The sequence below is a fragment of the Dasania marina DSM 21967 genome (assembly GCF_000373485.1).
Classification (GTDB): domain Bacteria; phylum Pseudomonadota; class Gammaproteobacteria; order Pseudomonadales; family Dasaniaceae; genus Dasania; species Dasania marina.
Window position 1 is genome coordinate 1 of the sequence record NZ_KB891577.1, and the last position, 57,082, is coordinate 57,082.

The 57,082-nt window shown below is 49.8% G+C and carries 56 protein-coding genes and 2 tRNA genes (1 of these 58 cut by a window edge); 25 read left to right on the top strand and 33 right to left on the bottom strand.

Annotated elements, in window-relative coordinates:
- Positions 1-212 precede the first annotated feature (212 nt).
- Both dnaB and B067_RS0108050 read left to right on the top strand, forming a co-directional pair.
- Positions 213-1,604, top strand: a complete 1,392-nt coding sequence (dnaB, locus tag B067_RS0108045; RefSeq protein ID WP_156820795.1) for a replicative DNA helicase — start codon at positions 213-215, stop codon at positions 1,602-1,604.
- Positions 1,605-1,668: 64 nt separating this feature from the next.
- Complete coding sequence (locus B067_RS0108050; protein WP_019529568.1) at positions 1,669-2,778, top strand: enoyl-CoA hydratase/isomerase family protein; 1,110 nt, start codon at positions 1,669-1,671, stop codon at positions 2,776-2,778.
- Positions 2,779-2,809: 31 nt separating this feature from the next.
- Here B067_RS0108050 and B067_RS0108055 read toward each other — a convergent pair whose 3' ends face one another.
- The 7 genes from B067_RS0108055 to argS form a co-directional block, all read right to left on the bottom strand.
- Positions 2,810-3,727, bottom strand: a complete 918-nt coding sequence (locus tag B067_RS0108055) for a bile acid:sodium symporter family protein (protein ID WP_019529569.1) — start codon at positions 3,725-3,727, stop codon at positions 2,810-2,812.
- Between the two features lie 24 nt (positions 3,728-3,751).
- A complete protein-coding gene (locus B067_RS0108060) occupies positions 3,752-4,135 on the bottom strand; it encodes a gamma-butyrobetaine hydroxylase family protein (RefSeq protein WP_019529570.1) in 384 nt (127 codons plus the stop codon).
- 36 nt (positions 4,136-4,171) lie between these two features.
- Positions 4,172-4,873, bottom strand: coding sequence for a GGDEF domain-containing protein (locus tag B067_RS19960; RefSeq protein ID WP_019529571.1), 702 nt, complete (start codon positions 4,871-4,873; stop codon positions 4,172-4,174).
- A gap of 127 nt (positions 4,874-5,000) precedes the next feature.
- A complete protein-coding gene (gene hslU, locus B067_RS0108070) occupies positions 5,001-6,323 on the bottom strand; it encodes an ATP-dependent protease ATPase subunit HslU (protein WP_019529572.1) in 1,323 nt (440 codons plus the stop codon).
- Positions 6,324-6,362: 39 nt separating this feature from the next.
- Positions 6,363-6,908, bottom strand: a complete 546-nt coding sequence (gene hslV / locus B067_RS0108075) for an ATP-dependent protease subunit HslV (RefSeq protein WP_026244518.1) — start codon at positions 6,906-6,908, stop codon at positions 6,363-6,365.
- 158 nt (positions 6,909-7,066) lie between these two features.
- A complete protein-coding gene (locus B067_RS0108080; protein ID WP_019529574.1) occupies positions 7,067-7,642 on the bottom strand; it encodes an SPOR domain-containing protein in 576 nt (191 codons plus the stop codon).
- Positions 7,643-7,671: 29 nt separating this feature from the next.
- Positions 7,672-9,354 (bottom strand): arginine--tRNA ligase, encoded by a 1,683-nt coding sequence (gene argS / locus B067_RS0108085; RefSeq protein WP_019529575.1) that lies wholly within the window; start codon positions 9,352-9,354, stop codon positions 7,672-7,674.
- Positions 9,355-9,590: 236 nt separating this feature from the next.
- On the opposite strand from argS, the gene B067_RS19965 reads away from it, so the two are divergent.
- Positions 9,591-10,214, top strand: a complete 624-nt coding sequence (locus tag B067_RS19965; protein WP_019529576.1) for a DUF5610 domain-containing protein — start codon at positions 9,591-9,593, stop codon at positions 10,212-10,214.
- A 78-nt stretch (positions 10,215-10,292) separates the two neighbouring features.
- Here B067_RS19965 and B067_RS0108095 read toward each other — a convergent pair whose 3' ends face one another.
- A complete protein-coding gene (locus tag B067_RS0108095) occupies positions 10,293-12,500 on the bottom strand; it encodes a primosomal protein N' (RefSeq protein ID WP_019529577.1) in 2,208 nt (735 codons plus the stop codon).
- Between the two features lie 256 nt (positions 12,501-12,756).
- Between B067_RS0108095 and rpmE the strand changes: the two genes are divergently transcribed.
- Both rpmE and B067_RS0108110 read left to right on the top strand, forming a co-directional pair.
- On the top strand, positions 12,757-12,978 hold the full coding sequence (gene rpmE, locus B067_RS0108100) for a 50S ribosomal protein L31 (protein WP_019529578.1): 222 nt from the start codon (positions 12,757-12,759) through the stop codon (positions 12,976-12,978).
- A 375-nt stretch (positions 12,979-13,353) separates the two neighbouring features.
- A complete protein-coding gene (locus B067_RS0108110) occupies positions 13,354-14,598 on the top strand; it encodes a malic enzyme-like NAD(P)-binding protein (RefSeq protein ID WP_026244519.1) in 1,245 nt (414 codons plus the stop codon).
- Between the two features lie 99 nt (positions 14,599-14,697).
- Here the strand turns inward: B067_RS0108110 and B067_RS0108115 are convergent, their stop codons facing one another.
- Together B067_RS0108115 and ettA are read right to left on the bottom strand one after the other, a co-directional pair.
- On the bottom strand, positions 14,698-15,057 hold the full coding sequence (locus tag B067_RS0108115) for a PilZ domain-containing protein (RefSeq protein ID WP_019529581.1): 360 nt from the start codon (positions 15,055-15,057) through the stop codon (positions 14,698-14,700).
- 78 nt (positions 15,058-15,135) lie between these two features.
- Entirely contained in the window at positions 15,136-16,797 is a 1,662-nt protein-coding gene (gene ettA / locus B067_RS0108120; protein WP_026244520.1) for an energy-dependent translational throttle protein EttA, read from the bottom strand.
- A gap of 216 nt (positions 16,798-17,013) precedes the next feature.
- On the opposite strand from ettA, the gene B067_RS0108125 reads away from it, so the two are divergent.
- The 13 genes from B067_RS0108125 (at position 17,014) to ribA (ending at position 29,181) form a co-directional block, all read left to right on the top strand.
- On the top strand, positions 17,014-18,771 hold the full coding sequence (locus B067_RS0108125; RefSeq protein ID WP_019529583.1) for a DUF342 domain-containing protein: 1,758 nt from the start codon (positions 17,014-17,016) through the stop codon (positions 18,769-18,771).
- A gap of 167 nt (positions 18,772-18,938) precedes the next feature.
- Positions 18,939-20,201 carry a serine hydroxymethyltransferase gene (gene glyA / locus B067_RS0108130; protein ID WP_019529584.1) on the top strand — a complete coding sequence of 421 codons (1,263 nt, stop codon included), beginning with the start codon at positions 18,939-18,941 and terminating at the stop codon, positions 20,199-20,201.
- 122 nt (positions 20,202-20,323) lie between these two features.
- Positions 20,324-20,794: a transcriptional regulator NrdR gene (nrdR, locus tag B067_RS0108135; protein ID WP_019529585.1), complete on the top strand. Its 471-nt coding sequence runs from the start codon at positions 20,324-20,326 to the stop codon at positions 20,792-20,794.
- Positions 20,795-20,802: 8 nt separating this feature from the next.
- Positions 20,803-21,948 carry a bifunctional diaminohydroxyphosphoribosylaminopyrimidine deaminase/5-amino-6-(5-phosphoribosylamino)uracil reductase RibD gene (gene ribD, locus B067_RS0108140; protein ID WP_019529586.1) on the top strand — a complete coding sequence of 382 codons (1,146 nt, stop codon included), beginning with the start codon at positions 20,803-20,805 and terminating at the stop codon, positions 21,946-21,948.
- A 6-nt stretch (positions 21,949-21,954) separates the two neighbouring features.
- Positions 21,955-22,623: a riboflavin synthase gene (locus tag B067_RS0108145; protein ID WP_019529587.1), complete on the top strand. Its 669-nt coding sequence runs from the start codon at positions 21,955-21,957 to the stop codon at positions 22,621-22,623.
- A gap of 18 nt (positions 22,624-22,641) precedes the next feature.
- Positions 22,642-23,760 carry a bifunctional 3,4-dihydroxy-2-butanone-4-phosphate synthase/GTP cyclohydrolase II gene (gene ribBA / locus B067_RS0108150; protein WP_019529588.1) on the top strand — a complete coding sequence of 373 codons (1,119 nt, stop codon included), beginning with the start codon at positions 22,642-22,644 and terminating at the stop codon, positions 23,758-23,760.
- 38 nt (positions 23,761-23,798) lie between these two features.
- On the top strand, positions 23,799-24,272 hold the full coding sequence (gene ribH / locus B067_RS0108155) for a 6,7-dimethyl-8-ribityllumazine synthase (RefSeq protein ID WP_019529589.1): 474 nt from the start codon (positions 23,799-23,801) through the stop codon (positions 24,270-24,272).
- Positions 24,273-24,354: 82 nt separating this feature from the next.
- Positions 24,355-24,822 carry a transcription antitermination factor NusB gene (gene nusB / locus B067_RS0108160; RefSeq protein WP_420806527.1) on the top strand — a complete coding sequence of 156 codons (468 nt, stop codon included), beginning with the start codon at positions 24,355-24,357 and terminating at the stop codon, positions 24,820-24,822.
- Positions 24,823-24,838: 16 nt separating this feature from the next.
- Positions 24,839-25,810 carry a thiamine-phosphate kinase gene (thiL, locus tag B067_RS0108165; RefSeq protein ID WP_019529591.1) on the top strand — a complete coding sequence of 324 codons (972 nt, stop codon included), beginning with the start codon at positions 24,839-24,841 and terminating at the stop codon, positions 25,808-25,810.
- Between the two features lie 28 nt (positions 25,811-25,838).
- Positions 25,839-26,327 (top strand): phosphatidylglycerophosphatase A family protein, encoded by a 489-nt coding sequence (locus B067_RS0108170; RefSeq protein ID WP_019529592.1) that lies wholly within the window; start codon positions 25,839-25,841, stop codon positions 26,325-26,327.
- 39 nt (positions 26,328-26,366) lie between these two features.
- On the top strand, positions 26,367-27,779 hold the full coding sequence (gene thiD / locus B067_RS0108175; protein WP_019529593.1) for a bifunctional hydroxymethylpyrimidine kinase/phosphomethylpyrimidine kinase: 1,413 nt from the start codon (positions 26,367-26,369) through the stop codon (positions 27,777-27,779).
- A 26-nt stretch (positions 27,780-27,805) separates the two neighbouring features.
- The gene (locus B067_RS0108180; RefSeq protein WP_019529594.1) at positions 27,806-28,447 is read left to right on the top strand and encodes a retropepsin-like aspartic protease family protein; all 642 of its coding nucleotides are present in this window, start codon (positions 27,806-27,808) and stop codon (positions 28,445-28,447) included.
- 128 nt (positions 28,448-28,575) lie between these two features.
- On the top strand, positions 28,576-29,181 hold the full coding sequence (ribA, locus tag B067_RS0108185; protein WP_026244524.1) for a GTP cyclohydrolase II: 606 nt from the start codon (positions 28,576-28,578) through the stop codon (positions 29,179-29,181).
- Here the strand turns inward: ribA and B067_RS0108190 are convergent, their stop codons facing one another.
- The 4 genes from B067_RS0108190 to B067_RS0108205 form a co-directional block, all read right to left on the bottom strand.
- A complete protein-coding gene (locus B067_RS0108190) occupies positions 29,182-29,583 on the bottom strand; it encodes a SpoIIAA family protein (protein WP_019529596.1) in 402 nt (133 codons plus the stop codon). It lies immediately after the preceding gene.
- A gap of 72 nt (positions 29,584-29,655) precedes the next feature.
- Positions 29,656-31,557, bottom strand: a complete 1,902-nt coding sequence (gene dxs, locus B067_RS0108195) for a 1-deoxy-D-xylulose-5-phosphate synthase (protein WP_019529597.1) — start codon at positions 31,555-31,557, stop codon at positions 29,656-29,658.
- 107 nt (positions 31,558-31,664) lie between these two features.
- Entirely contained in the window at positions 31,665-32,573 is a 909-nt protein-coding gene (locus B067_RS0108200) for a polyprenyl synthetase family protein (protein ID WP_019529598.1), read from the bottom strand.
- Positions 32,570-32,809: an exodeoxyribonuclease VII small subunit gene (locus B067_RS0108205; RefSeq protein ID WP_019529599.1), complete on the bottom strand. Its 240-nt coding sequence runs from the start codon at positions 32,807-32,809 to the stop codon at positions 32,570-32,572. Before B067_RS0108205 ends, B067_RS0108200 begins: the two co-directional genes overlap by 4 nt.
- Positions 32,810-33,148: 339 nt before the next feature.
- Between B067_RS0108205 and pomA the strand changes: the two genes are divergently transcribed.
- Genes pomA through B067_RS0108220 form a run of 3 tightly spaced genes read left to right on the top strand, consistent with a single transcriptional unit; the run spans position 33,149 to position 35,541 of the window.
- Positions 33,149-33,910: a flagellar motor protein PomA gene (gene pomA / locus B067_RS0108210; RefSeq protein ID WP_026244525.1), complete on the top strand. Its 762-nt coding sequence runs from the start codon at positions 33,149-33,151 to the stop codon at positions 33,908-33,910.
- 18 nt (positions 33,911-33,928) lie between these two features.
- Positions 33,929-34,915, top strand: a complete 987-nt coding sequence (locus B067_RS0108215; protein ID WP_019529601.1) for a flagellar motor protein MotB — start codon at positions 33,929-33,931, stop codon at positions 34,913-34,915.
- Between the two features lie 32 nt (positions 34,916-34,947).
- Positions 34,948-35,541: a PilZ domain-containing protein gene (locus B067_RS0108220; RefSeq protein WP_019529602.1), complete on the top strand. Its 594-nt coding sequence runs from the start codon at positions 34,948-34,950 to the stop codon at positions 35,539-35,541.
- An 81-nt stretch (positions 35,542-35,622) separates the two neighbouring features.
- Here B067_RS0108220 and B067_RS0108225 read toward each other — a convergent pair whose 3' ends face one another.
- The 7 genes from B067_RS0108225 to B067_RS0108255 form a co-directional block, all read right to left on the bottom strand.
- The gene (locus B067_RS0108225; RefSeq protein WP_019529603.1) at positions 35,623-35,955 is read right to left on the bottom strand and encodes a hypothetical protein; all 333 of its coding nucleotides are present in this window, start codon (positions 35,953-35,955) and stop codon (positions 35,623-35,625) included.
- Positions 35,956-36,052: 97 nt separating this feature from the next.
- Positions 36,053-36,745: a response regulator gene (locus tag B067_RS0108230; RefSeq protein WP_019529604.1), complete on the bottom strand. Its 693-nt coding sequence runs from the start codon at positions 36,743-36,745 to the stop codon at positions 36,053-36,055.
- The gene (locus tag B067_RS0108235; protein WP_169335558.1) at positions 36,742-38,118 is read right to left on the bottom strand and encodes an ATP-binding protein; all 1,377 of its coding nucleotides are present in this window, start codon (positions 38,116-38,118) and stop codon (positions 36,742-36,744) included. The genes B067_RS0108230 and B067_RS0108235 overlap by 4 nt, the downstream gene beginning before the upstream one ends.
- Before the next feature lie 217 nt (positions 38,119-38,335).
- Positions 38,336-39,508, bottom strand: coding sequence for a methyl-accepting chemotaxis protein (locus B067_RS0108240; protein WP_019529606.1), 1,173 nt, complete (start codon positions 39,506-39,508; stop codon positions 38,336-38,338).
- Positions 39,509-39,649: 141 nt separating this feature from the next.
- Positions 39,650-40,699, bottom strand: coding sequence for a tetratricopeptide repeat protein (locus tag B067_RS0108245; RefSeq protein ID WP_019529607.1), 1,050 nt, complete (start codon positions 40,697-40,699; stop codon positions 39,650-39,652).
- A complete protein-coding gene (locus tag B067_RS0108250) occupies positions 40,689-42,143 on the bottom strand; it encodes an adenylate/guanylate cyclase domain-containing protein (RefSeq protein ID WP_019529608.1) in 1,455 nt (484 codons plus the stop codon). Before B067_RS0108250 ends, B067_RS0108245 begins: the two co-directional genes overlap by 11 nt.
- A gap of 91 nt (positions 42,144-42,234) precedes the next feature.
- Positions 42,235-42,729 (bottom strand): hypothetical protein, encoded by a 495-nt coding sequence (locus B067_RS0108255; RefSeq protein WP_019529609.1) that lies wholly within the window; start codon positions 42,727-42,729, stop codon positions 42,235-42,237.
- Positions 42,730-42,885: 156 nt separating this feature from the next.
- Between B067_RS0108255 and B067_RS0108260 the strand changes: the two genes are divergently transcribed.
- Complete coding sequence (locus B067_RS0108260) at positions 42,886-43,455, top strand: UbiX family flavin prenyltransferase (RefSeq protein ID WP_019529610.1); 570 nt, start codon at positions 42,886-42,888, stop codon at positions 43,453-43,455.
- Positions 43,456-43,633: 178 nt separating this feature from the next.
- Here the strand turns inward: B067_RS0108260 and B067_RS0108265 are convergent, their stop codons facing one another.
- On the bottom strand, positions 43,634-44,143 hold the full coding sequence (locus tag B067_RS0108265) for a DUF501 domain-containing protein (RefSeq protein WP_019529611.1): 510 nt from the start codon (positions 44,141-44,143) through the stop codon (positions 43,634-43,636).
- Positions 44,144-44,404: 261 nt separating this feature from the next.
- Here B067_RS0108265 and mqo point away from each other — a divergent pair, with 261 nt between their 5' ends.
- Positions 44,405-45,889 carry a malate dehydrogenase (quinone) gene (gene mqo / locus B067_RS0108270; RefSeq protein ID WP_019529612.1) on the top strand — a complete coding sequence of 495 codons (1,485 nt, stop codon included), beginning with the start codon at positions 44,405-44,407 and terminating at the stop codon, positions 45,887-45,889.
- A 103-nt stretch (positions 45,890-45,992) separates the two neighbouring features.
- Here mqo and B067_RS0108275 read toward each other — a convergent pair whose 3' ends face one another.
- The 11 genes from B067_RS0108275 to B067_RS0108325 all read right to left on the bottom strand — a co-directional run bounded on the left by B067_RS0108275 (position 45,993) and on the right by B067_RS0108325 (position 55,001).
- Positions 45,993-46,478 carry a pilin gene (locus B067_RS0108275; protein ID WP_019529613.1) on the bottom strand — a complete coding sequence of 162 codons (486 nt, stop codon included), beginning with the start codon at positions 46,476-46,478 and terminating at the stop codon, positions 45,993-45,995.
- Positions 46,479-46,509: 31 nt separating this feature from the next.
- Positions 46,510-46,701, bottom strand: a complete 192-nt coding sequence (locus B067_RS0108280; RefSeq protein WP_019529614.1) for a DUF1289 domain-containing protein — start codon at positions 46,699-46,701, stop codon at positions 46,510-46,512.
- A gap of 708 nt (positions 46,702-47,409) precedes the next feature.
- Positions 47,410-47,486, bottom strand: a tRNA-Met gene (locus B067_RS0108285).
- 147 nt (positions 47,487-47,633) lie between these two features.
- Positions 47,634-48,725, bottom strand: a complete 1,092-nt coding sequence (gene ychF / locus B067_RS0108290) for a redox-regulated ATPase YchF (protein ID WP_019529615.1) — start codon at positions 48,723-48,725, stop codon at positions 47,634-47,636.
- Positions 48,726-48,766: 41 nt separating this feature from the next.
- The gene (pth, locus tag B067_RS0108295) at positions 48,767-49,366 is read right to left on the bottom strand and encodes an aminoacyl-tRNA hydrolase (protein WP_019529616.1); all 600 of its coding nucleotides are present in this window, start codon (positions 49,364-49,366) and stop codon (positions 48,767-48,769) included.
- Positions 49,367-49,413: 47 nt separating this feature from the next.
- Complete coding sequence (locus tag B067_RS0108300; RefSeq protein ID WP_019529617.1) at positions 49,414-50,070, bottom strand: 50S ribosomal protein L25/general stress protein Ctc; 657 nt, start codon at positions 50,068-50,070, stop codon at positions 49,414-49,416.
- Positions 50,071-50,307: 237 nt separating this feature from the next.
- Positions 50,308-51,240, bottom strand: a complete 933-nt coding sequence (locus B067_RS0108305; RefSeq protein WP_019529618.1) for a ribose-phosphate pyrophosphokinase — start codon at positions 51,238-51,240, stop codon at positions 50,308-50,310.
- 418 nt (positions 51,241-51,658) lie between these two features.
- Positions 51,659-51,733, bottom strand: a tRNA-Gln gene (locus tag B067_RS0108310).
- A gap of 21 nt (positions 51,734-51,754) precedes the next feature.
- Complete coding sequence (gene ispE / locus B067_RS0108315) at positions 51,755-52,594, bottom strand: 4-(cytidine 5'-diphospho)-2-C-methyl-D-erythritol kinase (protein WP_020700291.1); 840 nt, start codon at positions 52,592-52,594, stop codon at positions 51,755-51,757.
- Between the two features lie 20 nt (positions 52,595-52,614).
- Positions 52,615-53,229, bottom strand: coding sequence for a lipoprotein insertase outer membrane protein LolB (gene lolB / locus B067_RS19970; protein WP_019529620.1), 615 nt, complete (start codon positions 53,227-53,229; stop codon positions 52,615-52,617).
- 2 nt (positions 53,230-53,231) lie between these two features.
- Complete coding sequence (locus tag B067_RS0108325; protein WP_019529621.1) at positions 53,232-55,001, bottom strand: tetratricopeptide repeat protein; 1,770 nt, start codon at positions 54,999-55,001, stop codon at positions 53,232-53,234.
- 285 nt (positions 55,002-55,286) lie between these two features.
- On the opposite strand from B067_RS0108325, the gene hemA reads away from it, so the two are divergent.
- Both hemA and prfA read left to right on the top strand, forming a co-directional pair.
- On the top strand, positions 55,287-56,579 hold the full coding sequence (gene hemA / locus B067_RS0108330; protein ID WP_019529622.1) for a glutamyl-tRNA reductase: 1,293 nt from the start codon (positions 55,287-55,289) through the stop codon (positions 56,577-56,579).
- Positions 56,580-56,684: 105 nt separating this feature from the next.
- Positions 56,685-57,082, top strand: partial view of a peptide chain release factor 1 gene (gene prfA, locus B067_RS0108335; protein ID WP_019529623.1) — the beginning only. It continues 688 nt past the right edge of the window; only the first 398 of its 1,086 coding nucleotides appear in the window; the start codon lies at positions 56,685-56,687; its stop codon lies beyond the right edge, outside the window.

Below are 57,082 nucleotides of genomic sequence, written 5' to 3' on the forward strand. Positions count from 1 at the left end.
CGACTATCGACTATCGACTATCGACTATCGACTATCGACTATCGACTATCGACTATCGACTATCGACTATCGACTATCGACTATCGACTATCGACGACTTGAGCTAAAAGCGCAAATACCCCACAATGCTCTTCGTCATTTTTGATAACAATAAACGCTGTTAGGTTATAGATACTGTGGATTTTGATCCCGAGCACGAACCCGCTGACTATATGATGTCCTCCCCGCCGCCAGGCTTGGGGGGGGAGATGGATTTGGCTGCGCTGAAAGTGCCGCCGCACTCTATAGAGGCCGAGCAGTCGGTGCTGGGTGGCTTAATGATAGCCAATGATGCTTGGGATAATGTCGCCGATCAGCTTAAGCCCGATGACTTTTATCGTGGTGCCCATAAGCAAATCTTTAAGCAAATGATTGTGTTGGTGGAAGCTGAAAACCCCATCGATGTCATCACCCTGTCAGAAGCGCTTAACAACACTGGTGAGCTAGAGCAAGTGGGCGGTTTGTCCTACCTAGCCGAGTTGACTAGAAACACCCCCAGTGCCGCCAATATACGCGCCTATGCCACGGTAGTACGCGAGCGCGCCAGCTTGCGCTCACTGATAGGTGTGGCCAATGAGATTGTTGAAAATAGCTACAACCCCGAAGGGCGTAGCAGCGACGATCTGCTAGACGAAGCCGAACGTAATATTATGCGTATAGGCGAGGAGCGCCCCAAAGAGGGTGGCCCGCAAGGGGTTAACCCACTATTGCAGCTCACCTTAGAGCGCATAGACGAAATGAGCACCTCCGAAGGTGGCATTACCGGGGTGACCACCGGCTTTGCCAAGCTGGATGAGATGACCTCGGGCCTGCAGAACTCAGATTTAATTATTGTTGCCGCTAGGCCCTCTATGGGTAAAACCACCTTCGCCATGAACCTGGTAGAAAACGCCCTGTTTGGCAGCGAAAAACCGGTATTGGTATTCAGTATGGAAATGCCCGCCGACGCTATCGTGATGCGGATGATTTCCTCTATAGGCCGTATTAACCAAACCCATGTGCGTACTGGCCAGCTCAGCGAAGAAGAATGGCCGAAACTGGCATCGGCCATTACCAAGTTAAAAGACAAGCCCTTATTTATTGATGACACCGCAGCACTTACCCCTACTGAAGTCAGAGCTCGCGCCCGACGTTTGGTACGCGAGCACGGCGACCTAGGGATGATTATGATCGATTACCTGCAATTGATGCGGGTAGCGGGTGCCAGTGAGGGTCGTACCGCCGAGATCTCTGAAATTTCACGCTCGTTAAAAAGCATAGCCAAAGAGTTTCAGTGCCCGGTAGTGGCGCTGTCGCAGCTTAACCGCTCGCTGGAGCAGCGCCCCAATAAGCGCCCCATTAACTCTGACTTGCGTGAATCCGGTGCGATAGAGCAAGATGCTGACGTCATTATGTTTATCTACCGCGACGAGGTATATAACGAAGACAGTACCGATAAAGGGATAGGTGAAATCATTATTGGTAAGCAACGTAACGGCCCCATTGGTTATTGCAAGCTGGCCTTTATCGGCCAATACACGCGCTTTGAAAACCTCAGCCATTACGACGATGAAGACGCCTACTAATTTTGTCCTGAGTGCATAGCGGATAAAGCATGCATAAAGAGAGCGCATAGTGAGGTAAGCCCCAGTGAGTGCCCCCGTTTTATTTTCTAAATTAGCCTGCCCACAAGGTGGCGTCATTGCCATCGCGACCCTCAATAACGAAAAAACCTTAAACGCCTTAAGTTTTGAAATGGTTGAGTTGCTGCTCGCGCAATTGCAGCAATGGCAAAACGACGCGCGCGTTAAACTGGTGTTTTTACAGGGTCAGGGCGGCCGAGCTTTTTGTGCCGGCGGTGATGTGCATGCCATGCGGCTATTAGCACTGAAAAATCCTGGCGGCCCCTGTGTCGAAGCAGAAACTTTTTTTGCACAAGAGTACCGACTAGATTACCTGCTGCATAATTACGCTAAACCCATAGTGGTTTGGGGCCATGGCATAGTGATGGGTGGTGGCCTAGGTTTGTTGGCCGGTTGCAGCCATAGGGTAGTGACGGAAAAAACCCGCATCGCCATGCCTGAGGTCACCATAGCCTTATTCCCCGATGTGGGCGGCAGTTATTTTTTACATCGTATGCCCGGTGAGTGTGGCCGTTTCTTAGCCTTAACGGCGGCTTCTATTAATGCTAGCGATGCTCTCTATGCCGGTTTGGCTGATGTCTTTCTCAACCACAGCCAACAAGCGCAAGTGTTAGCAGCTTTGCAGGCACTGGCGTATAGCGGTGATAACCAGGCCGATAGCGCTTTGATTAGTGAGCAGTTACAGCGCTTTGCAGCCTTAGCTATAGACAAACCCGAAGCCAATTTACAGCCACATCAACGTATTATTGACGAACTCTGTGGCGGTGATGATGTGCAACTTATTGTTGAGCGCATCGCTAACATAGTCAGTGACGATCTCTGGTTGCAGCGTGCCCAGCAAGGTTTACGCGGCGGCTCGCCTTTGGCGATTAAATGGATTTTTAAACAGCTACAACGCAGTGCGCAGTTGGATTTAAAAGCGGTGTTTAATGCCGAGCTGGTACTGGTTAGCAATATACTGCGCCACCCTGAATTTGCCGAAGGGGTGAGGGCTTTATTGGTGGATAAAGATAAAACCCCGCAGTGGCAATATGCCACGTTGGCAGAGGTAGGCGATGCGGTAGTCGACCGTTTTTTTGTGCCGCCTTGGCCGGTTAATCCTTTGGCGGATTTATGATTTTTAGTCGCTAGTTCCTAGTCTGCAGTCGTTAGGAGGGGCGTGATTGTCGCTTGTCGTACTGTATGCATAGAGCGGCAAAAATAGCGCCTGTCATATTAATCCAAATACTAAATAGAGCACCCGGCAGCGCCGCGGCTTGGCTGAAAAATTTTAGCGCCAATGCCGTGGCCAATCCTGAGTTTTGCATACCTACTTCTATGGCTATGGTGCGGCATATTTTGCTGTTAAAGCCCAGGCTATAAGCGCCTATATAACCCAGCGTCAAGCCGACAACATTATGCAGTAAGGTGGCAAACACTATGCCTAGGCTTAGTGTGTATAAGTGCGGCTGGTTGAGGGCTACCACAATGCTGATAATCAATAATATGGTGAGCACGGCGATAGGTGCTAATGCGGGCTCTATCGTTTTAATCGCGCTGTGAAAAAAGTAATTTAGGGCTACACCTAGGGCGATTGGCATTAAGATGATTTTTACTAAGCTTAGTAGTATGTCTAGCGCGGGTATATCGATGTGGCTGCCGGTGAGTAAGGTTAATAGAAGCGGTGTTAGTACCACGCTAAGTAATGTAGAAAATGCGGTCATGGAAACCGACAGGGCGACATGGCCTTTAGCTAAATAGGTCATCACATTAGAAGCGGTACCACCGGCAACACTGCCTACTAATAGCAGGCCTAAGCTTAAGTCTTGATCTAATAGAAAGATTTTGGCGCAGGCCAGCGCTAGCAGCGGCATCACCGAAAACTGTAATAGCAGGCCGGCGATTAAGGCATAGCGATATTGTTTGATGGCAATAAAATCGGCAGGCCGTAAGGTCATGCCCATGCATAGCATCACTAAGGTTAATAAAGGGATAATGGTCGCTTTAAGGCCAGCTAAAGTCTCGGGGGCTAAAAACCCCGCCAGCGCCGCCAAGGGCGCCCACAGCGGAAAGTATTTCAGTAGCATTGCTGTGCCTTAGTGATTGCTGAGTTACAGACCTATGCGAACCACTTGCAAGTCAGGGTCGCGGTTGGCCTTGGCTTGCTCTAGGCGCTGTAAGTAATCCTGCCAATAGGCTTGTTGTTTGGTCGCCAATTCGTGTAAATAACTGAAGGTGTAAATACCGCTGTTGTGGCCATCACTAAAATACAGTTGCACGGCATAATTACCCACGGTTTTTATATCGTCTATGGCAACGTTAATCTTCCCCGTTTGCAATACCGCTTGGCTGGGGCTGTGGCCGCGTACCTCCGCAGAGGGCGAATACACTCGTAAATATTCAGCGCTTAAGCTATAGCGCTGTTCGCCAAACTGTAGCTCTAGGGTTTTGCTTTGCGTGTGTAGTTGAATATTAGTGAGGGTGGGTGTGTTCATGATTAATGTCTGCCAGTGTTAGTTAACAACCTCTGCCTAAGCGACGGCTTTGTTGCGGCCTTGTTGCTTGGCAAGATAGAGGTTTTGATCGGCGCGTTGGTAAAACGCGTTAACCGATTCTTGTTCTTGCAGGGTAGCAACACCTAAAGAAATGGTCACGCCAAAACTGCGGTGGGGTGGAATTTCTATGGAAAGCTGCTCTATGGTTAGGCGTATGCGTTCGGCATAGTCTTTGGCGTCGGTATAGCTACACTGGGGCAGCAATATGGCAAATTCTTCGCCACCCACTCGGGCAAACACATCTTGGGCTCGCGTTTTGAGGCTGATGGCTTGGGTAACTTTACGCAGTACTTCATCGCCACCGGGATGGCCGTATTGATCGTTTACTTTTTTAAAATGATCTAGGTCTAGGTAAATAACAGATAGCGGTGTCTGGTAGCGTTGGGCATTGGCTATTTCCTCATTCATACGCTCAACCATAAAGCGCAAGTTAAAAATGCCGGTGAGGCTGTCTCTTATCGCTAGGTTGGAAATGAGCTGTTCTTGTTTACCTACGTAAAGGCTAAAAGAAATAAACACGGCCTGGGTGCCAAACAGCATATAGGCGTATAAACCACTGTGTTGTTGTAGCTCGGTGAGTAAATCTGCGCCGGAGAGGCAGCGTATAATTAGCCAGCCTACAGGTGCGCCGGCTGCAAGAATCCCGCCTTGAATTGCTCTTAGTGTTATTTTATTCATGGGGGCGGATAATAAAGATAAACTATCGCCTTGTACAATTTCTATGCACTTAGCCAGCGAATAAGCCTAGAAAAACAAAACCGCAGTGATGATCACTGCGGTTTTTACTAAGTTGCTATGGGTTAACTTAGAGAATAAAGCGGCTTAAATCATCGTCGTTAACTAACTCACCTAATTTTTCATCGACATAGTTAGCGTCTATCAGCAGTTTATCGCCGCTGTGATCTGAGGCGGTAAACGAGGCTTCGTCTAGTAGGCGCTCCATAATGGTATGTAATCGGCGCGCACCTATGTTTTCGGTGCGCTCGTTAACTTCCCATGCGGTTTCCGCGATTTTTAAAATACCGTCCTCGGTGAAGCTAATGTTTAGGCCTTCGGTGGCAATTAAGGCTTGATATTGCTCGGTAAGTGAGGCGTCGGGCTCGGTTAAGATGCGTCTAAAGTCATCGGGGCTGAGTGCTTCTAACTCTACTCTGATCGGCAGGCGGCCTTGTAGCTCGGGGATTAAGTCCGAGGGCTTGGCCAGATGGAAGGCACCCGAGGCGATAAATAAAATATGGTCGGTTTTAATCATGCCGTACTTGGTGCTTACCGTGCTGCCTTCGATTAAGGGTAGCAAGTCGCGCTGTACACCTTCCCGCGAAACATCTGCACCGGCACCTTCACTGCGCTTGGCCACTTTATCCAGCTCGTCTATAAAGACTATGCCGTTCTGTTCGGCAGCGTGTATGGCTTTGGTTTTAATATCGTCTTCATTAACCAGTTTGGCGGCTTCTTCGTCTTGCAGTTTTTTCATGGCCTCTTTGACGTTGAGCTTGGCGCTTTTCTTTTTGTCCTTACCCATATTGGAGAACATACTTTGCAGTTGATTGGTCATATCCTCCATGCCTGGCGGGGCCATGATTTCTACACCCATTTGCGCGGCACTGATTTCTATTTCTATTTCTTTATCATCCAGCTCGCCTTCACGTAGTTTTTTACGGAATAGCTGGCGGGTGCTGGTTTCTTTGTCGGCGCTGGCTTCTTCGCCACGGGCTGGCGGTAATAGTGCGTCTAACACTCTTTCCTCAGCGGCGTCTTGGGCGCGATGTTTTACTTTTGCCATTTCCTGTTCGCGGAACATTTTGATGGCGACATCCATTAGGTCACGCACTATGGATTCTACATCGCGGCCTACATAGCCTACTTCGGTAAACTTGGTGGCTTCCACTTTAATAAAAGGCGCGTTAGCTAATTTAGCCAAGCGACGAGCAATTTCGGTTTTGCCTACGCCGGTGGGGCCTATCATGAGAATGTTTTTCGGGGTGATTTCGGCACGCAGCTCTTCGTTAAGCTGCATGCGACGCCAGCGGTTGCGCAAGGCGATGGCAACAGCGCGTTTGGCGTTATCTTGGCCGATGATGTGTTTGTCTAGCTCGTGAACAATTTCTCTGGGGGTCATTTGTGACATGGTATTACCTATTGATGGGCAGCAAGGCGCAGTGTTGGTTTAGCTGTCGCTCTCTAATTCTTCTATGGTGCGGTTGTGGTTGGTGTAGACGCAGATGTCGCCGGCTATGGCCAAGCCTTTCTCGACTATGTCTCTCGCACTTAGCTCGGTGTTATCCAGCAAAGCTTTGGCAGCGGACTGAGCAAAAGGGCCACCCGAGCCTATGGCGATAAGATTGTTTTCGGGCTCTATCACGTCACCATTACCGGTAATGATGAGTGAGGTGTTTTTGTCAGCTACCGCCAACAGGGCCTCTAGCTGGCGTAGTGAGCGCTCGGTGCGCCAGGCTTTGGCCAGCTCTACTGCGGCGCGTACTAGGTTGCCTTGTTGTTTTTCCAATTGCGCTTCAAATAGCTCAAACAGGGTAAAGGCATCGGCAGTGCCTCCGGCAAAACCGGCAATCACTTGGTCGTTATACAGCCGGCGCACCTTGCGGGCATTGCTCTTCATCACGGTGTTACCCATAGATACTTGGCCGTCGCCGCCTATAGCCACATGGCCATTGCGACGTACTGAAAGAATAGTGGTGCCTCTATATTGCTCCAAGGGGGGTTCTCCTTAGTGGGGGCGTGGTTTGGTGGATGTGAATTTATTCAGATATTGTTATATGGGGGTGTACTTGGGTTTATTCAAGGGTGTTATTGAAAGGGAGGGGGTGAGATGCCTTAATGTTAAGGCATCTCACTAGAGTTAATGCAGGCAACCTAGCTTTCCACTTTACGCTTTAGTAATAAGGTTTCCACATTATTGTTGATGAGCAGATTGCGTGCTTTAGACAGTTTAGAGCGCGAGATAAACGGCCCTACCTGCACTCGGTGCCAGGTATCGTTGCCCTTGCCTGTGACAGCTTCAACTTTGGTGTCTAGGCCTAACAATATCAGTTTAGCGCGTAGGCGGTCGGCATCGGCGGCGTTTTTGAAGGAGCCCGCCTGCAGTATGTAAATGATTTGCTGTTGGGGTCTGTCGCTGTTGCTTTCTTCTATGGGCACGATGACTTCGCGCTCAGGTAGCAAGGTGTAAAACTCAAAGCTGGTGGTGGTTTGTTTTTTGCTGTCGTCAGTTTTGGCTTTTTTGCTAACTTTTTTGGTATTGCTGTTGCTGCTCTCTGTAGTGGCCGGGGTGATATCGGCTAAGTGCGCCAAGAAGGCAATAAATAAACCGGTGACTATACCTGTGAATAGCCACACCCAGCCAGGCACCTGGCTTTTAGGGGCGCTGCTGCGGCTGGTGTTGCGTTTTTTGCTGTTGCCTTTAGCTTTTTTGGCAAAGTCGTGAGTCATATTTTCTTATTACTACTATTGATTGTGCGTTACATAGATTCAGGTGCGGAAACACCTAGCAAGTCTAAGCCATTTTTTAGCACCTGTCTTACTGCTGCACTTAAGCTGAGACGCGCGTTGCGTAAGTTTTCATCCTCTATCAACATTTTATGGCTGTTGTAATAGCTGTGGAATTCACCGGCTAGTTCTTGCAGGTAGTTGGCGACTATATGGGGTTCGGTATTGCTGCCAGCACGAGTAATGAGATCGGGATAGGCGGCTAGTTTGTTCATTAAGCCTTTTTCGGCATCTGCGCTGAGTAGCTCGAAATTAGCTTGCTGCTGTGCTGACCAAGTCCAGCCGTGATCGTCTAGTTTGCGCAGCATGCTGCAGACGCGGGCGTGGGCGTATTGTATGTAATACACCGGGTTGTCATTACTTTGTGAAATGGCCAGGTCTATATCAAAGGTGAGCTGCGAGGTGGTGGCCCGCGCTACTAAAAAGTAACGGGTGGCATCGCGGCCCACTTCTTCGACTAGGTCTTGTAGGGTGACGTAGCTACCGGCGCGCTTAGAAATTTTAACCTCTTCGCCGCCGCGCATCACCATCACCATTTGGTGTAGCACGTATTCTGGCCAGGCTTTAGGTATGCCTTGGTTTAGCGCTTGTAGGCCTGCGCGCACGCGGGTAATAGTGCTGTGATGGTCGGCACCTTGTTCGTTAACTACGCGCTCAAAGCCGCGCTGCCATTTATTCATATGGTAGGCGACGTCGGGTACGAAGTAGGTGTAGCCGCCTTCGGATTTGCGCATGACGCGATCTTTATCGTCACCAAAATCGGTAGTTTTTAACCACAGGGCGCCGTCTTTTTCGTAGGTGTGGCCGCTGGCGATCAGCTGTTGTACTGTCTTTTCGACATCGCCTTCGCTGTAGAGTGACGACTCTAAAAAGTACACATCAAAATCGACACCAAAGGCTTTCAGGTCGTGATCTTGCTCGCGACGTAAGTAGGCGACGGCGAAGTCGCGTATAGCGTCTAAGTCGTCTACATCGGCCTTGCCGGTTACATGCTTATCTTCGGCGTGTATGGTGTCGCCCTTCATATAGCTTTCGGCTAGCTCGGTAATATAGCTACCGCGATAGCCTTCGGCGGGCCAACTTGCATCGTCTGGGCCTAGGCCTTTACAGCGTGCTTGGGTAGATAGGCCTAAGTTGTTGATTTGTGCGCCGGCATCGTTGTAGTAAAACTCGCTGGTTACATCCCAGCCGTTGGCAGCTAATAAGCGGCAGATGCTGTCGCCTACGGCGGCACCACGGCCGTGGCCTACATGCAACGGGCCGGTGGGGTTGGCGGAGACATACTCCACCTGTACTTTTTTGCCGGCGCCGCTGCTGTTGCGACCAAAGCTATCACCAGCTGTTAACACGCTGTTGATAATGGCGGAGGTGGCGGCATCGTCCATAAAGAAGTTGATAAAGCCGGGGCCAGCAATCTCAGCTTTATTGAGTTGGGCTGAGGGTGGTAGGGCATCGATAATTAACTGGGCCACATCGCGGGGCGCTTTACCGGCGGCTTTGGCTAGGGTCATGGCGATATTACTGGCGAAGTCACCATGGCTTTTGTCGCGAGTGCGATCGACCGTCACGCGGGGCTGAATAGTTTCAGGTAGGTTGCCATTGGCAACTAGCGTGTTGAGGGCAGCGGTAATTAGCTCGGCTACATGGTCTTTCATAGGGTAATCGCTTCACAGTATCGGTGTTAATAAAATAGCCGCGTATTATCCCTGTTTATGAGGCCGGGTGCTACCCACTCAGGGGTAGGTGCTGCTATCTTTGGCCTTAATTGATGAGGGTTTATGCGTAATCGGTCTAGAAGATTTTGCCCTATCGGCCGCTATACTGCTTCGAGGGGCTAGCTTGTGCCTCAATTAGCTAATTGATTCAGTGTTATTTTAACAAGGAGTTTGTCATGGCCCCACCCAATGTTACCGATAGTTATTCCTCGCGGGGCTTGCAAAAGCCCGCTCTGCCCGAGCAGGCCAGCGAGCGTGCTAGCGAAGCCCGCAGCAAGCCGCACCCCCATGGCATGCCGCCGGGTTTGGCGAAAAAAATAGACTCGGGTGAGCTGGATGACCCCAAAGCCAGCCTCAACCAAGCCATTATTGAATCACAACTGAGCGTGAGTGTAGGCGCCAAAGATCAGCCCATGGCGCTGTTGTTTAAGACAGTGCTGGAAGCTTTAAAAGAATATGTAGACCCAATCCTAGGCACTAACGCCATAGAAGAGGCCTACGAGTCTGGCTTAGATGTATCGCCCGAAGCCACCGCCGAGCGCATAGTAAGCCAAAGCACCGCCTTCTTCTCTGCCTTTCAATCGCAAGAGCGCAATCAGGACCTAAGTCTGCAAGAACAGGTAGATAAGTTTTTAGAAGTGATAGGCGGCGGCATAGACCAAGGCTTTAAAGAAGCCAGAGATATACTGGGAGGCTTAGGCGTGCTAGAGGGCGACATCGCTAGCAATATTGATAAGACCTATGAGTTGGTGCAGCAGGGTTTGAAAGACTTTGCTGCTGGGCAGCAAAGTCAGTTGTAAGCTTCAAGCTATAAGCGGCAAGAAATGACTTGCCACTTGCCACTTGCGGCTTGCGGCTTGAAGCTGGCCGAAGGCCTTCTAATACATATCCGCCGGATCCACATCCACCGACCAACGTACTTTTTTAGCTAAGGGATGTTTCTCGGCTATGGCGACGATATGTTGTAGCCGTTGATGTAATAGGGAGCGGGTTTCCGCTTGTAGAATAAGCTGGGCGCGAAAGCGTCCGGCTTTTTTTGTCATGGGGGCGGGTAATGGCCCCAGGCATTGGGCTTGTGGTTGTTGAGGGTGTTGGTGTAGTTCGCTGTGTTGGCGCAGGGCCTGTAGCAGTTGTTCGGCTTCGGCTAGGCTGCTGTGGTCGGCGCGGATGATGGCTAGGTGGCCAAAGGGGGGGAGGCCTAGCACCGCGCGTTCGCGCAGTAATTGTTGGGCAAATAGTTGGTAGTTGTTGTTAACCAAACTGAGTAGAAAAGGGTGCTCGGGTTGTAGGGTTTGCACCATGACTTGCCCGGGTTTTGTTTCACGGCCTGCGCGCCCTGCCACTTGTATTAGCAGTTGACCCGTTTTTTCGGGGCCGCGAAAGTCGGCGCTAAATAAACCGCCGTCGGCATCCAGTATCACCACCAAGGTAACATCGGGGAAGTGGTGGCCTTTGGCCAGCATTTGGGTGCCGACTAAGATGCAGGGTTGGCCTTTGTGTACCTCATCGACCATGTCTTGCATGGCGTTTTTACGGCTGGTGGTGTCGCGGTCTATGCGCATCACATCGGTATGGGGGAATAATTGCTGTAATACTTGCTCACTGCGTTCGGTGCCTATGCCGCGAAAGTCTAACTCGTGGCTATGGCAGTCGGGGCAGTGACTGGGCAGCGGCCATTGGCTGTCACAGTGATGGCAGCGCAGGCTACGCTGGCGGTAGTGTACGGTGAGCCTAGCGTCACAGTGTGGGCATTGGGCGATATGGCCGCAGCTATTGCACATCAGCGTGGGGGCAAAGCCGCGGCGGTTGATAAACACTAGCACCTGGTTGCCGCTACTGATCTCGCCGTGTATGGCGCTTAACACTTGCGGGCTAAAGCCGTTTTGCAGCGGGCTGTTGCGAGTATCAATTAATTGTAGGGGCGGCAGTGCTGCGCCGGTGGCTCGCTGGTTGAGCTGTAAGTGTTGGTAGCGGCCGCTTTGGGCGTTGTACAGCGTCTCTAGGCTGGGGGTGGCGGAGCCTAGCACTATGGGTATGTTGAGTTCGAAGGCGCGCTTAATGCCTATGTCGCGGGCAGAGTAGCGAAAGCCTTCCTGTTGTTTAAACGAGCCGTCGTGCTCTTCATCAATAATAATAATGCCCAGTGCAGGCATGTCAGTAAAAATGGCCGAGCGGGTGCCTATTACAATGGCGGCTTGTTGTTGGCGGGCCTGCTGCCAGGCGACGGCGCGTTCGCGGTCGGTAAGCCCCGAGTGTAGGGTGGCGATGCGGCAGTGAAAGCGGCGCTGAAATCTGGCTAGGGTTTGTGGGGTGAGTCCTATCTCCGGTATCAATACTAGCGCTTGTTTACCGGCGTTTAGGCACTGGCCGATTAATTGTAAATACACCTCGGTTTTGCCACTGCCGGTAATGCCGTCTAGCAGGCTGCATTGGAAATGTTGGTGATCAATACTGGCTACCGCTTGTTGCTGTTGTGGGTTGAGGGTAAGCGCGGCTTCTTTTAAATCGGTAACGCTGCTCACTGGGCTGTGGCTTTGAAAGGTCTGTGCCAAGCCCTTATCGACCAAGGCTTTGATATGGCTGCGGCCCAGCTCGGCGCTGGTGAGCTCGGCCATGCTAATGTCGCTGTGTTGTTGTAATAGTTGCAGGGCCAGCGCTTGTTTGGGGGCGCGTTTCAGTGCGCCTGCTGGCAAGCCTTTACCTTCGGTGCTTAGCCGCCAGCGGGTTTCGCTGTAGCTGGGCAGCTCCGCCTGTTTACGCATAAGGGTAGGCAGCGCATTGCTCAGCACTTCGCCTATGGAGTATTGGTAGTAGCTGCTAGCCCAGTCGCATAGCTTTAAAATATGGGGGCTGATTAGGCTGTGTTGGTCTAGCACGGCGATGGCGGGCTTGAGTTTACCGTGGTCTACCGCGCTGGTATCGCTAAGTTCTAATAAGATGCCTATTAGCTGACGCGGGCCAAAGGGCACTTTAATGCGCAGTCCTGGCTGTAGGTTTTGTACTTGCTCGGGGCTTAAATCGGCGGGCGGCAGGTAATCAAAGCTGCGGCGCAGAGGGGTGGGTAGGGCAAGGCGTAAATAGGTCATTACATGGCTTAGGCTGGAGGTGGTCGGTTTTTTATCGGTTTTAACGCTGGCCTAGTCTAACAAAGAGTGTATAAAGGCGGTAACACTGCTTTTAGGCTAATGCTAGTCTTGCTAATTGGCTTTATTTTGGTATCATGCACCGCCTATTTTCAAGCAGCTCAAAGCGCTATTTATAGAATAGATAGTACTTTGGGATGAGTTAGTGCGGTGCTTGGCAAGAGATCAAGTGGCGGCACATATTTTAAGGAAACAAACCATGCAACCTGATATCCATCCTAAATACGAAGTAATGACAGCTACCTGTAGCTGTGGCAACGTTGTTAAAACGCGTTCTACCTTATGTGAAGATATGCACTTGGACGTATGTTCTGCCTGCCACCCGTTCTACACCGGTAAGCAAAAAATGCTGGATAGTGGCGGCCGTGTTGATCGTTTCCGTAAGCGTTTTGGTGGTCGTGGTACTAAAGCAGAAGCTTAACCCGCACATGCTAGATGATCAAAAAACGCTCAGCTCATCAGGTTGGGCGTTTTTTTTTGCTCTCACTTTATGTGAGTCTTTACTTTCATTTAGCTCGTCAGGCAAATGAATTACGGTTATTAAGGCATTCGTGTCTGCGCTGGCGTGCTGATTAAGGCTGGGGCTAGCTAATTGCTGGCCTTGGCGGAGGACGATTGAAAAGGCTGTTGCTTGGGTGTTACTGCCTATCCTTCTGGTGAGAGGGGATAGCCGCACTCATTGATTTCAAGCATTAGCCTATAGACCTATCTATAGGTCTATAGGCTAATGCTTATTATAAAGATTCTCTTTGCGGGTATTTTGCAAAGGGGTATAAAAACGATAAAGGGAACCGTTATGTCAGAAGAATTTAAACAGGCCGCCTTGGACTATCATCAATTTCCTAAGCCAGGCAAAATTAGTGTTGAGTTAACCACCGCTGCTGAAACGCTAACTGACCTCTCCTTGGCTTATAGCCCCGGCGTTGCCGAGCCTGTACGTGCTATTGCTGCTGACCCCGAAAATGCGTACAAATATACCGCTAAAGGTAATTTGGTTGCGGTTATTACTAATGGTACCGCTATTTTGGGTTTAGGTAACTTAGGGCCTTTGGCGAGTAAGCCGGTAATGGAAGGTAAAGCTTTACTGTTTAAACGTTTTGCTGGCATAGACTCGGTGGATATAGAAGTCGATACCGAAGACCCGCAGCAGTTTATCGATACTGTGGTACGCATAGCCGATACCTTTGGCGGTATTAACTTAGAAGATATAAAAGCGCCTGAGTGTTTTCAAATTGAAAACGTACTTATCGAGCAGTGCAAAATCCCTGTGTTTCACGACGATCAGCACGGCACCGCCATCGTGACCGCAGCAGGTATGTTAAACGCGTTGGAAATTTGCGGCAAAAATCTTGAGAATGCAAAAATCGTTTGCTTGGGTGCGGGATCAGCGGCGATAGCCTGTATGCGTTTATTAAAAAGCTTGGGCGCTCAGCAACAAAATCTCACTATGGTTGACCGCGGTGGCGTTATTTACGCGGGGCGGGATGGTTTGAATGAGTTTAAAGAAGAGTTCTCGCACTTAACCGATGCCCGTACCTTGGCCGAAGCTTTAGAGGGCGCCGATGTGTTTATGGGTTTATCGGGAGCCAATCTATTAGAGCCTGAATTGTTGATAAAAATGGCCCCTAACCCTATTGTTTTTGCCTGCTCTAACCCCGATCCAGAAATTAATCCGGTGTTGGCTAAAAAGGTTCGTCCTGATGTCATTATGGCTACTGGCCGCTCGGATTTCCCCAATCAGGTTAACAATGTTTTAGGCTTTCCTTTTATCTTCCGTGGTGCTTTAGATGTGCGCGCTCGCCGTATTAATGAAGCGATGAAAGTGGCGGCAGTAGAAGCGTTGCGTGCCATTGCTAAATTGCCGGTAACCCAAGAGGTGTTAGATGCCTGCGGTGAAACGTCTCTCACCTTTGGGCCGGATTATATTTTGCCTAAACCTGTAGATAGTCGTTTGTTAAGTTCTATTTCGGCGGCAGTGGCACAAGCGGCAATAGATACCGGGGTAGCGCAGTTGCCGTATCCTGCGCATTATCCTTTGTAAGCTATAAGCTATAAGCTGCAAGATGTAAGAGAGAAGAAAAAAGCCAGGCGTTAGCTTGGCTTTTTTGTGGCTGTTAATTAGGGGATAGGTGATGAGGGTTTAGTGCCCTAGTGCGGCGAGTTCGCGTTCTAGCAAGCTGCTGTCGCCTAGGTTGAGTTCTACTAGGCGGCGCAAGTGGCGTATGCTGTCTATGTCTATGTGCAGGCATTCAAACCCAAGGTGGCCGTCTTCGTCATGACGCTCTAGGGCGGTCATGGTAATGTCGGTGTTGTCGCCCAGATGTATGCTGATAGCAAAGTTTTGTGCGGGGTCTCCGCTCCAGTCATCGGGCTTAATAATTAATAAGCCTTTGAGGGAAACGTCTACCAGCTCTACTGCCCAAATATCCGCGCCCTGCTGGATGCTGGTTTCGGCCTGAAAGGTGATGCGGCTAAAGCTTCTGCGTTCGTTGCTGCTCATAAAAAAGCTCTCAATTAGTGGCGCTGGTAGTCACTATAGCATTAGCTGCTGGGCTGTTAAGCCGCAGCAGCGTGTTGCTTAGCGTAACTTTTTATAACGGCTGCGCTGCGGTAAGGTGTTTTCGCCTTTACGGGCCACCAAGTCGCCATGGTAGTCAGTATAGTTACCCTCAAAAAATACCACTTCACCATCATCCTCATAGGCCAAAATATGAGTGGCTATGCGGTCTAAAAACCAGCGGTCATGGGAGATGATCATAGCGCAACCGGGGAAGGTGAGCAGTGCTTCTTCTAGGGCGCGCAGGGTTTCTATATCCAAATCATTGGAAGGTTCATCCAATAATAAAACATTGCCGCCCTGTTTTAATGTGCAGGCCAATTGCAGGCGGCCGCGTTCACCGCCCGATAACTCGCCTACCCGTTTTTGCTGATCGGAGCCTTTAAAGTTAAAGCGGCCTATATAGGCGCGGGAAGATGTCTCATAGCCGCCAATTTTTAATTGTTCATTGCCGTCGGATACGGCTTCCCAAACGGTTTGGTTGTCGTTTAAGCCGTCGCGCAATTGCTCTACATAGACTAAATCCACAGTGTCGCCTAGCACCACTTCGCCGCTATCGGGCTGCTCCATGCCGGCAATAATTTTAAACAGGGTGGATTTACCAGCACCGTTGCCCCCTATCACGCCGACTATGGCGCCCTTAGGCACTGAGAAACTGACGTTGTCGTAGAGTGCATTATCGCCAAAGGCCTTGCTGATGCCTGTAACTTCTATCACCTTGTCGCCCAGACGTTGGCCGGGTGGGATATAAATTTCGTTGGTTTCTGAGCGCGATTGAAAGTCCTGCGATTGCAGCTCTTCAAAGCGCGCTAGGCGGGCCTTGCTCTTGGCTTGTCTGCCCTTAGGGTTTTGGCGCACCCATTCCAGTTCGGCTTTTACCGCTTTTGAGTGCGAGGCTTCATGTTTGGATTCCTGACCTAAGCGTGCTTCTTTCGCCTCCAGCCAGTTGGAGTAGTTACCTTCATAAGGAATACCGCGGCCGCGGTCTAATTCCAAAATCCAGTTGGCGGCATTATCTAAAAAGTATCTATCGTGGGTAATGGCGACTACGGTGCCAGGGTATTCGGTGAGGAAGTGTTCCAGCCAGTGTACCGATTCGGCATCCAAGTGGTTGGTGGGCTCGTCCAGTAACAGCATGTCGGGGTTGGACATAAGCAGGCGGCACAGCGCTACGCGGCGGCGCTCACCCCCTGATAAGGTAGTAACGTCGGCATCCCAAGGCGGCAGGCGCAAGGCATCGGCGGCCACTTCTAGCTTGTGCTCCATGTTGTGGGAGTCAGAGGCTTGGATAATATTTTCCAGCTCTTGTTGGCGCTTGGCCAAGGCGTCAAAGTCGGCATCGGGCTCGGCATAGGCGGCGTAGACGGCGTCTAATTCTTTTTGCGCATCCACTACATCGCTCATGCCATCTTCTACATTGCCGCGCACATCTTTACTGGGGTCTAGTTCGGGCTCTTGCGGCAGGTAGCCTACGTTAATGCCGGCTTGCGGACGGGCTTCGCCGTTATATTCGGTATCTACCCCCGCCATAATTCGCAGCAGGGTGGATTTGCCGGAGCCGTTTAAGCCCAGTACGCCAATCTTGGCGCCGGGGAAAAAGGATAGCGAGATGTCTTTAAGAATTTCACGTTTGGGTGGCACGACTTTGCCGACGCGGTTCATGGTGTAAACATATTGAGCCATGTTGTTTTGAATCCTAGCTAAGGTACTAAAAGGGTGCTTGCAATAGCCAAGAAAGTTACCGGATGTATCCTGCCTTGTCGACCCCATTGCCAAGCTGTGCCAATAAAACAATACATTCCTTATAGTTATTAAGGGCTTAGAAACTAACAGGGCTGCCATAGTGCAATAACTACGCTATATTGAGGCTATCTATTTTTTTAGCAGGGGGTTTACGCGGTGTCAGATCAACAAAATTCATCAGCTGCTGCCGCGCAATCACCCGTGGCGCAAGTTAGTGCGGTGAGCTTACGCTTAGCTGATGACGGCCAGTTGCTGGCCGAGCTAACACCTGATTGCAGTGAAATTCCTATGCCTGTAAGTCTTATGTCCCTGCGCGGTCAGCTGCAGGATCAGAACTTTGCCGAGCTGTGGATAGATGATGATGCCCTGCAGGATGTAGTGGTAAAAGCAGCGTCGGGTGAGTCGGGGTTGGTGGTGATAGGTGAGCGTCGTGATGCTAGGGCCGAGGTGCACATCGCCAATAATAAACGGGTGGTTCATGTTGATATAGAGCCGGCCTATGGTGGCCAACCACTCAGTGTAAAGATGCTGCGAGAGTTGCTGAAGAATAACCGTATTGCTGCTAACTGTATAGACAGCAGTCTGCTGGAACAGGCGGTGGCGGGTCAGGGTAGCAATCATATTGTTGCCAGGGCTATAGAGCCCATCGCCGGGCAGGATGGTTACCTCAATATATTGATAGAGGAGAGTGTGGCTACGCTTGATGAGGATGCGCAGGGCAATATCGATTTTCATAAGTTGCAAGAGTTTGTGGTGGTAGAGCAGGGTGTAGAGCTGGCGCGTGTTGCGCCGCATACGCTAGGTACGCCCGGCGAGGATGTACTGGGCATGCCTATAGCGCCACAGGCGGGTAAGCCCTTCAGTTTTTCTGCGGCCTTGACCGGTGCGGCCATTAGCGATGATGATGACAATTTACTAATAGCTACGGTGAAAGGTCACCCGGTTATTTTGCAAGATGGGGTGAGTGTGGATCCCACTCTGGTACTGCCCAATGTTAACCTGGCTAGCGGCAATATAGATTTTGATGGCTCGGTGCTGGTTAAAGGTAGTGTCGCCAGCGGCTATGAAATACGGGCCACCGGTGACGTAGTGGTAAAAGATACGGTGGATAAGGCTAAAATCATCGCCGGCGGCAATATCTCAGTAGCCAATGGTGTTATTGGTGAGGATAGAGCTGCCAAGCTTAAAAAACGCCCTATGGCTATTCCTGTATCTATGTCGGCAGAGGGTGAGCAAGTCCCTGAAGAGGAAGGTTTTGAAGCTCTGCAAATGGGCGCCTATCTTGAGGCGGCAGGGGATATAGCGGCCCGATTTGTCAATATGGCCGAGCTAAAAACAGGTCAAAATATAGAGGTTAGAGAGTATTTGATGCACAGTCGGGTGAGTGCTTTGGGCAGTGTCTTGCTGGGGCAAAAGGGTGGCCGCGGTGCTATCTTTGGTGGCTATAGCTACGCGTTAAAATCGATAGCAGTGAATAATCTGGGTAATGACGCCTATATAAAAACGGCGGTGGAAGTGGGTGAGCTCAACACGGATGGCGTTAAGTTAAAAGAACTGCGCGAATTGGCGCAAAAGCGTAGAGCCGATACTGATAAGTTGGCGGTCGTCTTGGGCAAAATTCGACGCTATGAGGCAGTTAAGCCCTTGACTAGCGAACTGGCCGAAAAATCGGTAAAAATCACTAAAACATTAGCTTCTCTAATCGCGCAATCAGAGAAATTGGCGGCGGCAATAGTGCAGCTGGAGCAAAAAATCACGAATCGCCAGCCGGCGTTGGTAACCGTGAAAAAAATGCTCTACCCCAATGTGTCACTGACCCTAGACGGCCTAGGCTACCAGCAAAAAATGGAAAGCAAGGCGCTGTGCTTGATGAATGTAGCGGGTGAGGTGCAGCTTTCGGCTTTGCAGGCTTAATAGCATCAGCCATCAAACTACCGCCGCCTTAAAGAAATGCTTTGTTTCCCCACTTACTACGCCAAAACACATGCCTAAAGCGCTTTGATAAGGTACAATCCTTCGCTTTCTGGCAGCTAGCCTGGCTGCACTCAATGCAATTTGGTTACGATAATTAGGGGATACCGATGTTCTCGAAAGATATGCAAATTAGTGGTTTTGATGATGAGCTTTTTACCGCGATTCAAGAAGAGAATCGTCGTCAAGAACAGCACATAGAACTTATTGCGTCTGAAAACTACACCAGCCCACGCGTCATGGAAGCTCAGGGCTCATCTATGACTAACAAATATGCTGAAGGTTACCCCGGTAAACGCTATTACGGTGGCTGTGAGTTTGTTGATAAGGCTGAGACCTTAGCCATAGATCGCGTTAAAGCTTTATTCGGCGCTGATTATGCCAACGTGCAGCCGCACTCAGGCTCACAAGCCAACTCTGCGGTATTTCTAGCGTTAGTTAATCCTGGTGATACCGTGTTAGGTATGAGCTTAGATGCTGGCGGTCACTTAACCCATGGTGCCAAGCCTAACTTCTCTGGCCGTGTGTATAACGCTATTCAATACGGCCTAGACCCTGAAACAGGTTTAATAGACTACGCACAGGTTGAAGCACTAGCTTTAGAGCACAAACCTAAAATGATTATCGCAGGTTTCTCTGCTTATTCAGGCATAGTCGACTGGGCTAAATTTCGTGAAATCGCTGATAAAGTCGGTGCCTACTTATTTGTTGATATGGCGCACGTTGCCGGTTTAGTGGCTGCGGGCTTATACCCCAACCCTGTACCTTTCGCAGACGTAGTAACCTCAACTACCCACAAAACCTTACGCGGCCCACGCGGCGGTGTGATTTTAGCTAAGGCTAACGCTGAGCTAGAGAAGAAGTTTAACTCTGCGGTATTCCCCGGCGGCCAAGGCGGCCCGTTAATGCACGTGATTGCAGCGAAAGCGGTTAGCTTTTTAGAAGCCCAGGGCGAAGATTTTAAAGTTTACCAACAGCAAGTCGTCAAAAATGCGAAAGTGATGGCGGCTACGTTTATGCAGCGCGGCATTAAAATCGTGTCTGGCGGTACTGAAAATCACCTAATGCTGGTTGATTTAATCGGTAAGGACTATACCGGTAAAGACGCCGATGCGGCTTTAGGCGAAGCCTTTATAACCGTTAACAAAAACGCTGTGCCTAACGACCCACGCTCACCGTTTATTACTTCTGGTTTACGCGTAGGTACCCCCGCAATTACTACCCGTGGTTTTGCCGAAGCAGAAACCGAGCAGCTGACTAACTGGATCTGTGATGTATTGGATTCATTAGAAAACGGTAACAGCGCAACGGTTATCCCTGAAGTGAAAGCGAAAGTGCTAGAAATTTGTGGCCGTTTCCCGGTTTACAAATAAGCATTAAACAACAGGATCGGGGTTAGCTCCCCGGCCTTGTTGTTTGTTTCAATAGGTTTTCAGCCTATAGTTGGCTGCTTATGCTAAGCTCTTGCCACCATTAACTTTTTTAAGGCAACTTCATGCGTTGTCCGTTCTGTTCCCACGATGACACCAAAGTTATCGACTCTCGTTTAGTCGCTGAAGGTGGCCAAGTGCGCCGCCGCCGTGAATGTATTGCCTGTTCTGAGCGCTACACCACCTACGAAACCGCCGAGCTGTTAATGCCGCGTATTATTAAAGGTAACGGTAATCGTGAGCCCTTTGATGAGGAGAAAATGCGCAGCGGTATTTTGCGCGCCTTAGAAAAGCGGCCAGTGAGTGTGGAAGATATAGAAGCCGCTATTAATCATATCAAAAAAGCCCTGCAAGCTACCGGCGAGCGCGAAGTGCGCTCTATGGTTGTAGGTGAATTGGTGATGGAGCATCTGCAAAGGTTGGATCAAGTGGCCTTTGTGCGTTTCGCTTCGGTATACCGCGACTTTAAAGACCTGGAAGAATTCCGTCAGGAAATTGATCGCTTAACCAATGAGCGTGTAGAAAGCGAGCCCTAGGTAATTCTGTGACCGACCATAGCTATTTTATGCAGCGTGCCCTGACCTTGGCCGAAGGTGGTTTATATACTGCCTCCCCCAATCCGCGGGTGGGCTGTGTGTTGGTGCAGCAAGATGACATTATTGGTGAGGGCTTCCACCTACGCAGTGGCGAAGCTCACGCCGAAGTGCATGCCCTGCGCGATGCCCAGCAGCGCGGTATTGACGTGGTGGGTGCTACCGCCTATGTCACCTTAGAACCCTGCAGTCATACCGGTAAAACCCCTCCTTGTTGTGATGCGTTAATACGCGCTCAAGTCGGCAAGGTGGTGGTCGCCATGCAAGACCCCAACCCACTGGTAGCGGGTGCCGGCATCCAACGCTTGCGTGCTGCAGGTATAGCGGTAGACGTGGGGGTGCTAGCCGAGCAGGCCGAGCAATTAAATAAAGGTTTTATTAAGCGCATGCGCCAAGGCTTGCCATGGTTACGGGCTAAGTTGGCGATGAGTGTCGATGGTCGCACCGCTATGGCCAGCGGTGAAAGCCAGTGGATTACCGGCCCTGCCGCGCGCTCAGATGTGCAGCGCCTGCGGGCACAAAGCTCGGCGATTATTTCGAGTGTCGATACCGTGCTAATGGATGAGGCTTCATTAAATGTACGCGCCGAGCAATTGGGCATGGCTGATCAATCACTAGTGGCCGCCATCGTCGCCCAACAACCCTTGCGAGTGATTTTGGACTCCACTTTGCGGCTATCGGCTAGCGCTAAGCTATTTAGCCAGCCCGGCCCTATAGTAGTTATTTGTGCTCAGGCTAAGCCACCGCAGCGGCAAGCGTTAGAGGCTGCGGGCGCCGAGGTGCTGCAATTAGCCGGCGAACAAGGTCAGGTAGACTTGGCGGCGGTCATGGCCGAGCTGGGTCGCAGAGCCTGTAATGAGGTATTACTAGAAGCCGGTGCCACCTTGGCTGGTGCGTTTTTACAGCAAGGCCTGTTGGATGAAATCACGGTGTATATGGCCCCCACGTTATTAGGTAGCGAGGCGCGGCCGTTGTTTAACTTACCGCTTAGCAGTATGTCGCAGCAGCAGCGTTTACAGATACAGCAGATTAGCCCGGTAGGTGACGACTGGCGTATAGATGCCCGGCCTATCGTTGAGACTAATAGAAAAGGTTAGCAAAGCATGTTTACAGGTATTATTGCCGCTGTCGGTAGCATAGCCGCCAAAGAAATGCGTGATGGCGACCTGCGTTTGCAGGTGAGCAGTGGCAAGTTAGATTTAGCAGATGTGCAATTGGGTGATAGTATTGCCACCAATGGCGTGTGCCTAACCGTGGTGGCTTTGCCCGGCGACGGTTTTTGGGCTGATGTGTCATTAGAAACACTGGCCTTGTCCAGCCTAGCGAATGCGCAAGTCGGCGATAGCGTGAATTTAGAAAAAGCGCTGACCTTGGCGACGCGTTTAGGTGGCCATTTAGTGAGTGGCCATGTCGACGGCCTAGCCGAAGTAGTGAGTCGTAAGCCCGATGCTCGCTCTGAGCGTTTTCGCTTAAAAGCACCCGCGCATTTGGCCAAATACATAGCCCACAAAGGTTCGGTGTGTATAGATGGCGCCAGCCTTACAGTGAATAAGGTAGACGGTGCCGAGTTTGAACTCAACATCGTGCCACACACCGTGCAAGAAACGATAATCAAACACTATAAGCCCGGCACCCAGGTCAATTTAGAAGTGGATCAAGTGGCCAGATATTTGGAACGTTTAATATTGGGCGAACAGGCCGCGGTCAGTGATACAATTACCGGCGGCGTCACCAAGGCCCTGCTGGCTGAGCATGGCTTTTATAAAGCGTAAAACGCAAAGGTTTAGAGAATGGCATTAAATACCGTAGAAGAACTGATACAAGACATACGCCTAGGCAAAATGGTTATCCTGATGGATGACGAAGATAGAGAAAACGAAGGCGATCTGGTTATGGCCTCTGAGTGTGTTAAACCTCAGGACATTAACTTTATGGCCAAGCATGCCCGCGGCTTAATTTGCTTAACGCTGTCGCAAGAGCGCTGCCAGCAATTGGATTTAGGTTTGATGGTGGCGGGCGCCAATGGCGCTCAATTTGGTACCAATTTCACCCTTTCTATAGAAGCTGCCGAAGGTGTGACCACCGGCATTTCCGCAGCCGACCGCGCCCACACTGTACGCACCGCCGTGACTCGTAATGCTAAGCCTGCCGACATCGTACAGCCTGGCCACATCTTCCCCATTATGGCCCAGCCCGGTGGTGTATTGACCCGCGCCGGCCATACCGAAGCGGGTTGTGATTTAGCACGCTTAGCGGGCTTTGAAGCGTCGGGCACTATAGTCGAAATCATGAATGAAGACGGCACCATGGCGCGTCGTCCCGAGTTAGAAATTTTTGCTAAAGAACACAACTTAAAGATAGGCACTATCGCTGATTTAATTCACTACCGCGTGATTAACGAGCGCACCGTAGAAAAAATCAGTGAAGGTGTGGTGCAAACCGATTACGGCGAGTTTGTACTGCACACCTATAAAGATTTACTGGCCGGTGACATCCATCACGCCATGGTGAAAGGTACTATCGACGCCAACACACCTACTTTGGCACGGGTGCATTTAGCGTCCGCTATGCGCGACTTGCTCACCACCCAACCTAACGACAACCTCAGCTGGAATATGCCTCGCTGCTTGGCAAAAGTGGCTGAAGAGGGCTGTGGTGTCGTGGTGCTGCTAGCCAATAACGAAACAACTGCTGAGCATTTAGACAGTGTGGCTATCGCCATGGGTGAAAAGAACCGCCCCATAGAAGATGCCAGCTCAAAAAATGCCAGCTATCATACGGTAGGCTTGGGTTCACAAATTTTACGTGATGTGGGTGCGGGTAAGCTGCGCTTAATGGGCGTGCCTATTAAATACAATGCGATATCCGGTTTTGAATTAGAAGTGATAGAACACGTAGCGCCGGAATAAAAATTAACAACGATTTAGAGAGAATGCGAGAGAGTGTGATGAAAGATATTAAAGTTATTGAAGGTGATTTTATTTCGGCTAAGGGTAAAAAGTTTGCCTTAGTGGTAACGCGCTGGAATAGTTTTGTAGTTGGCAGTTTATTAGAAGGTGCTGTCGATTACTTAACGCGTCACGGTGTTAACAAAGAAGACATGGCTATAATCTATTGTCCCGGTGCTTTTGAGATTCCCTTAACCGTTAAAAAAGTTGCAGCTAAAAAAGAATTTGATGCCATTATTGCGCTAGGTGCAGTTATACGCGGTGGCACGCCCCATTTTGAATTTGTGGCTGGCGAGTGTGTTAAAGGTTTATCTACTGTTAATCTGGACGCTGAAATACCGGTATCTTTTGGTGTGCTTACCGTTGATAGCATAGAGCAGGCGGTAGAGCGTGCCGGTACCAAGATGGGTAACAAGGGTGAAGAAGCCGCGGCTTCAGCACTGGAAATGGTTAGCCTACTAGATAATATTTAAATGTTTAGCGGGGCTTAGCCCAACTATTTTATTGATAAGACGCGCCTGTAACGGTGCGTTTGTTCTTTTTATGTAAGTGAGAATTATCGTGTCTGACAACAAAGCAACATCGTTTAACCCCGCCGCCCGCCGCAAGGCGCGCCACTATGGTATGCAAGCCTTATATCAATGGCATATGGCTCGTGCATCCTTAAGCGATATTGAATCGCAGTTTTTAACAGATTACGATTTTAACAATGTCGATAAAGCCTATTTTCACGAATTGGTTTTTGATGTTCCCAGCTGCGTCTCTGAACTGGAAGAGGCCTTTGGTCAGTACTTACAGGGCCGCACTATGGACGAGCTAGATCCCATAGAGTTAGCTTTATTGCGTGTGGGTAGCTACGAGTTAATTAAGCGTATCGATATACCCTATAAAGTGGTGATTAATGAGTCGGTATCATTAGCGAAAAAATTTGGTGCTGCTGAAAGCCATAAATACATCAACGCCGTGCTGGATAAGCTGGCGCAACAAGTGCGCGCCGTAGAAATTAACGCCGCACAACGTTAAGCCTATTAGAAATCAGATGATGCCGCTGACTGAATTTTCATTAATAGAGCGTTATTTTGCTTCGATTACGCAGCCAGCCAGCCCCTATGTAGACTTAGCCATAGGTGATGATTGCTGCTTATTATCGATACCCGATACGATGCAGCTGGCGCAATCCATCGATACCTTAAACGCCAATATACATTTCCCCGCCGAAGCCAATGCCGATTTGATTGCGCAGCGTGCGCTGGCGGTGTCGGTCAGTGATTTAGCGGCCATGGGTGCCAGCCCGGTGGCTTTTTCCTTGGCGATATCTATGCCTGAGCTTAGTGAGCCTTGGCTGGCGGCGTTTAGCCGAGGTTTACAGCAAGCTGCCCGGCACTATGGCATTGCGCTAATTGGCGGTGATACCACCAAAGGCCCATTGAGCCTTACCCTGCATGTACAGGGTGTGGTTGCCAAGGGCAGAGCCTTACAGCGTCACGGTGCCTCGGTAGGGGATTGTATATTTGTTACCGGCAGCCTAGGTGATGCCGCCGCGGCACTGGCCTTTATGCAGGGTCAGTTGCCAGTGGCTAAAAGCGCCCAGCAGTTTTTTAAGCAACGCTATTATCAACCCAGTGCCAGAGTGGCGGTGGGCCAAAGCCTGCACGATATAGCCACGGCGGCGATAGATGTCTCTGACGGGTTTATTGCCGACCTAGGCCATATTGCCAGACGCAGTGCGGTGGGCGCGGTGGTGGATGTTAGTCTGCTGCCGGTATCGGCCGAGTTGCAAGCAAATGCCAGCGCCGAGCAAGCCTTAAGTTATGCGCTAAGTGGCGGCGATGATTATGAACTGTGTTTTACCGCCCCCAGCGATAAGCGTGCACAGTTATTGGAGTTGTCCGAGTTAATCGATGTCGCTATTACCGAGGTGGGCACTATAGTGGCCGGTGAGGGTGTGCGCTGTATAGATGAGCAAGGCCGGGAAATAATATTGTCTGAAAGTGGTTACCAGCATTTTTAATACTCATCTGTAATGGCGATAAAAACTTATGCGCGTAAATTCCAAAGCCATACTTACTAACCCCATCCATTGTTTAGCCTTTGGCTTTGGCAGTGGTTTAGCGCCCAAGGCGCCGGGGACTTTTGGCACGCTAATGGCCGTGCCTTTGTATTTAGTCTTAATGCAGCTGCCTTTATTGGGGTATGTACTGCTGTTGTTAGTCAGCTTTATAGTGGGGGTGTATCTCTGCGGTAAAACTGCTGATGACCTAGGGGTGCACGATCACCCCGGCATAGTGTGGGATGAGTTTGTCGGTTTTTGGATTACCATGCTATTGGCCCCTGCCGGTTGGCTGTGGTTGCTGATAGGTTTTGTCTTGTTTCGACTATTTGATATTTGGAAACCCTGGCCAATTAACGTGCTGGATAAAAATATGGAGACCGGCTTAGGTATTATGTTGGATGATGTACTGGCTGGGGTTTATGCTTTTATCTGCTTGCAGGGGCTGGTGTATTTACAGGCTACGTTTAACGTTTAATCGGCATATATTTATTGATGGTTTATTGGGAGTTAGTACTTGAACAATTTTTTGCAACATAAAAAGCCCGTGGTGTGGACTATTTCAGGTTCTGATTCTGGCGGCGGTGCCGGGGTGCAGGCCGACTTGTATAGCTTTCAAGATTTCGCCGTACACGGTTGCTCGGTGATTAGCGCCCTGACCGCGCAAAACTCCTTTACCGTGGGTTATACCGTGGCTACCGAACGCAAAAATATTGTTGCGCAAATTAATGCCTTGGATAGCGACTTGCCCGCGAAGGCGATTAAGCTGGGCATGTTATTAAATGAGGAGGTGATAACCACAGTCGCCAAATATATCGCTGATTACAGTGGCTATGTGGTGTGCGACCCGCATCTAATGACCGCCAGTGGTGATTGCTTATTGGCCGATGGTGCCGGGGCATTACTGCGCCAGCACATTATCCCTAGAGCGGATGTGCTTAGCCTAAATATTACCGAAGCGCAGGCCCTCAGTGGCAGCACCATTACTCAAGCCGACGATATGGTGACGGTGGCGGCGCAGTTACTTAAACAAGGTGCGCGCTCGGTGATACTTACCGGTGGCCATTTTGAGGACTATAGCGAGTTGTGTTTGGATTACTGGAGCGATGGCGAGCAAAGTTATTGGTTGCAGGGCGAGTATATAGATACGGTTAATGACCACGGCAGTGGTTGTAGCTTTAGCGCTGCCATTACCGCAGCCTTGGCGCGCGGCTTTAGCCTGCAAGATGCGCTGGTGCTGGCCAAAGCCTATGTTAGCCAAGGCCTGCGCTATGCAGTGCAAATTGGCAGTGGCCCTGGCCCCGTCGGGCACTTTGGCTGGCCCGGCGACCTAGATGATTTACCGGTGCTGGCTACACAGTTGCCGACGCTGGGGCTTAGTTTTCCCGCCTGCGACGACACCCTACAGCTGTGTCCGGTAGTAACAAGGTTACAGCAGCTGCCCGAGCTGCTGGATTCCGAGTTGGTTAGCGTGCTGCGTTTACGCATAGAGGGCGACGATGCTTGGGTCAGTGAGGCTATAGATCAGTGTCGCCAACAACAGGTACAAGTGATTATTGAAGGTGACTGGCAGCGAGCCATAGACGAGCAGGCCTATGGCGTACATCTAGAGCTAGAGCAGCTCAGCGATGAGGTGTTAATTGCGCTACATGAGGCTAAGTTGATGTTGGGCGTAGCAGTGCATAGCTATGCCGATATCGCCACAGCCGATGGCGTGGAGCCCAGCTATATGGAATTACATGTAGCCGCCGGCGAAGAAGGTTGGGCCCAGCTGGAACAGTGGGTGGGTTTGTTGGCCGACTTCTATCCCTTAGTGGCGGTCAGCGTCGCCGATGCCAAACAGATTAACCAATGCATGATGGCCGGTGTTGATGGTGTGGTGGTTATGGCTCAGCAGTTGTTGGCCGAAGACAGCAGCATTACTCTCTAGGCCAAAATATAGTAAGGGGATAGCGTGTGAGCAGGTATTTACTAACTTTATTGCTAAGCATTCCCGTGCTGGCTATTGCCCAGTCCCAGCCCGAAGTCATAGTAGAAGGGCTGTTTAACGGCGGCGCTATTTTACGCATCGATGGCCAGCAAACCCTGTTGCGGCAAGGCCAAGCCAGCAACAGTGGGGTAACGGTGATAGAGGCCAGCACCCGCCATGTGGTGATAGAGCTAGACGGCCAACGCCAGACTTTAGGGTTAAACAAGCAGATTAGCGGCGCCAGTGACTCGCCTGAGGCACCTGAAGTTAAGGTCAGCCGCGATAATAACAACCGCTATTTAACATACGCTACCATTAATGGCCGCCGCATTACTGTGCTGGTGGATACCGGTGCCAATATCGTCGCGATGAGTGGCGTCCACGCCCAGCGCTTGGGTATTAAGTATAGGCAGGGGCTAAAGTCGCGGGTAACTACCGCCAGCGGTGTCGCCGCAGCTTATAGTCTGGTGTTGCCATCGGTTACCGTGGGTGCCATTACTATTAGCGGGGTAGAGGCTTCGGTGATAGAAGGCAACTATCCCAGCCATGTGTTACTAGGCATGAGTTATTTATCGCAGGTGGATATGCAGGAGCAAAACGGCGTGATGACGCTGAGCCGTAAATACTAAGCCTGTTTCTTTGTATCTCGCTTAACGAGCAGCGAATTTCACCTATACATCGACGCTCACCTTGTTAAAATGAGCGCCCTTTATTTTATCCTTTTATTGATCTTTTTTATTTGATAGTGGAGAGCCTAGTGTCAATACGCTTTGTGGAGTCGTCAAAATTACCTACCCAGTGGGCGGTGTTTGACATGCATGGCTTTGAAGATGTGGCCAACGATAAAGAGCATATCGTATTAACCCTAGGTGATGTGGCCGATGGCGAGCCTGTATTGGCTAGGGTGCACTCCGAATGTTTAACCGGCGATGCGCTATTTAGCTTGCGCTGTGATTGTGGTTCGCAATTACAGGCTGCTTTGCAAAAAATTGCCGAGGAAGGTCGTGGCGTATTGTTATACCTGCGCCAAGAAGGCCGTGGCATAGGCCTATTAAATAAAATAAAAGCTTATAAGTTGCAAGATGCCGGTGCCGATACGGTAGAGGCCAACGAGCAATTGGGTTTTGGTGCCGATATGCGTAACTACGGCATTTGTACTGAGATGCTAAGGCATCTGGGTATTAAAAGCCTGCGCTTAATGACCAATAATCCTCGTAAGGTTAATGCTCTAACCGAGCAAGGCCTGATTATCGCCGAGCGCATCCCCCTGCAAACCGGCCAAAATCCGCATAATGCCCATTACTTGGCTACCAAGGCCGGGAAGCTGGGGCATTTAATGCGTAGCGATGATGATAGCGAGTGACTAATGGCTGCCCTGCAGCCAGTTGAACGCTTGAGTTTCCTGATCAAAAAACTCTACATTGCCAGAGGTAAACCAGCTGGCAATTTTGCTGCTGTATTCTAGCCATTGGCGATTGTTTTCTTGATTGCTGTAGATGGCAATTTTATTAAACGCGCTGCCGTGTTTTAGGCCCAGCTTAAGATCATCCCAAGCAGCTTTAAGCTCCCATCCTTGAAAATCACTGCAATCAAAAAAAACATTCATTTTGGCTGGCTCAACGCTGTTGAGGGCGGATTCAATTAAAGGTGTGATGTATTGGTAGTCTTGGTGAGTGAGTTTGCCTATGGCTTTGAAGGACAGAAAAAAATCACTGCCAACGCGTTCGAAGCCTAAACTAACACCGTGTCTATAGGGAGTGGACATAATATTGCCTGCTAAAACGTTTACGGTAGGCTGTGTATAGCAGGTTTTATTCGTTTATAAAGCGCTTAGGACTTAGCCTGCTTTGACGTTTGGCTTGCTGTTTAGTAATACCAAGCGCTGGCGTATAGCCTGCTCTACGCCAGCGCTGTCTAAACCGCAGCTGGCTAATAAACTGCTATGTTTACCGTGGTCTATAAACGCATCGGGCAAGCCTAGATTAAGCACGGCTTGCGGTATGCCTGCTTGGTTGAGGTATTCGCTGACGCCGGCACCGGCACCACCTGCTATGCTGTTTTCTTCTAGGGTTACCAGTAACTCGTGGCTGGCGGCCATGCGGCAAATCATGTCTTGGTCTAGCGGTTTGGCAAAGCGCATATCAATCACCGTGGCGTTGAGCGCGTCGGCAGCGGCTAAGGCGGCGGGTAGTAGCGTGCCAAAGTTAAGTATGGCTACTTGTTTGCCTTCGCGGCGTGCAACGGCCTTGCCTATAGGTAGTGCGCTCATGCGCGACTCTATAGCGGCGCCGGGGCCGGTGCCGCGCGGATAGCGTATGGCGGCGGGGCCTTTATGTTGGTATCCGGTGTATAACAACTGCCGGGTTTCGTTTTCGTCAGAAGGCGTCATGACCAGCATATGCGGGATACAGCGTAAAAAGCTGATATCAAAACTGCCGGCGTGGGTGGGGCCGTCTTCACCCACTAGGCCTGCTCTATCGATGGCAAAGGTAACATCCAGCTCTTGCAGGGCAACATCGTGTATTAATTGATCGTAGGCTCTTTGCAAAAAGGTGGAGTAAATTGCCACTACTGGTTTTAATCCATCACAGGCCATGCCGGCGGCTAAGGTCACAGCGTGCTGTTCGGCAATGGCGACATCGTGAAAGCGCTGCGGATATTGCTGGGCAAAATCGATCATACCTGAGCCATCGCACATGGCGGGGGTGATACCGATTAATTGCTGGTCGCTGGCGGCCATGTCACATAGCCACTGGCCAAACACCTCTTGGTATTTAGGCTTTTTAACGGCGTCGCTGCTGCTGGCTTTGGCTTCTATTTTATTAATAGCGTGATAGCCCACTGGGTCTTTCTCGGCGGGGCCAAAGCCCTTACCTTTTTGGGTGATGATATGCAGCAGCTGTGGGCCTTTGAGGTCACGCATATTGCGCATGGTGCTAATCAGGTTGGGCAGATCGTGGCCGTCTATGGGCCCTATGTAGTTAAAGCCAAGCTCTTCAAATAAGGTGCCGGGGGCGACCATGCCCTTCATATGTTCTTCTATGCGCTGCGCTAAGTCCCAGGCGGGGGGAAGGCGCGACAGCACTTTTTTACTGCCTTCGCGCAGGCCTGTATAGGTTTTGCTGGCCCAAATTTTGGAGAAATAGGTGTTGAGGCCGCCGGTGTTATGGGAGATAGACATTTGATTGTCGTTGAGCACCACTAGCATATCGGCGTTGACATGGGCGGCATGAGCCAAGGCTTCAAAGGCCATGCCGGCGGTCATGGCACCATCGCCTATCACCGCGACGGTTTTGCGTTTGATGTCTTGATCGCGGGCGGCTATAGCCATGCCCAGCGCGGCGCTAATACTGGTGCTGGAATGGCCTACGCCAAAGGTGTCGTACTCGCTTTCGGCGCGTTTGGGAAAGCCAGCCAAACCGTGCTGCTGACGCATGCTGTGCATTTGCTCGCGGCGGCCGGTTAAAATTTTATGGGGATAGGTTTGGTGGCCTACATCCCAAACGATGCGATCGTCGGGAGTGTTGTAGAGGTAATGCAGGGCCACAGTTAGTTCCACCACACCCAGACCTGCGCCAAAGTGACCGCCGGTTTGGCCTACGGTGTAAAGCAGATAGGCGCGCAGCTCTTCTACCAGTTGTGGCAGTTGCTCTTCCTGCAGCTCACGCAGTTGTGCAGTTTGGTCGATGCCGTCCAGCAAGGGCGTAGCGGGGCGCGTCTGTGGTATTTCGTTAAACATGGTTTATCCCGTCGTAACCGACCTGTTTCGCTGCAGATCGGAGCGGCATTGTAGCGTAAAGAGGCCGCGATTACCTGTCCTATATGAGCGCTAACTCATTCTAAGGCTTAGTGTTTTCTCGTTATTATATAGGCCGATAAGGCGCGTAAAGGCTGGGCAGTGTCGCCAAATGCGGCCAGTGCCTGCAGTGCTTGCTGGTGCAGTTGTTGGGCCTTGTCTTTGGCGCCCACTAGTCCCAGTAATGCAGGGTAAGTGGGTTTGTTAAGCGCGAGGTCGGCCCCTTGCGGTTTGCCTAGCGTGATGGTGTCACTCTCTATATCCAGGATGTCGTCGGTGACTTGAAAGGCTAACCCTATGGCACTGGCGTAGGCGTCTAAGGCGCACCGTTGTTCGTCACTGGCACCGGCGATAATAGCGCCCATAGCCACCGCAGCGCGTATTAATGCGCCGGTTTTCAGTTGGTGCAAGGTTTGTAAATGCGGCAGGTCTATCCGTTGGTTGACCGAAGCTAGGTCTATGGCCTGGCCGCCTACCATGCCCAGCGGCCCAGCGGCCTGGCTTAGCGTTTGGATAAGGGCGACACGGATGTCGCTGCTGCTATTGAGGCTGGCCAATTGCTCAAAGGCCAGTGCTTGTAAGGCATCACCGGCGAGTATGGCGGTGGCCTCATCAAAGGCTATATGGCAGGTGGGTTGGCCGCGCCTGAGGTCGTCGTCATCCATGGCGGGCAGGTCGTCGTGCACTAACGAGTAGCTGTGTATCATTTCCACAGCGCTGGCGGCTTTGTCTAAATCCTGTGGCGAGCAGCCGGCGTTAATGGCTTGGGCCGTGGCGTATACCAGCATAGGGCGCACCCGTTTACCGCCATTAAACAGGCTGTAATGCATGGCATCATGTAGCCGCTGTAACAGCGGCGCTTGCGCGCTAGTGGCTAGCTGGGCATTGAGTTGGGTGGCTAGGGCCGCTTCTACTCGCTGCTGGCTGCTTTCTAAAAACCCCTGGAAGCTGTCACTCATTCGAGATCATCGTCGAAGTCGTGGGCGCTGAGTTCGTTGTTTTCTTCGATCAGTATTTGTACTTTTTGCTCGGCGTCGTTGAGTGCTGATTGGCAGTCGCGGGTGAGCTTAATGCCTTTCTCAAAGGACTTAAGAGACTCTTCCAGGCTGAGGTCACCGTGCTCCATGTCTTCAACCAGCTCTTCCAATTGGTCTAGAGTTTTTTCGAAATTGATGGTTTTTTTGGCTTTCGCCATGGTGAACTCCCCGTGGGTGTAGCTGTTTTATGATAGTTGTAGCTTGTGATTATAAAGCTTGCTTAGTCATAGAGGTATCCCTAAGCGTCGAAACCATAAAAATTAAAGATTGGCTTGATTGAGCCGCTATTCTGTAGAGGTTTTATAGATATTAATTGATCAATATCGTTTGATAATGACATCTTTTAGGGCGTAGTGGTTTATCTCTCGCTATACTCGGGGGATAATCAGGGCCGGCTGATAGCTGTTAGAAAATACAGGGTTTTATACAGCTATATGCCGTCTAACTATAGGCGGCAATAGTGTCCGTAATAATCGAACAATAATGGAGAGTAGAGAGTGGATTTAGCAACTCTTATAGGGATGGCAGGTGCCATGGTGATTATAATCACTGCGATGGCATTGAGTGGCGGCGTCTTGATGTTTGTCGATATCCCATCGGTGCTGATTGTTATTGTCGGCAGTATTTTTGTAGTGATGTCTAAATTTGGCCTGTCGACGTTTTTAGGTGCAGGTAAAGTCGCGGCTAAAGCCTTTATGTTTAAATCCTCTGACCCTGCCGAATTGATCGATGAGATAGTCGAGTTGGCCGATGTGGCGCGTAAGGGTGGTTTACTCTCTCTGGAAGGTAAAGAGGTGAGCAATGACTTTTTACAGGACGGTATACAGTTATTAGTGGACGGCCACGACCCCGAAGTGGTTAAAGACTTACTGGGCAAAGATATGAATAAAACGGTAGAGCGTCATGAAATAGGCTCCACCATATTCTCTGCCTTGGGTGATGTTGCCCCCGCCATGGGTATGATAGGTACGCTAGTGGGCCTAGTAGCGATGCTGTCTAATATGGATGACCCCAAGTCCATAGGTCCGGCGATGGCGGTAGCGTTATTAACCACACTCTATGGTGCAATGTTGGCGAATATGGTGGCAATTCCCATTTCCGATAAATTAAACCTGCGCCGTGGCGAAGAGAGCATGATTAAGAGTTTGGTTATCGATGCTTTATTAGCTATACAGGGCGGCCAAAACCCTAGAGTAATCGATTCCATGTTGCGCAATTATTTACCTTCGTCTAAGCGCGGTAGCGCTGACGATGAATAAATAAGGCGCCGGTCAAATATGAGTGATGAGCAGGATTGCCCCAAGTGCCCGCCCCCCGGTGCCCCCGGGTGGATGGGTACTTTTGCGGATTTAATGTCGCTATTAATGTGTTTCTTCGTATTACTGCTGTCTTTTGCCGAAATGGATGCGATGAAGTTCAAACGCTTGGCGGGATCTATGGCGCAAGCGTTTGGTGTGCAAACTAAATTAGATGTAAAAGACCCGCCCAAGGGTACCAGTGTTATTGCCCAGGAGTTTAGCCCCGGCCGACCCGAGCCCACCCCTATCAATGAAATATTTCAACATACCGATGATTTGACCGAGTTGTCGCTAGAGGTTGAGTGCGCGGAAGAGTACGAGGTAGAGGCGGGTAGTGATAGCAAGCAGGCCGGTGTGCAAATGCCAGTAGCGGTGGCTGAAAAAATTAAACAATTGATACAAGAAACCGAAAACGATGCGGTAGATTTAGCCAAGGCATTGAGCAAGCAAATTGCCGAGGGCGAAGTGGAGGTGGAAACCACTGGGCGTAAAATTGTGCTGCGCATACGTGAACACGGTTCCTTTATTTCCGGATCGGCGCGCTTGGCGGATGACTATATTCCACTATTACAAGAAGTGCGTAATGTCTTAGCCACTAAAAAAGGCACGATTACCGTGGAAGGTCATACCGACAACATTCCTATCCAGTCCTCACGTTTTCGCTCTAACTGGGAGTTATCGACTAGCCGGGCCGTGTCGGTAGCCCATGAATTATTTTCTGGTGGTATCTTAAAGCCTCAGCGTTTTCGCATATCCGGTTTTGGTGACGTGCACCCTGTTGATAGCAATGAGACCGCAGACGGTAGGGCTAAAAATCGCCGCGTAGAAATTGTGGTACAGCAAGGTATGGATCAAGATCTAAAAGAAGAGATACAAGTGCTAAAACACCAAGATAAAGAACTGTACGACTCCCTGCAGCTTGATGATGAGGTGTTATTTGATCTCAGGCCCGACGAAATTTTTTAGCTTAGTGATAGCAGTAATAATAGAGAATAATTATGAATGATGAACGTCGCCGCTATTTCCGCATAGATGAAAACCTACGAGTTTCATACCGCCTAGTCAGTGATGCTGAGGCGCAAGTCTTTTCTAAACAGACTAAAAATGATAGGGATGGTATTAACTATGCGGCTAATTTTGATAACCGCATACAGACCTTGCTGGATGCCTGTCGTATACAGGCACCTATAGCGGCAGAGCTTATCGATTTAGTAAACAAAAAATTAAACTTTGTTATTCAGCAAATGGATATCGATGCCGGCTTAATGCAGAAGGTGGCTTATAGTTTACGACAGGTTAATGTCAGTGCCTGTGGTATGGCTTTTCCCTGTGAGGAATTACTACCGGAAGGGCGATATGTGCAATTGGATATTTTGCTTAGCCCTGGTGACTTACATATAGTGATTTTGGCTGAGGTGCTAGGCTGTAGCGAGGCTGAGGAAGGCGCAGAGGCTGCCTATATAGCGCGGGTGAATTTTTCAAATGTTAATAATAATGATCAAGAATTACTAATACAGCATATTGTTAAAGGCCAGAGTAATCAGTTAAAACGCCAGCGCTTGCAGTCAGAGCAGGCGCAAGATCAACTCTAGTTATGTTAGCTCTGTAAAAAGCCAACAGCCCAATGCTTTTAGGGGCTAATACAGGCTGTTGGCAATTGCTTAGTTTAGCGCTTAGCTCTTGTCGTGTTTTTCTTTATGGCGGCGCTTGCCGTGCATCTTATCCATTTTCTCCAGCTGTTCTGCGCTGAGCACGGTGCTGAGTTTGTCGCGAGTTGCACTCTCTATGGCTTTGTGTTGTTTCTGCTGTTCTTTAAAAATAGCTGCCACTTGTTGTTGCTGTTGCTCGCTTAACGCTAGTTTCTTAGCCATTTTTTCCATACGTTTCTCGTGATGTTGCTCCTGCGATGGCCTGTCGTCATGGTGTTTGCCGGCATAGGCAATGCTGGAAAGGCTTAGTAAGGCGATACAGATAACGGTGAATGCCTTTGTCATATTGATTTTCATAGTAGCTCCGTGTGTTACATAGTGAGGTTGATAACGAGGTTGAGGGCCTACTATAAAAACAAACTGTGCAAGAAAAGTGGCTGAATTAAGTATCTTGCTAGGCCGGGCATTTATCAATAGAGATAAGTTCAAAGCGATAGCCCGCGCCATAGATGGCGTGTAAAAATTGATACTGGGGGTAATGCTGTTGCAGTTTTTTACGCAGCTTTTTAATATGGCTGTCTATGGTTCTGTCGCTTACTACGCGGTGATCTTTATACATACCGTCCATTAATTGGCTGCGGCTAAAAATGCGCCCCGGTTGCAGCGCTAGCTGGCTGAGCAATTGATACTCTACGGTGGTGAAGTGCAGGCTTTGCTGCTGAAAGTGTATGCACTGTTGTTGCGGGTCTAGCTCAAAGCCTGCGTGTTGCAGGGGCGGGCTGTTAAGCCTGCGCAAAATAGCTTTCACTCTGGCCACCACTTCACGCATGCTATAGGGCTTGCAGATATAATCGTCAGCACCCAGCTCTAGGCCTAACAGGCGGTCTATTTCTTCCACTTTTGCGGTAGTGATTAAGATGGGGGTATCGCTAAATTGGCGTATGGCCTTGCACAGGCTGAGGCCGTCGGTGCCGGGTAGCATTAAATCTAAAATAATAGCGGCGGCGTGATGTTGTTGCAGCCAGGGTAGCACTTGGTCGCCGTGGCCTATGCAGTGGCTGCTAAAGCCCGCCTGTTGAAAATACTCCACCAATAATTGCGCGAGCTTGGGTTCATCTTCAACAATTAAAATAGGGGCTGTGCTCATGCTGTGCTGGCGCTCAAGGGTAGGCTGATGGTTATTAGCAGGCCACCATATTGTGAATGCTGGGCTAGGATATGACCGTCATGGGCGGCGACTATGCGCTGGCATATCGCCAAGCCTAAACCGGAGCCGCCGGTGCTGCGATTGCGTGAATGCTCTACCCGGTATAAGGGGTCAAATAAGTGCGCTAGTGCGTCATCGGGCACGCCGGGGCCGTTGTCTTCTATGCGGATAATAGCGTGCTGTTTATCGCTGTGTAAGCGTATACGCACCTGGCTGTGTTCGGGGCAGTAGCGTTTACAGTTGGCCAGTATGTTGTCTAGCAACTGAGCTATGCGGGTGCTGTCTACGGCACAGTTGATGCTGTGTGTGGGGTAGTCGCCAGTGAGGGTAATGGATTTTTGCTGTAAGTATTGTTGGTGCCGTTGGCTTTGCTGCTTGAGTAGCGCTGCTAAATCGGTAGTTTGCTTGTGGTAGTGTAGGCTGCCTAAATCGGCGCTGTTTAATTGGTGCAGGTCATCAATCAATTTTTTTAATTGCAGGGTTTCCTGCTGCAAGGATTGCAGGTTGTTTTTAGTCAACGGCCTGACCTCATCCAACATGGCTTCAATTTCGGCTAATAAAATACTTACCGGTGTGCGCAATTCATGCGATGTGTCGGCCAGCCATTGTTTACGCAATAGTTCATTTTTATTTAATGTGACGGCCAAGCTGTGTATATCTTGGGCCAACCCTCCTAACTCATCACGGCGTTGTAGTAATAACAGTGAACCTTGCTGGGGTTGGTAGTCTCCTTGGGTTAAGCGGTGCAAGGCCTTGGCGAGTACGCGTATAGGGTTAACAAAGTGGCGGGCTAAGGGCAGGCTGATTAACAGGGCCAAGGCGAATACCATCAAGCTAATCAGGGCAAAGGTTTCAGTTTGTTTTTCGATAAAGGTTAATTCAAAGCCCTTGCTAATAAAGGTTTTTTTGGGCCTGGCCAGCCATCCTACGGTTTGTTGTTGCGAGATAATGGGTAGTAGTTGATAGTCTTTTTTGTTGTTATAACGGCCAAAGAGCGGTTGATGTTGCTGGTTTAGTATGACAATTTTTGGTGGTCGGGGTTGGTGCCGGTCATGCTGATCTCTTGCCCTTATATCGGTTTCTTTATCGATGTCAGCTTCTGCCGGGTACGGATGAGCGCTGATGTCCAGCTGCCATTGTTGTTGCAGTAATTGCCGAAAAAAATGCTCTGGCCTAGCGATAGTGTCCCAGCCCTGGTGTTGCTCATAGGCGTTAGCGAGTCGCTGGGCCAGCGGTGCCAGTTGCTTGGCTTCACGGGTGTTAACATATTCCAGCATGCCGTTATCAATACTCCAACGCATAAAGGCAAACATTAAAACCACCAGGCAGGTGCTGGTACTTAGTAGTGTTATTAATAATTTCTGTTGAATGCGCATGGCTTAAGAATAATCACTATAGGTGATGATGGCTATAGCCGCTTAGGAACTTGCACATTGCTTGCTTATTTAAAGAGGGAGAGGGGGCAATAAAAAAGGCGAGTCTCAAATGAGAGCCGCCTTTGCCGAGTGCGTAGGTGTTTGCTGTGTGCTATTACACGCAAATACGTTTAAGTAGCTCGTCCATTTTGCGAGAGCAGTCTTGGTGGTCTAAGGTTTTTTCAGCAATGGCGCTGAGGTTTGCACTAACTTCACGGCCTTGGTCGGCAATAGCTTGCACGCGCTGATTGATTTGATCGGTGGCCGAGGTTTGGGTGCTGGTGCCGTCGGCAATTTGATTGGTTAGCTGAGTAACATTGCTGATTACATCGTGGATTTTTCGCAGTAATTGCTCGATGTTTTTGCTTTGCTCTAGGCTGTTGTTACTCAGTTCTCTGCCTTGTTCCATGGCTTTTACTGCTGCCTGTGCTTTGCCTTGTAAGCCTTCCACCATGTTTTGTATCTCTACCGTGGCCTCTTGAGTGCGGTGAGCTAGGGCGCGCACTTCGTCGGCAACCACGGCAAAACCACGGCCTTGCTCGCCAGCACGTGCGGCCTCAATAGCTGCGTTGAGTGCCAGTAGGTTGGTTTGTTCGGCTATGCTGCCTATTACATCCAATACCGAGCCTATTTGCGCGCTTTCTTCCTGTAGCTGGGCAACGTTTTCGGTCATGCTCTCTACAGTGTTGGCCAAGGTAGTCATAGAGCTTTGATTGCTACTAGAGGCTTGGCTGCCATGCTCTATCATGCTGGCTACTTCACGTACGGTGGAGGCTATCTCGCCGGCATTCTCTGCTAAGGCTGTTGAGGTAGAGGCAACTTGGTGTATAGAGCTGGCAACGTCGTCTAGCTCGGTGGTGCTGTTTTGCAGCTGGTTTACCGAGTGGCTCATTTTAAGGGTTTGTTCTTCATAACCCTCGCGCACTTGGTTGGCATTTTCCCGTAGGTTGTCCATCACATCGTGCAGTTGTTTGATAAATCCGGTTAGTGAGTGCGTGACTAGGCTCAGTTCATCACTGCCGGTGTCGTCAGGGGTTGAGTTGGGGGCACGCTCGGTATTAGCGACTAAATCAATATAGCTTTGCAATTGGCCTAGCCGCTTAGTGAGGTATTGCTGTGCTAGAAGCCATACGGTTACTGACATAAGAGTGGCTATTGCTGCGATTAGCGCGAGTGCCATACCCACGCTGAGGGTGTCAGGTAGTAGTAGCCAGCCAAGAATCAGCAGCGCTAAGCCCAGCAGTGCTGTGGGTGCTGCAATACGGGCGGAGATGGATGATCCAGTCATGATAAAAAAGCCTATGTAAGTTATCTATAGCTGTAGCTGCTAGTTGTTATTTAGGTCATACCAATAGCAATATGACATTCTAGTATAGCGGCAGATATTTAATTAGCTTGAGAATCTTAATGTTTTTAGCTTGCGGTAAGCTTAAGGCAGCTTATCAATGTTCTGTTTAAAACGCATAGCACGCTCTAGCCGCTGCTTAATATTGTCGTTGTTTGGAGCTAGCTGCAAGGCTTCTAGCCAATAGCGTATAGATTGCTGTAGCTCTCCTTTGATGTAGTGCTGTTGGCCTAGCTCGATAATCTGTTCTAAGTGTTGAGAGAGTGCGAGCTTGGCTTTACTTAACCGGTCTAATTCTTGATCACTAAGACTGTCTTGTTGCGCCAGAGTGCTGATGATGGCCTGTATTTCAGGCCATTGCTGTAGTTGTATAAGCTTGTCCAGGCTTTGAGTTAGTTGTGTGGTGATCAATTGTTGTTGCTGCAGCGCTTGCTGTTGTTGTTGCTGTGCTGCCAGTTGCAGTTTTTTATTAACCGCGTGCTTGAGTGCACTGAGGTCGGTTTGCAGCGGCAGCGGCAGCTGCTGGGCTGCGGTGAGAAGGTTTTGTGCGTCATGCCATTGCTGCTGCTGTATAGCTGCCTCGACAGCAGTCATTAAAATGGGCAGGTATTGCTGGGAGCGCAAAAGGTTTTGTTGCTGTATCGCGATGTAATCAGCCTGCTGTGGTTCGGCCTGTAATAGCTGTTCTAGAATGCTTTGTGCCTGCTGCAGTACTGGTGCTTCTACTTTGGCGAGTCGTACTTTTTGTTGCGCGATAAAATGTTGCTGTCTGTCTTGCGCCTTGGCCAAGGCGGCAGTTAATGCGCTGGAGTGGGGGTTTTTATCCAAGGCGCCGTTAAGCAGCGTCAGCGCTTGCGGCCATAGATGTTGTTGTTGCAGTTGTTCGCCGCTGCGCAGTATTTGCTTGATGTAGTTATGTTGCTGGCTACTAACTTGGTCACGTTGCTGTTGTAGTTGCGTATAATAAGGGCTGTTGCTGGCGCTATCATCTATGAGCTGTAGCGCCTGCTCAAATTCATGATTATTGATAAGTGCGGTTAACTGCTGTTGTGGGTTTACCCCCCAATGGCTTATGGAACTACAGGCACTAATAAGTAACAGATAGCCTATGAATAGTAGCTTGCTACTGGCCATTATTACCGCTGAGATTTGTGTTTTGAGAGAGTATGTCTTCAATCAGGCTGTCCATACTGAGTTGGTGTTCTCGCGCAATGCTGTTGATAAGATAGGTCTTAACCTTTTTCTCTTTGCCGCGCACACGCAGCATTTTATTGGCTGCGGCAGAAATTTTATGACTATCTAGTGCCTGCTGACAAGCGGTGGCAGTGGCTAAAATTTCACCCGAGCCCGCTTCGCTACACAATCTGGACGCTAGGTTAACACTATCACCGACCACGGTATATTCCATGCGTTTTTGATTGCCCAGTACGCCGGCTAGCATGGGACCGCTGTTAATACCTATACTCAATTTAATTTCGGGTAGTTGCTGGGTGCGGCGGCGTTTATTTAAGGCGCCGGTGAGTTTTTGCATCAATATGGCGCAGGCAATGGCATGAAATTGATGCTGCGCATTTTTTTTAGGCGCGCCAAACACCACCATGGCGCAGTCGCCGATAAACTTATCAATGCTGCCAAAATACATATTGGCGCATAAGGTGAAGTAGGAGAAATACTCATTCAGCAGTTCGGCAACGTTTTCGGGGCTAAGTTGCTCCGACATGCTAGTGAAGCCCACAATGTCGGCAAATAATACCGTGGCATCGACGCGCTCACCTTTAACCTCGACAGTGTCTAGTTGCTGCAATAATTGGCTGGCTACATCTTTGGCTAAAAAGCGGTCTAGCAAGGATTCCACTTGCTGCTTTCTAATAAGCCCATCACTCATTTTATTAATCGTGCTGATGAGTTGCCCCAGCTCATCGTTGCGTCGCTCCTCCATGCGTTGAAAATTACCGTGGCTAATTTTATGTGTGGCGTTAAGAATTTGTTTAATAGGGTTAGAAATATGCAGGCCAATAAAATAGGCTGCCAGTAACCCTAGTAAAATAATGGCACCACTTACCCATAGTAGTAAGCGTAAGGTGTGCTGATAAATACTGGAGAGCATATCAGTGGCTAAGGCGATAATGACATAGCCGCCTGTTTTATCGTTGAAATCTATCGGGCTGGCGGCATGCACTATGCCATTGTCCTGTGCTTGGCTAAGACTTTTTAGCGATTGTTGCACGGTGTGGGTGAGGTGTGCGGTAATGTTGTTGCTAATATCGGGGCCGCTTTTGGCCAGCACTTGTAGTTGCGTATCAACAACGGTAACAGCCAGTACGCGTGGCAGCTGGGCAAAATTGTTGGCCATCAATTGCATCGATAGGCTGTCATCGGTAAACAGCGGCTCGCGCATGGCGCTGGCCAGTTGCTTGGCCATGGCAATACTAAAGTCATTGATTTGCTGGTTTTGAATATCGTGCTGTTTGTTGAGCGTGATAATACTCAGCACAGAAATACCTGTGATGATGAGTAGTGAGATCATCAGCGATAGCTTTACAGCTAAGGGCAATTGACTAAACAGGTTTTTTTTCATTATATTTTTTGCGCACCTTTAACGGCGGCGTTGTTATAGTCTGTTTAAGTATAGCGCTTATGGTCGTTACTGTTGTGACTCATATCTACTTTTAACAGGCATCGGTAGTGATGTTTAACGAGCTTAACTCCTGCTCGGTGGCCGCTTGTTGATGTACGTTATAACTTTCTTTTGATATTCGGCAATAATGGCAGGCTTGGGCGCGGTGTGATATTTTTGCCCAGCCGGTTGCCGAATGTTTTTTGGCCCAGTCATTGGGCGCGTAATAATAATCCCCTTGTTTAGTGCCGCGCATAGCTAAATAGTTGCTGTTGAGTATCATTTCCCGGTTGATATAGTCCAAGGGATCACCGCAAAATCGACAGCAGCGGCTACGAGAAATAATAATACGCCACAGTACTAGCGCCAATAACACCGCGGTACTACACAGAATTACCCCCAAGCCTAAAGAGATTATATTGCTGTAGCTGAGCCAGGCAATGCTAACCGCAGTTAATAACAGCAAGGTTTTAATCCACTTAAGGCTGTTATGAGTAAGCGTGCTTTCAATCTTACTGACGCGGTTATAGGTTTCGGGGCTATCCATTCAGTTGTTAGTTCCATTGTGAAGGTGTAGGCCGTTTAGGCAGTGCTAAGCTTATGGTAAGCGTTAAGTTGAAACAAGCGCTAACACAGGCTTTGCACTATGCTGTGATCCTGTTATAAAGGCCTTTCAGTGATAGGCGTAGTGTATAGGGTAAAGATGATGGCGAAACAGCGGTTAATAGTGGGTATTTCGGGTGCCTCAGGGGTGGTTTACGGTATTCGTTTACTTGAGCTGTTACAGCCTACTGATATTGAAACCCATTTGGTGATGACCAAGTCCGCCGAGTTAACACTAAGCTTCGAAAGCGATTTAAAGCTGGCTGATGTGCAGGCCTTAGCTGATGAAGTGCATGCGGTTAAAAATGTAGGGGCGGCCATAGCCAGCGGCTCCTTTAAAAATATGGGCATGGTGGTGGCACCCTGCTCGGTACGCAGCATGTCAGAAATAGCCAGCGGAGTAACCTCCAATTTACTCACTAGGGCCGCTGACGTGATGTTAAAAGAGCGGCGCAAGTTAGTATTAATGGTGAGAGAAACCCCGTTTCACACCGGCCACTTACGCACAATGACTGCGCTGTCAGAAATGGGGGCGATTATAGCGCCACCTTTACCCGGGTTTTACGCTAAGCCTAAAACCGTTGCTGATATCGTCGACCACAGCGTGGGCCGCACCTTGGATTTGTTTGATATAGATGTAGGCGTGGTGAATCGTTGGGGGGAGGGTTGAAGCTCTAATAGCCTAAGGCTATTAGCGCAGCGGCAAGCTTTAAGCTGCAAGCGACAAGAAAAAGCTTGTGCGGTAGGTTTGATAAATTAAAATTTTACAGGTTACAGGTTACAGGTTACAGGTTACAGGTTACAGGTTACAGGTTACAGGTTACAGGTTACAGGTTACAGCTTACAGCTTATAACTCTATCTCTAACTCATTCAGTTGAAACTCTTCGTCCATCAACGCACCTATCACATTGCTCTCCGCTAGATGGTGCGCGTACTGCATGTGCAGGCAGCGTACTTTATCCCATTGGGTAATCCCACCGATACCGTATTGCTCGAACAAGGGACTAAACCCTAGTTGCTCGATGAGAGCCTTGTCGTTGCTATCCATTTTTTGCCAGCGGCTGGCCACATAGTCGCGTTGATTCTGTAAAAATTGTTCCCGCAGTGCATAGTCATTTTGTAGGCGCTGTTCTATGGTTTTAACCCAGCCTAGCGTTTCTATACTGCCTATGGCTTTGCTCAGGGTTTTAGAGCTCAACCAATACAAGGTAGGGAAGGGTTGCTTGTCTACCAGTGAACGCATTTGCAACACTAGGGGGATGCCGCTGGCTGATTCGGCAGCAATGCTGACTATGCCTCTGGGGGGGCGGCCCAGTTGTTGTTGAATGAGTGTGAGCTGCTGCGGGCTTAACGTCATAGTGTAATGTAGGTTAGTTATCGGGCGGCCAGTATACCGAAAAAATGTAACGAAAGAGATGGTCGGCTGGCTGTGATGGCGTCGCTACAGTGGCTGCTAGTCACTCAATAATCGTTGTTTATATAGCCTTGTTACTTGAACACATATTTAAGTTTGTATGCTTAGTTTTATTACAGCTAACTGAGATTTATACACGTAAAAAACGTATAATTTGCGTCCCAAAAACTTATTAGGTGGGCGCGCAAGCGCCTAGAATTCATTATGGTAAAAATAGTCGATGCACTATTAGTGGGGGCCGGAGCGATGAGCTCCACTTTGGCCACCCTGTTAAATCAATTAGACCCCACGCTGAAAGTGGCTGTGGTCGAGCGTTTAGCCGATGTTGCTGTGGAAAGCACCTATGGCTGGAACAATGCCGGCACTGGTCATGCTGCTTACTGTGAGCTGAACTACACCCCGGAAACTGACGGTAAGGTGGATATTACTAAAGCCAAAGAAATTAACGCCGCCTTTGAGGTGAGCCAACAATTTTGGACGTATTTAGTGACTCGCGGGGTTATGCCTGAGCCGAAAAAATTTATTAATCGTACGCCCCACCTCAGCTTTGTATGGGGCCAAAAAAATGTAGACTTTTTGCGCCAGCGTTATGAGCTGATGAGCCAAGATCATCAGTTTCAAGGCATGCAATACAGCGAAGACCCCGCGCTTATCCAGCAGTGGATACCGTTGGTGATGAAGGGTCGTAAAGATAACGAACCGGTGGCGGCCACTCGAGTAGAGCGCGGTGCTGATGTGGATTTTGGTGCCTTGGCCAGAAGCATGATTCGCTATCTGCAAGCACAGGATAATTTTGATTTAATGCTGGGTCACTCGGCGGTGAATATGAAGCCCATGCCCACGGGTGGCTGGACGGTATTATTAAAAAATAATATTACCGGCAAGCGCCGCTTTGTGCGCACCCGCTTTTTGTTTTTAGGTGCCGGCGGTGGTGCAGTGCGCTTATTGCAAAAATCAAAAATCAAAGAAGGCCGTGGCTACGGTGGTTTCCCCGTCAGTGGCCAGTGGCTGGTATGTGCCAATCCAGAGGTGGTTAAGCAGCACAATGCCAAGGTCTATGGCAAAGCAGCGATAGGTGCGCCGCCTATGTCGGTACCGCATTTAGATACCCGTAATATAGGTGGCGAAACGGCGCTGTTATTTGGCCCCTTTGCCGGTTTTACCACCAAATTTTTAAAAGAAGGTTCCAGTATGGATTTACCCAAATCCATTAAAGGCGATAATATAATGCCCATGTTATCGGTGGGCTTACATAATATGTCACTGACTAAATACTTAATTGGCGAGGCTATGCAGTCGCAGCGTTCGCGCATGAAGTCTTTGCGTCAATACTTTCCTGAAGCCCGTGATGAGGACTGGACGCTACTTAACGCTGGTAAGCGTGTACAGATCATCAAGAAAGATGAAAAGGGCAAGGGTAAGCTGGAGTTTGGCACCGAGATCGTAGCCAGTGCCGATGGCTCGCTAGCGGCTTTACTGGGGGCGTCGCCAGGTGCGTCTACCTCTACTCAAACCATGATTAGTGTTATTGAACGTTGTTTTGCTGATCGCTTGGAGAATGATGGCTGGAAAGACAAGCTCAAGGCTATGATCCCCTCCTATGGTGAAAGCCTAAGAGAAAATCCTGAGCTATTGGCCGCAGTGAGGGCGAAAAATATCAGTACCTTAAAGCTGGATGGTGAAGGTTAGGCCCTAGCTAGCAGCAAGAAAAAGACGAAAAACCGATAACGATGTTATCGGTTTTTTTTGCGCTGCAGTTTGGCGAATGAATGTTTAATAATGCGCTGGGTGATTAACGGCAGCTAATAGGCAGTTGCAAGAGTTCTACGTTGGTTTGGTTGTCGCCACTCACTTGCATAGCTGCAGGAACCTCATCAAATCCACACACCCAAGAAACGGGGCTGGCCGGGGATAGTTCAACATAGATAGGCCTTATACTGACTTGCTTACCGTTTATTTGCGGCAGTGCTTTATTGCCTAGGGTGAGCTGTAGTGCACCATCAATAACAGTGACTGAGGCTAGATAGTTGCCCATGATTTTATCGGCATCAGGTAGCCCTGCAGTACTGTTGTTGCTGGGAAAGGTGGCGGTGGCTAGGTAGTAATCGGCTATGGTTTTTTTAAAGGGCGCTATGAGATCCAGGCTTTCTTTAATTTGCTTTTGCGCCACGCGATGACTGGTGTTGGGCATGGCCATAGTGAGTAATATAGCTATCACTGCTAGTACGACTAGAATTTCTATTAGAGTAAAGCCTGCGGTGGTTTTACGGCTGGGCATGAGGCTTATCTTCCTAATATTGTTTGAATGTCTATTGTGAATTAGGTTTGTGAGTTGCTGCCTGTTGTTTGCGTTGCGTGACGGTTTTTAAAATATCGACTTTTTGTTGCTCGCTGGCTTTGCCCCATAGCAGTATCTCATCCAGGCTGCGCAGGCAGCCTATGCAAATATCTTTATGGTTTAGGCAGCAGTTTCTGATGCAGGGGGAGGCGATGGTGTCCATGGTTTAACGTTAGCAAAGAATGGGGGGGAATGCTTGTGGTAAATGTTGGGGTGGTGTTATGGAAAAGGCCCGCGCCATTGAGGGTGTGAGCCTGCTGCTTGTTTGGGTAGATTAATGCGAGGGGGATTGAATAACAAAAGCTTTAGGCTTTTGTTACCCCTGCGGGTCGCCATGGAAGGCTGGCGTTAGCATGCCCCACGCAGTGCTTTGTGAATCGGGGCTTAAACTCGATTCCGCCGCTGGCGGCCATTACAAAAAAGGCCCACCCTATTGAGGGTGTGAGGGGTTTTTGGGTTTGGGTATATTAATTCGAGGCGGATTGAATGATAAAAGCTTTAGGCTTTTATCACCCCTTCGGGGCGCCATGGAAAGCTGGCGTTAGCATGCCCCACGCAGTGCTTTGGGTATCAAACTTTGCTGTAAGCAAAGTTTGTGAACCGGGGCTTAAACTCAGTTCCGCCGCTGGCGGCCATTACGGAAAAGGTCCGCCCTATTAGGAATGTGAGCTGGTTTTGAGTTTGGGTATATTAATTCGAGGCGGATTGAATGATAAAAGCTTTAGGCTTTTATCACCCCTGCGGGGCGCCATGGAAAGCTGGCGTTCAAACTTTGCTGTAAGCAAAGTTTGTGAACCGGGGCTTAAACTCAGTTCCGCCTCTTGCTACCATTACAAAAAAGGCCCACCCTATGGGTGAGCCTTTTTTGTAATGGTAGCAAGAGGCGGATTTGAACCGCCGACCCCATCATTATGAGTGATGTGCTCTAACCAGCTGAGCTACCTTGCCAAAACTTGTTGTCGATAAATCCCTATCGTAATGTTCAGCTACCGTGCTAAACATGTTGAACAGTTGTCGAAATAGCTTGTTCAGGAGGCGCGTATTCTGGCGATCTGGTCGCTTGTTGTCAAGCCGTTAGACCGCCTTTCTGCGCTTTTAAACGTTAAATTTGAAGTGTACGACGTCACCGTCTTTGACGATGTAGTCTTTGCCTTCTAGGCGTAGTTTGCCGGCTTCTTTAGCGCCTTGTTCACCGTTGTAGGTGATGAAGTCCTCGTAGGAGATGACTTCGGCTTTAATGAAGCCGCGTTGAAAGTCAGTGTGTATCACACCTGCGGCTTCGGGGGCGGTGGCGCCTTTGGGTATGGTCCAGGCGCGTACTTCTTTGACTCCGGCGGTGAAGTAGGTGTGTAGGCTGAGCAGTTGGTAGCCAGCGCGTATTACTCTGTCTAGGCCCGGCTCTTCCATGCCTAAGTCGGCTAGGAATTCGTTTTTTTCTTCATCATCCAGTTCGGCTATTTCGGATTCTAGCTTATTGCAGATGACCACGACGATGGCGTTTTCTTCGGCGGCTATGGCTTTAACCACATCTAGGTGGGGGTTGTTGTCAAAGCCTTCTTCATCCACGTTGGCGATGTACATGGTGGGCTTGATAGTTAATAGGTGCAGGCTGGGCAGCACTTCTAGTTCGGCATCGCTATAGCTTAATGAACGTGCAGCGTTGCCCTCTTCAAAATGGGGGATGAGTTTTTCTAGTAGGGCTTTTTGGGCACTGGCCAGTTTGTCGCCGCCTTTGGCGACGCGGGTGACACGTTGTAGTTGTTTTTCGGCGCTGTCTAAGTCGGCCATGGCCAGTTCTATATTGATAATACCTATGTCGTCGGCGGGGTCGATTTTGTTGGCGACGTGGATAACGTTGTCATCGTCAAAGCAGCGCACTACGTGAGCGATAGCATCGGTTTCGCGTATGTTAGCTAAGAACTTATTACCCAGGCCTTCACCCTTGGAGGCGCCTTCTACTAAGCCGGCGATGTCAACAAACTCCATGGTGGTGGCGATGGTTTTTTCGGGTTTAACAATAGCGGCCAGTGCATCTTGGCGCGGGTCGGGGATAGGTACTGTGCCGGCGTTGGGTTCTATGGTGCAGAAGGGAAAGTTTTCTGCGCCTATGCCAGCCTTGGTTAAGGCGTTAAATAAGGTTGATTTACCTACGTTGGGTAGGCCAACTATGCCGCAATTAAAACCCATGATCTGTTCCTGTTGTCTGTGTAGTGCTGTCGTGTAAAAGCCTAGGCTTTTATGCTGTGTAGATAGTTCATGGCTTTAGCCCAGTCGCCTGTTAAAGCGTGGGGCAGGGCGCGTATGCTATCGTCAATTATATCCATCATCATTTGATATTCTTTGGCCGGTGCTTTGTTAAGCACGTAGCCGGTCACTTTGTCGGATGAACCGGGGTGGCCTATGCCTATACGTAGGCGGTGAAAATTTTTGTTGTTACCCAGTGTGGCTATGGTGTCGCGCAGGCCGTTGTGGCCACCGTGGCCGCCGCCTTGTTTAAAGCGTGCGGTGCCTGCGTCTATGTCTAGTTCGTCGTGGGCAACTAAAATATCTTCGGGTGCAATTTTATAAAACGTGGCCATAGCTGCTATGGCTAGTCCGCTGCGGTTCATAAAGGTGCTGGGAATCAGTAAGCGTACATCGTGGCTATGGCCCTGGCTATCAACGAGGTTGATGCGGGCAGTGTCGCCATAAAATTTAGCTTCGGATTTGAGCGTGCCGTTATAGTGTCGGGCCAGCTCGGTAACGAACAAGGCCCCAGCATTGTGGCGTGTTTCTTCATATTCACGGCCTGGGTTACCCAGGCCTACGATAAGTTGAATTGCGCTCAATGTTGGGGCCTTATTGTCTTACTTGGCAATACTAAAAAGGGGCAAGATTACTCTGCGCCACCTTCTTCTTTAGTTTCGCCTTCAGCTTCATCAGCTGCGTCGTCATCGCTAGCAGCACCACGTGGTATGTTAACAGCACATACTAATAGATCGTGATCTTCACCGTGACTTAGGGCAACACTTTCTACGCCTTTAGGTAGTACTAGGTCAGAAATGTGCAGGTTGTCACCAGCGTTTAGCGCAGCCATATCGACTTCGATAAACTCGGGTAAGTCTTTAGGTAGGCAAAACACTTCTAGGTCGTTTAATGCATGTGAGGCGATACCGCCTTCTTGCTTAACGCCAGGGCAGTTTGCTTCGTTGATGAAGTGCAAAGGTACATGCATGGTGATTTTGGTTTTAGCGCTAACGCGCATAAAATCAACGTGCATGAAGGTTTCTCTGGCGGGGTGGCGTTGTACGTCTTTAATAACCACTTGCTCAGCTTTACCATCAAGGTTTAAAGTGATTAAGCTAGTGAAAAACGCTTCGTTGTTAGCAAGCTTAACGATTTCGTTTTCAGCAAATAGGATGGGGGTAGGTTTTTTCTTACCGCCACCGTAAATGATGCCTAACACTTTGTTGTCCAGGCGACGCAGGCGGCGGCTCGCACCTTTCCCTAAGTCAGCTCTGGTTTGTACGTCTAAAGTAAATTCGCCAGACATAATATGTCTCCTATAAGTAGCGAAACTCACCAAGGCCTGCGACCGGCGTTTAGTGAGGGTTGCGAGCGGCTTAACGGGTAGTTAGTTACGCTCTTTAAGTGTTTACCGATAAACAAATATTTATCGGTAAACGGTATTTTTTGGGCCGCTTTACACCTTAATGTAAAACGGCAAAAGGGACAGCGTATAAAAACTGTCCCTTTTGTTTAGCCGCGTTGCTGTTGGCTAAGTTTCTATTTAACGAAAGAGTGCGCTAATCGACTCTTCGTTGCTGACTCGGCGTACCGATTCAGCTAATAAATTGGCCATGGATAATTGACGTATACAGCCTAGTTGCTTGGCTTCGTCGCTTAGTGGAATAGTGTCGGTGACAACTAATTCATCCAGTGCTGAGTTTTTGATATTGACTAAAGCATTGCCTGACAGTACTGCGTGAGTACAGTAGGCGACGACTTTTTCAGCGCCGCGTGCTTTTAGAGCTTCAGCGGCTTTACATAAGGTGCCAGCGGTGTCGACCATATCATCAACCAATATGCAGGTGCGGCCTTCAACTTCACCAATAATGTGCATCACTTGTGCTTCGTTAGCCTGTGGGCGGCGCTTGTCTATGATGGCTAGGTCGCAATCATCAAGTTGCTTGGCTACGGCGCGGGCGCGTACTACGCCGCCTATGTCGGGTGATACGACTACGATGTTTTGGTAATTTTGCTTGTTGATGTCATCTAACAATACGGGTGAGCCGTAAACGTTATCTACGGGTACATCAAAAAAGCCTTGAATTTGTTCTGCGTGTAAATCGACGGTTAATACGCGATCTACACCTACGCCGGTCATCATATCGGCAACGACTTTAGCGCTAATGGCTACTCGTGAAGAACGTACGCGTCTATCTTGGCGAGCGTAACCGAAATAAGGCACAACAGCAGTTACGCGGCCAGCAGAGGCGCGACGCAAGGCATCGATCATGACGATCAATTCCATAAGGTTGTCGTTGGTGGGCGCACAAGTTGATTGAATAATAAATACGTCGGCACCACGAACATTCTCGTTGATCTCTACCGCGATCTCGCCGTCACTAAATTTGCTGACATCGGCATCACCCAGAGGGATGTGCAGCTGCTCGCTAACTTTTTGAGCCAGTTCGGGGTTAGCGTTACCGGTAAAAATCATTAACGTAGACAAGGCGGGTATCCTGCTTGTGGGTATGTGATTGTGGGTATCTGTAGCTTCAGTGCTGTGCACCGAAACTGCTAGGTTAGAAGTATAACCTTTTGGCCGGTGTGCCGCTCAGTATCTGCAGCGGACTTGTAAAATAGGTGGGTTGAGCTCTTAACCCTGCTGGCTAGAAGCTAGGCTTCTTTTTCCAACGTCTCACGTCAAAAGCGTGAGTTTTCTAAATATGGCTGGGGCGGCAGGGTGGATTCAAGCCTTACGGCTTTCAGGGCTAAAGCCCCATCATCTTTGATGATGTCCAAACGCTGTTGCGTTTGTCGAACCTCGTTCGACTCCTGCTGGTTAGAAGTTACACTTCTTTTCCAGCGTCTCACGCCCCCTTTTATTTCTAAACAGGGTGTGAGCTTTCTAAATATGGCTGGGGCGGCAGGATTCGAACCTGCGAATGCTGAGATCAAAACCCAGTGCCTTGCCGCTTGGCGACGCCCCAATAAACTTTTATAGGCCTGCTCTAGTTATAGAGCTTCATGTGACAAGGAGATTGGTTCACTCCTCTAGCCACAAAGCCTGTTAACTCGGCGGGCAACTCATGTAAAACCTGTAGTGCTGATGCGTGATCAGCAAACTGGCCAAATATACAAGCGCCGGTGCCGGTTAATCGAGATTTTGTCTTTTGGCTCAACCACTTAAGTGCGCTATCCACTTGCGGGTAAATTGCCCTTACAATAGGCTCACAATCGTTCCTGTGATCCTCCTCGAAAACGGCGGCTATTGTGATGGGTGGGCTGTTACGTGTCAATTGTTTGTTTGAAAAAATTTGCAATGTGGATACTTCGCAATCAGGTTTCACTACAAGATACCAATAATCGGGTATTTTTAGAGCAGTTAGGCGTTCACCCACCCCTTCGCCCCAGGCACTTTTGCCTTCAACAAATAGCGGCACATCGGCACCCAGTTGCAAACCTAATCGTGCTAACTCAGCTAAAGGCAGCTGTAATTTCCATAAATAATTAAGGCCGACTAAGGTGGTGGCTGCATTGGAACTACCGCCGCCCAAACCGCCACCTAAAGGCAAAATTTTATCCAGTTGTATATCGGCCCCTAATTGGCAACCGCTATGTTGTTGTAATAATTTAGCGGCGCGCACAATTAAATTATCGTTTTCGGCGACGCCTGCTAGGGCGGGGCTGAGGTTGATTTGTGCATCCTCACGCAGGCTAAAGTGTAGCTGGTCTCCGTAATCTAACAGTTGAAATAAGGTTTGCAGCTGGTGATAACCGTCGGCGCGCTGGCCGATAATGTGTAAAAACAAGTTGAGTTTGGCAGGAGCCATTAACGAAAGTGTGGTCATGTGGCGGTATATTCTTGTGCTTAGAGTTGTTGGGCTAGGTCGTCGTCGCTGCACTCTGCGTCCAGTGACCAGTTTTTAAGTAGTAGGGTCACCTTGAGCTGGGGGTGGCTGGCAACGGCTTTTCTGGGCAAGCTGTGGCCGTCTAGGCTTAGCCACTGCCGGTAATCTACGCGCCAGCCCATTTGGCTGAAGCCCTCGTGATCTTGTTGGCTAATAGCGTGGCCGGGGGCAGGTAGGCCACGTACCCAATACAATAGTTGGGTGACGGGCAGCTGCCAGCCTTGTTGCGCCAGTAGTTGTTCGGGGTTGTCGGCGCTGTACAGTTGTTCGCTGGTTTGCAATTGCGCCTGTTGGCCGTTACCCCATAAATGGGCTGCGCCCTGGCCTAGGGGGCCGCTAAGGCGTATATCAAATTGCTCACCACATTGCTGCCAATTGACGTAGCCGGTGTTGGCGTCGGACGCGCTGCGTAGGCCTATTTTACCGCCTATCAGCCATTGCTGTATGCCGCGATTGGCCTGCTGCTGGGCCTGGCTCAGCCATAGTGCACCCTCTGGTTGTGGTTGGTGGCTACAGGCGCTGGCTAATAACAGCAGGCTAAGGGTGGTGAGTAAGTTTGATGTGCGTATAGCCATGTTTAGGGTTGCGCCTTCTGGCCAGGCGGATGTGCGGTGGTGATGTCACTGCTGTCATTCAACAGGCGTTGCATGGTGTTTTCTATCAGGGGGTTGTTGGGGTGTTTTTCCAGCGACTGCTGCCATATTTGGCGGGCTTTTTCCGGCTGATTCAGCATCCATAACACTTCGCCTAGGTGTGAGGCTACTTCGGGGTCGGGGAAGTGGCTGTAAGCTTTTTCTAGCAGGCTGAAGGCACGGTTAAGATTGCCGCGGCGGTATTCTACCCAGCCTAGGCTATCGAGTATGGCGGGGTCGCTGGGCTTTAAGCTCAGCGCTAGGCTAATTAAGGAGAAGGCTTCGTCTAGGCGCTCGCTACGATTGGCCAGCACATAGCCCAAGGCGTTTAGCGCGGTGACGTTTTCTGGGTCTTGGGCGATGATATTGCGCAGGTCTTGTTCCATTAACGCAAAATCGTCTCGTTTCTCGCTAACCAATGAGCGCATGTATAGCAGGTTGGCGTGATTGGGGTGTTGCACCAAGGCTTCACTGAGTAGGGCATGGCATTGTTGGTATTGCTGTTGGCTAAGCAATAGCTCAGCCTCGATAAGATAAAAGCGCAGTGCTAAATCGGGGTGCTGTTGGCGGCGTTGTTGTAACATGGCCAGTGCGCCGGCGTTATCACCTTGTTGGCTGTAGAGTTCGGCCATACGGTTACTGGCGGCTATGTAATCATCCCCTATTGATATGGCTTGGTAGTGGTCTATGGCTACGCTGAGTTGATTTTCGCGCTCGGCTATTTGTGCGAGATAATAGCGGGCTTCATTGTTGCGGGTGCCGGTGGCTAGGGCGAGGGTGAAGTATTGTTTAGCTTGCGGGTAGTCGTTGAGCTCGGTGTTAATCAGCGCTAGCGACATGAGTAAATCGATCTCATTAGGGGTATCAGCTAGCAGGTATTCAAATTGTTCGCGGGCCTTGTTGAGATCTTTTTGTAGTAGCAGGCGGGCATATTGCAAACGCAGACGGCGGTTGTTGGGGTATTGCTGTTGTATGGCCTCTAGCCTGACAAAGGCTTCTTCGTGCTTACCCATTTGTTGCAGTAGCCGCGTTTCTATAATCACCGCTTGTATGTCGCTGTTATCCAGCGCTACGCCCTTGCGGGCTGAGGCCAGTGCTAGGCTGAGTTGGTTTTGGCTTTGCTGCAGAATGGCGCGGCTAACATATAATTGGCCGTACTGAGGGTGGCGCTTAATTAATTCATCTATGGCCGAGGCCACCATTTGCTGGCTGAGCGCAGGCATGTTGAGGCTGGAGGCCGCAATCGCGGTAAAGTTGGTGGCGCCGCCGACTTTGAGTACCCGCTCCATATGTTCTAGAGACTCTAGCGGTTGATTGTTTTGCGCCAGCAAAGTAGCGGTAGTGTATTGGGCCTCGGCGCTATCGGGTTCTAACTCTGCCCACAGCTGTGCCATATCCAGTGCGGCGTTTTGTGCTTTCATATACTGGGCAAGGCGAGTCGCGCGGGTGGCCACGCCTGGGTCACGGGTTTGATGGGCTTGTTGCACGTAGTGGTCTAGGGCGACATCGAATTGATCGCGACGTACCGCAAACTCAGCCACTAGCAGCTGGTGAAAGCTCTCGGCCGGAAAGGGGCGCTTGGGTATAGCTGCGGCAGCTTTGGGTTGAGCAGGCTTATCAGCCGTGGCTGGGGGTGTGTCGACGGCGTGCTGAGGGGCGGTACAGGCGCCTAGCTGTAGGGTGAGCAAGGCAATAAGCCACAGGTAGTTCTTCATAAATACAGTGTTCCTTCAATTGCTCTCATAATGACACAAAGGCCTGTTAGAAAACCAGCTAGGCGGGGGGCTAAGTCTGAGCTGGGGCTGGAAAAAGTCGATTTTAACGCTTGCTAGGCTTACTTTGGTGTCGTTAAGCAAAAATAGTTAGACAAAGTCAGGCGAAGATCAATCCACATTTGCTCGCTAACTTGATAGTATTAGGCGCTTTTTTAGGGTTTGGCCAAAGCAGCCATAATTAGGTTGGGCAAACTGAGATGACTTTGTAAGGTTCGCCAACAGCAAATGGCTTTATTAGCACTGGGTATTAATCACAAATCGGCACATGTGTCTCTGCGCGAGCGCGTGGCCTTTGCGCCTGAGCAAATGACCGAGGCGTTGCAGGATTTACTGACGACCGCGGCCATAGACGAGGCGGTTATTTTATCCACCTGTAATCGCACTGAGATTTTTGCCGTAATCGGCAGAGAGGGTGATAGCGCTGAGGGTGATAATGCCGAGGGCGGCGCGGCCAGCCAGCGTATCTTACAGTGGCTGGCGGACTATCATCATCTATCCTTGGCGGATTTGCAGGCCTGCTATTACGAGCATCACCAAGAGCAGGCGCTGCGTCATATGGTGGCGGTATCCAGCGGTCTGGATTCTATGGTGTTGGGTGAGCCGCAAATTTTTGGCCAAATGAAATCGGCCTACGCGGTGGCACAGGAGGCAGGGGCGATCAACTCGCAGCTGTATAATGTTTTCCCGCATGTGTTTTCCTTGGCTAAAAAAGTACGCACCGATACTGCCATAGGCGAAAACCCGGTGTCGGTAGCCTTTGCCGCGGTGACCTTGTCGCGCCATATTTTTTCAGACTTGAGCAATACCTCAGCGCTATTAATTGGTGCTGGCGAAACCATAGAGCTAGTCGCTAGGCACCTGTTTGAAAATGGCGTGGGTAGCATAGTCGTGGCCAATCGTACCTTGGGGCGCGCGCGCGAGTTGGCGCAGCAGTTTGGCGCCGAGGCGGTGTTACTATCGGAAATCCCCGAGCAATTAGTTAGCGCCGATATAGTGATTTCGTCTACCGGCAGCCAGCTACCGATTTTAGGCAAGGGTGCCGTGGAGCACGCCTTAAAAATACGCAAGCACAAGCCCATGTTAATGGTAGATATCGCAGTGCCGCGGGATATAGAAGAGCAAGTCGGCGAGTTAGAGGATGTGTACTTATATACGGTTGACGATCTCACTGAAATCGTCGATGCAAACCGCCAGAGCAGGCAGCAAGAAGTGCGCAAGGCCGATGTTATTATTAATGAAGGCGTATGCGATTACTTGCAAAAACTGCGCTCCTTGGATGCGGTAGATATACTCAAAGCTTTTCGCTCCCAGTCAGAGCAAATACGTGATGCCGAATTGCTTAAGGCTTTAAAACAATTAGAAAAAGGTGAACAGGCCGAGCGTGTACTGGAACAGATGGCGCGCAGCCTAACCAATAAGTTGATACACAGCCCCAGCATAGAAATGAAGAAGGCCAGTGCCCATGGCCGTAAAGATTTAATCAGTTTGACACAACAACTGTTTGGTTTGAAAAAATAAAGCGGCAAAAACGGGTCATGGCTATAGCGCGTGAGCGCGTCAAGACCATTCGCAGTAAACAGCCTGCCCGCGCAGGTCTACCGCATCTTAATTAAAAGACATGATATGAAGCAATCGTTAGTAAATAAGCTAGAAAACTTAATCGATAGGCACGAAGAAATAGCCGCTTTGCTCAGTGATGGCGACGTGATTAGCGATCAAAATAAATTCCGCGCGCTGTCTAAAGAGTATGCCGAAATAGAACCTGTGGTGAAATGCTATGAACAATACCGCGTGGCCCTAGAAAATATCGAAGAAGCGCAGGTGTTGATGGATGATAGCGACCCTGAAATGCGTGACATGGGCAAAGAGGAGTTTAAAAGTAGCCAAGCGCAAAGAGATGAGTTGGAGCAGGAGCTGCAAAAGCTGTTATTACCCCGTGACCCCAACGATTCCAATAATGTATTTTTAGAAGTACGGGCTGGCACCGGTGGTGATGAGGCGGCGATTTTTGCCGGTGATTT

Bases quoted from the DNA above. Each gene is read 5' to 3' on its own strand.
- dnaB (WP_156820795.1), top strand. From the start codon at position 213: ATGATGTCCTCCCCGCCGCCAGGCTTGGGGGGGGAGATGGATTTGGCT.
- B067_RS0108055 (WP_019529569.1), bottom strand. From the start codon at position 3,727: ATGCTACTGAAATACTTTCCGCTGTGGGCGCCCTTGGCGGCGCTGGCG.
- B067_RS0108060 (WP_019529570.1), bottom strand. From the start codon at position 4,135: ATGAACACACCCACCCTCACTAATATTCAACTACACACGCAAAGCAAA.
- B067_RS19960 (WP_019529571.1), bottom strand. From the start codon at position 4,873: ATGAATAAAATAACACTAAGAGCAATTCAAGGCGGGATTCTTGCAGCC.
- hslU (WP_019529572.1), bottom strand. From the start codon at position 6,323: ATGTCACAAATGACCCCCAGAGAAATTGTTCACGAGCTAGACAAACAC.
- B067_RS0108080 (WP_019529574.1), bottom strand. From the start codon at position 7,642: ATGACTCACGACTTTGCCAAAAAAGCTAAAGGCAACAGCAAAAAACGC.
- argS (WP_019529575.1), bottom strand. From the start codon at position 9,354: ATGAAAGACCATGTAGCCGAGCTAATTACCGCTGCCCTCAACACGCTA.
- B067_RS19965 (WP_019529576.1), top strand. From the start codon at position 9,591: ATGGCCCCACCCAATGTTACCGATAGTTATTCCTCGCGGGGCTTGCAA.
- B067_RS0108095 (WP_019529577.1), bottom strand. From the start codon at position 12,500: ATGACCTATTTACGCCTTGCCCTACCCACCCCTCTGCGCCGCAGCTTT.
- rpmE (WP_019529578.1), top strand. From the start codon at position 12,757: ATGCAACCTGATATCCATCCTAAATACGAAGTAATGACAGCTACCTGT.
- B067_RS0108110 (WP_026244519.1), top strand. From the start codon at position 13,354: ATGTCAGAAGAATTTAAACAGGCCGCCTTGGACTATCATCAATTTCCT.
- B067_RS0108115 (WP_019529581.1), bottom strand. From the start codon at position 15,057: ATGAGCAGCAACGAACGCAGAAGCTTTAGCCGCATCACCTTTCAGGCC.
- ettA (WP_026244520.1), bottom strand. From the start codon at position 16,797: ATGGCTCAATATGTTTACACCATGAACCGCGTCGGCAAAGTCGTGCCA.
- glyA (WP_019529584.1), top strand. From the start codon at position 18,939: ATGTTCTCGAAAGATATGCAAATTAGTGGTTTTGATGATGAGCTTTTT.
- nrdR (WP_019529585.1), top strand. From the start codon at position 20,324: ATGCGTTGTCCGTTCTGTTCCCACGATGACACCAAAGTTATCGACTCT.
- B067_RS0108145 (WP_019529587.1), top strand. From the start codon at position 21,955: ATGTTTACAGGTATTATTGCCGCTGTCGGTAGCATAGCCGCCAAAGAA.
- ribBA (WP_019529588.1), top strand. From the start codon at position 22,642: ATGGCATTAAATACCGTAGAAGAACTGATACAAGACATACGCCTAGGC.
- ribH (WP_019529589.1), top strand. From the start codon at position 23,799: ATGAAAGATATTAAAGTTATTGAAGGTGATTTTATTTCGGCTAAGGGT.
- thiL (WP_019529591.1), top strand. From the start codon at position 24,839: ATGATGCCGCTGACTGAATTTTCATTAATAGAGCGTTATTTTGCTTCG.
- B067_RS0108170 (WP_019529592.1), top strand. From the start codon at position 25,839: ATGCGCGTAAATTCCAAAGCCATACTTACTAACCCCATCCATTGTTTA.
- B067_RS0108190 (WP_019529596.1), bottom strand. From the start codon at position 29,583: ATGTCCACTCCCTATAGACACGGTGTTAGTTTAGGCTTCGAACGCGTT.
- dxs (WP_019529597.1), bottom strand. From the start codon at position 31,557: ATGTTTAACGAAATACCACAGACGCGCCCCGCTACGCCCTTGCTGGAC.
- B067_RS0108200 (WP_019529598.1), bottom strand. From the start codon at position 32,573: ATGAGTGACAGCTTCCAGGGGTTTTTAGAAAGCAGCCAGCAGCGAGTA.
- B067_RS0108205 (WP_019529599.1), bottom strand. From the start codon at position 32,809: ATGGCGAAAGCCAAAAAAACCATCAATTTCGAAAAAACTCTAGACCAA.
- B067_RS0108215 (WP_019529601.1), top strand. From the start codon at position 33,929: ATGAGTGATGAGCAGGATTGCCCCAAGTGCCCGCCCCCCGGTGCCCCC.
- B067_RS0108220 (WP_019529602.1), top strand. From the start codon at position 34,948: ATGAATGATGAACGTCGCCGCTATTTCCGCATAGATGAAAACCTACGA.
- B067_RS0108225 (WP_019529603.1), bottom strand. From the start codon at position 35,955: ATGAAAATCAATATGACAAAGGCATTCACCGTTATCTGTATCGCCTTA.
- B067_RS0108230 (WP_019529604.1), bottom strand. From the start codon at position 36,745: ATGAGCACAGCCCCTATTTTAATTGTTGAAGATGAACCCAAGCTCGCG.
- B067_RS0108235 (WP_169335558.1), bottom strand. From the start codon at position 38,118: ATGTTTGCCTTTATGCGTTGGAGTATTGATAACGGCATGCTGGAATAT.
- B067_RS0108240 (WP_019529606.1), bottom strand. From the start codon at position 39,508: ATGACTGGATCATCCATCTCCGCCCGTATTGCAGCACCCACAGCACTG.
- B067_RS0108245 (WP_019529607.1), bottom strand. From the start codon at position 40,699: ATGGCCAGTAGCAAGCTACTATTCATAGGCTATCTGTTACTTATTAGT.
- B067_RS0108250 (WP_019529608.1), bottom strand. From the start codon at position 42,143: ATGAAAAAAAACCTGTTTAGTCAATTGCCCTTAGCTGTAAAGCTATCG.
- B067_RS0108255 (WP_019529609.1), bottom strand. From the start codon at position 42,729: ATGGATAGCCCCGAAACCTATAACCGCGTCAGTAAGATTGAAAGCACG.
- B067_RS0108260 (WP_019529610.1), top strand. From the start codon at position 42,886: ATGATGGCGAAACAGCGGTTAATAGTGGGTATTTCGGGTGCCTCAGGG.
- B067_RS0108265 (WP_019529611.1), bottom strand. From the start codon at position 44,143: ATGACGTTAAGCCCGCAGCAGCTCACACTCATTCAACAACAACTGGGC.
- mqo (WP_019529612.1), top strand. From the start codon at position 44,405: ATGGTAAAAATAGTCGATGCACTATTAGTGGGGGCCGGAGCGATGAGC.
- B067_RS0108275 (WP_019529613.1), bottom strand. From the start codon at position 46,478: ATGCCCAGCCGTAAAACCACCGCAGGCTTTACTCTAATAGAAATTCTA.
- B067_RS0108280 (WP_019529614.1), bottom strand. From the start codon at position 46,701: ATGGACACCATCGCCTCCCCCTGCATCAGAAACTGCTGCCTAAACCAT.
- ychF (WP_019529615.1), bottom strand. From the start codon at position 48,725: ATGGGTTTTAATTGCGGCATAGTTGGCCTACCCAACGTAGGTAAATCA.
- B067_RS0108300 (WP_019529617.1), bottom strand. From the start codon at position 50,070: ATGTCTGGCGAATTTACTTTAGACGTACAAACCAGAGCTGACTTAGGG.
- B067_RS0108305 (WP_019529618.1), bottom strand. From the start codon at position 51,240: ATGATTTTTACCGGTAACGCTAACCCCGAACTGGCTCAAAAAGTTAGC.
- ispE (WP_020700291.1), bottom strand. From the start codon at position 52,594: ATGACCACACTTTCGTTAATGGCTCCTGCCAAACTCAACTTGTTTTTA.
- lolB (WP_019529620.1), bottom strand. From the start codon at position 53,229: ATGGCTATACGCACATCAAACTTACTCACCACCCTTAGCCTGCTGTTA.
- B067_RS0108325 (WP_019529621.1), bottom strand. From the start codon at position 55,001: ATGAAGAACTACCTGTGGCTTATTGCCTTGCTCACCCTACAGCTAGGC.
- hemA (WP_019529622.1), top strand. From the start codon at position 55,287: ATGGCTTTATTAGCACTGGGTATTAATCACAAATCGGCACATGTGTCT.